Here is a 57,671-nt window from a genome sequence, read left to right as displayed (position 1 = left end):
ACGGAGACAATATGAAGATCAACAAAAGGAATATCCCGCAACAAAGTATTTATAATTGAACCTTTAGCAATCTGTTCCCAGCGGCTTTGTGCCGTTTGACCAATAATAATCTGTGATATCTGTTTTTCACGCGCGACATCCGCTATTACTTTTGCAAACGGTCTTTTCTCATTATCTTTTAAAATAAATTCCTCTGCTTCCAACTCTTCAGCGAGCTGACGCCATCTTTCGATACTCTCGGACTTCTCAGCGTCTAGTTCATCAAAAGGGCTTGGGTCCACTGTTAAGATGTACAGGGGACAATCCAGCATATTGGCGATTTTGCTGCCGCGCTGGATTAAGCGATCACCATTGGGGCCGTAATAGACGCATACAAGTATGCTTTCATCCATTCGGCTTTTGCATTTTTTCATTAAATTTTCACCTCTAAATAGTGGTAGGTCAATCGACTATTACGAATATAGCCCATGCTGTATTTTCAGTCAATTATTATTACAATAAATAATGTCAATATTTGAAATATAATAAGGATTTGAGCCAATTACGGACACTTTTACATTCATTCTATGATGAAGGGAGCGGGAGGACATGATTAACTTAATGATTTTATTGCCGTTTTTCTTTGCGGTTTTGATACCCTTCCTCCACCGTCTTTTTAATAATAAATTACATATTGGCTGGTTAGTTCTTTTTTTGCCGGCTATTATCTTTACCTTCCTACTACAGTATATTCCCATAACACAGGCTGGAGATACTTGGACGAGTGAAATGAAATGGCTTCCTTCGTTCGGGCTTAATTTTACAGCCTATGTTGACGGGTTATCCCTCCTATTCAGTTTGCTGATCACCGGTGTTGGCGCACTCGTCATTCTCTATTCAGTATTCTATATGTCCAGGCAGCGTGAAGCGCTTCATAACTTTTATGTATATTTGATGCTGTTTATGGGTGCCATGCTAGGAGTCGTTTTCTCAGATAATGTTATTGTCCTTTACGTATTCTGGGAACTGACCAGCATTTCCTCCTTCTTGCTGATTGCCTATTGGTACCACCGGCGAAAATCCAGAGACGGAGCTCAAAAGTCGATGCTGATTACCATCTTCGGCGGGTTATCGATGCTGGCCGGGCTGCTGCTTCTATCCATCATCACAGATACCTATAGCATCCGTGAAATGATATCCCAAGCAGATTCGATGAAGGAACATATCCTTTTCCTGCCGGCTATGATTTTAATCTTACTGGGAGCTTTCACTAAATCAGCGCAGTTTCCATTCAGTCTCTGGCTGCCTGATGCGATGGAGGCACCGACACCAATCAGTGCTTATCTCCATTCAGCTACAATGGTCAAAGCCGGGATCTATTTGGTGGCAAGGCTAACCCCAGTGTTCGGCGGTGATGCCATTTGGTTCTGGACCGTATCTTTGGTCGGAATCACAACCCTATTATATGGATCCTGGAACGCAGTCCGGCAAAAAGACTTAAAGGCGCTGCTTGCGTATTCGACAATCAGTCAGCTCGGCTTAATCATGAGCCTGCTCGGACTTGGATCTGCTGCGGTTTACTTCGGCTATGGCGATGAATCTAAAGTATATGCGGTCGCCATCATGGCGGCTGTATTCCACTTGGTTAATCATTCAACCTTCAAAGGAAGCTTATTCATGGTGGTCGGGATTATTGACCATGAGACAGGCACCCGGAATCTGCAAAGACTTGGCGGTTTAATGAGCCTTATGCCGATTTCTTTCACAATCACGATGATTGGAAGCTTTTCGATGGCAGGCTTACCGCCATTCAACGGTTTTTTGAGTAAGGAGATGTTTTTTACCGGAGTGGTGAACGCCTCTGGGATGGATCTATTCGGAATGGAAACACTCGGAATGATTTTCCCTATTGTCGCTTGGGCAGCTAGTGTCCTGACGTTTGTCTACTGTATGATTCTTGTCTTTCAGACATTCACAGGTGCGCATAAACCAGAGCTCCTGTTTAAGGTCGCTCACGAACCGCCTATTGGCATGCTGATTCCGCCTGCTCTTTTGGCCATATTCGTTGTAGTGATTTTCTTTTTCCCTAACGTTTTGGCCAAATACATTTTGGATCCCGCCTTCATCGCAATCTTGCCCGACTATGCGGCCCAAGGCGGACTCGGCAAGGAAATTTCCGCCTGGCATGGCTTTAACACAGAGCTATTAATGACAATCGGTGTCGTCCTTTTCGGACTCGTACTCTATAAGCTTTTGCCAAAGTGGATCAAGGTATTCAGCTGGTACCCGCAAAGCCTGACATTTAACCATATATATAACGGGGCATTGCAGCTGATGGAGTCCGTTTCTGGCATGGTCACGAAGAAGTACATGACGGGATATACACGTGATTACCTGATTTATATTTTTGTATTTTTCATCTTTATCGTTGGCGGTTCTTTGTGGCTGTTCAATGGTTTCACTTTTGATATGTCCAATGATTCACCAGTGAGCATTTATGAAGCTGTCATGGTCATTGGCATGGTGGCGGCTGCAACGATTGCATTGTGCTCCCAGCATCGGTTAACATCCATTATCGCTGTTGGCGCCCTTGGGTATCTAGTATCCATCCTATTCGTTATATTCCAGGCACCCGATCTTGCGCTGACACAATTGGTTGTGGAAACAGTGACGGTTGCGTTATTCCTGCTTTGCTTCTATCACCTGCCTGAGCTTCGAAGGGAGATTAGTAAAGTGCGTTTCAAATTCACCAATATGCTAATCTCAGTTGGAGTCGGGCTCACCGTAACACTTTTGGCCCTCTCTGCCAATGGTACGCGGTTATTTGAAACAATATCTGGATATTTCGAGGATTCCTATGCGCTTGCAGGAGCTAAGAATATCGTAAACGCAACCTTGGTCGACTTTAGGGGGCTTGATACGATGGTCGAAGTGACGGTCCTGTGTATTGCTGGATTGGCTGTATTTACATTAATCAAGGTCAATGTTGCAGGGAGGGATAAAAAATGAAGCCTAATGATATTCTTTTGGCAGCAGTGACAAAAGTCGCCGTTTTGATTATCCTTACGTTTTCCATCGATTTGTTCTTCGCGGGGCATCACAACCCCGGAGGAGGATTCATCGGAGGATTAGGAATAGCCAGCGCTCTTGTCCTCATGTATCTGACGCTAGGAACGGAAATTGTCAACAAACTAATACCTGTAGACTTTAAAACAGTAGCCGCGATCGGGGTTTTGATCGCTGTGCTTACGGGGGCCGGATCTTTTTTGTTCGATGTGCCCTTTCTCTCCCAAACATACGGTTATTTTGAGCTCCCGATTTTGGGCAAAACAGAACTGGCTACTGCGCTCATATTTGACACAGGCGTAGCTTTAGCTGTCATCGGCTCAGCTGTGACGATTATTCTGAGCATAAGTGAGGACCGATAACTATGGAAACAATTATGTCTATACTTATAGGATTTTTTTTCGCAATCGGAACATATATGATCCTATCCAAAAGTCTGCTTAGAATCATACTTGGAACCTCCGTGATTGGCCATGCAGTCAACCTTCTGATTCTGACGATGGGCGGATTGAAGACTGGAGGGCCTCCGCTTTTGGGCCTGAAGAACACCTCCTTTACGGATGGGCTGCCGCAGGCGCTCATTCTGACTGCGATTGTCATTAACTTTGCTGTAACAGGCCTTTTCCTAGTGGTCGCCTATCGTAGTTACCGGGCGTTGGGAACTGATGATATGGATCAATTAAGGGGAAATGAAGATGAATAATATAATCATTCTGCCAATCATTATCCCGCTCATCGCGGGGCTATTTATGGTCATATTCAGAAAAAAACTTTATATGCAGCGGTCCATTGCTTTGCTCGCTGTTCTAGCCACAGGAATAGTGGCGATGCTTTTGGCTGTGCAAGTGAAGGATGAGGGCATACAAGTCCTGCAGGCGGGCGGATGGGCTGCCCCTTATGGGATAAGTCTTGTCGCCGATATGTTTGCGGTCATTCTCTTGATTATAACTGCATTTGTATCCTTCTGTTGCTTGTTTTACGCCTTCTACACAATCGGAAGGATTAGAGAGCAGAATTTCTTCTACCCGCTCTTCCTGTTTATGATCAGCGGTGTGAACGGCTCCTTTTTGACCGGTGACATCTTCAATCTGTTTGTCTTTTTTGAATTGATGCTGATTTCCTCCTATGCGCTGATTACCCTTGGAGGTGAAAGAAAACAGCTCAGGGAATCAATTAAGTATATCTTAATTAATGTTATGTCATCTTTCTTCTTCCTTGTGGCTGTTGCCTATCTTTACGCCGTCACGGGCACATTGAATATGGCGCATCTTTCCGTCCGTGTTGCTGAAGCAGGACAAGGCGGGCTTATGACGACCATTGCTATTCTGCTTTTAATGGTCTTTAGCCTGAAAGCCGGTCTTGTACTGTTTCAATGGCTGCCGGGGTCCTATAGTGTTCCCCCTACAGCAGTGGCAGCCATCTTTGCCGCTTTGCTCACCAAGGTAGGCATTTATGCCATTTTCCGTATGTTCACCTTGATTTTTTACCACCAGCCGGAAATCACACACTTGCTGATTGGTATTATGGGCGCAGTGACCATGCTGCTCGGAGCAATCGGGGCAGTCTCTAAATGGGATGTAAAGGGCATTTTAACCTACAATGTCATCGTATCGGTTGGATTGATTTTGGCTGGACTAGCTGCGTTCACAACAGGCAGCATCACAGGTTCCGTTTTTTATCTTGTGCATGATATCAATGTGAAAGCGTTGATGTTTCTGATTGGGGGCACAGTCATTTACTTAACTGGTACCGATCAATTAAAGGAAATGAGCGGTTTGATCCGGACACATCCGTTTCTTGGCTGGATGTTCTTTTCAGGAGCCTTGGCACTCGCCGGCATTCCGCCGTTCAGTGGTTTTCTTGGAAAAGTGCTGATTACAAAAGGTACCTTTGAAGCAGGAGATTATTGGCTTGGGGCCATTGGATTGATATCAAGCTTGCTGGTCCTTTATTCTGTTATGAAAATCTTCATGAATGTTTTCTGGGGTGAAACAAACTTAAGTGAAGACATGGAGAAGGGTACGACAAGAGGAATAATTGTGCCAATCACGCTTCTGACGGCTGTGACGATTCTTTTAGGATTAGGAGGAGAATTCATCTCCCCTTATATCCAATTGGCCGCTGAAGGCTTGATGAACCCTGAGCTATATGTTAATGCGGTTTTAGGAGATTAATAGCTAGTTACTAAACAAAAAGGGGTTGGTCCGTTGTGCCCGTCCAAGTTTTGCTGAATATATTCATCGGTTTCTTATGGATGCTTTTGCAGGATAAATGGAGCTTCCCATCATTCTTTGCCGGATATTTAGTAGGGATCATTATTTTGTTTTTCATGCGCCGTTATTTCAATAAATCCTTCTATTTAGGGACCTTTCTTTCCATCCTGAAGCTATTGTACGTATTCATGAAAGAGCTTGTCTCTTCCACTGTGCTTGTATTGAAACAGGTCACACGCAGGAAAATAAATGTCCAGCCAGGAGTATTTGCCTTAAAGACAGATCTAAATGGGGATTGGGAAATACCGATATTGGCCCTCTTGTTATCACTGACCCCTGGCTCTGTTGTGCTGGAGATTTCGCCAGATAATAAAACATTCTTTATCCATGCCATGGATATGAAGGAATCTAAACAATCCATCATTAAATCAAAAAGCCGTTTTGAAAAGGCCATTAAGGAGGTTACACGATGATGTTTGAAATACTTTTGACAGCAGCCCTGTTCATATTGACAATATCCATCCTTTTTGCCCTTTATCGCCTGTTCAAAGGTCCTTCCATGCCGGACAGAGTTATGGCACTTGATTCCATTGGCATTCACTTGATTTCAGGTGTAGCCATCTTATCTGTTCTATTCAGATCGCATGCCTTCTTGGATATCATCTTATTGCTAGGGATTCTTTCCTTCATCGGAACGATTGCGTTTGCTAGATTCATTGAAAGAGGTGTGGTCATTGAACGCAGAATTGATTAGTGAATGGATTGCTGCCGGTTTCATTCTTTCGGGGACTTCTTTAACACTATTAAGTGCGATAGGGCTGATCAGACTTCCGGATGTGTATACACGCTCCCATGCCGCATCTAAAAGCACCACATTAGGAGTTCTTTTCATTCTTCTTGGAGCATTCCTGTTTTTCTGGATTAACGAGGGATATGTAAGCATACGGCTGCTTCTAGGTATATTCTTTGTGTTTCTGACTGCCCCGGTTGCGGGCCATATCATCTGTCGGGCTGCCTATCGCTCTAACGTAAAGCTGGCCGATCGAACAGTACACGATGACTTAAAGAAATATATGAAGGCTGATTGACAGACATTTATTTCAGCCTGTTAATAGCTTCTCTATAGCTTAATTTAGCGGCGTGTCTGTATACTTCGGACACGCCGCTGTTTTCATTCGAACGGCAGGAGCCGGGATGGGAAAAGCAAAAAATAAAAAACCTGAGTCCATATAATTACCAGGCTCAGGTTCTTAAAAATCCTTAACTTATAACATTTGCCATCTTCGCTGTTACCCATTTAGGATATTGACCTTTAGACAATTGCCTGCCCTCTTCTTTATACAAAAATGAATATTATATATCCCCATAATGGTATGGTCGTTCTCACAAAATATCAAGGACTAAAGACCCATCCGGTTCCTTTACCATACCTCTATACCCTATCTCCTTCAATATAACGGGATAAATACCGCCATTTTCAATAGATACTAGTACTTATTACATTCTTGACCATTAATATTTCAATGTTTTGGCACATTACACGATTCATTAGAATCAGTTATTCCGATTCGCTGTAATCAATGAAATGCAATTAACATGTAATATAGGATAAAAGACTATAGGGAATTGAATAGATATGATGTTATTATTATAATATGGGTTAGAATCGAATACTTTCTAAATATACTGTTCAGGAAGGAATTTGTAAGATGATTGGTGATCGTGTCAAAAGAATTAGAACAGAAAAAAAATTATCTATGACTGAACTAGCTGAGAAGGCAGGCGTAGCTAAATCTTATTTGAGTTCATTAGAAAGAAATATACAGACGAACCCTTCCATACAATTTCTCGAAAAGATTGCCTCCGTACTCAATGTCCCTTTGGATGTTCTCTTACACGATACCCCGAATGATTATCCATTGGACCAAGATTGGGCATCGCTCGTGAAAGAAGCGATGGAGTCAGGGGTTTCAAAGGATCAATTCCGGGAATTCATTGAATATAATAAGTGGAAGATAAATAATAACAGCAAATAATGTTTTCTATACAAAAATAGTCACTCGCCAGCTTACTGGTGAGTGTTTTTTTATGTAGGGGTATTTACTTTCTTTGGCAGCTGATTTTTTTTTAAAAATTCCCTTATTTCCTCTTTGCTTAGCCCGATCTCTCGGGCAACTATAATCAAATTTACCCATTCACCATCCAACTCCGAATTGTGCATTTATAAATCGCCTACCCTTCCCTATATACTTCTGATTTTTAGCCATCGATACGGGGCTTCCCTGCAACTTTACATCCTTTTTCAATTAGCTTTGCTTTGCAAATTATGCATTAATTCAAGTATATATGGGGCACTCTGTTTTATTTGCCGTATTTTGTAACTCGCAAACTCGCTTTATGAACCTTTTTTTCTTCAAATTTCTACAAATATCAAATATACCCTCTATTAATGCAGCTTTTTCACCGGAAACATGTCGTTTTATCTTTTTTCTGGCTGAATTGGCTGAAGCAATTTTCATAGCGCAAAATTAATTAAAACTGACGATTTTCATGACAGAACAAATTGCACTTTCACTCAAAAACAACTCCGTATCCTTTAGGACTGATTTACCGATTGTTCATATTTTTTAAATTATCAAAATACAGGTATAATTATTTTGAAATAGTTAATCAACCAGAGAGGAGGATGAATGTATGGAAAGAAATGAACCAGGATTACCTGAAAGCACATTGCAGGAAATACAAAAGATAGACCCAATAACATGGGCAAAAAGAGATGCTAGCTTTGCACTTAGCTCACTAAAAACAAATCCCGGCGGATTATCTGAAGCCGAGGTTCAGGTTAGACAGAAAATATTAGGCTATAACGAGATGGAACAAAAGAGAAGCTTCAATCCTCTTAAATGTTTTATAGAGAAACTTGTCGGATTATTAGCGATTATGCTTTGGGCAGCTAGTATTCTTGCCTTCATTTCCGGCACACCCTTGCTGAGTTATGTCATATGGGCAATCATATTGATTAATGCTATCTTTTCCTTCATTCAAGAGAACCGGGCTGATAAAGCCTTGCAAGCTTTGTCTAAGATGATGCCGAGCCATGTGAAGGTATATCGCGACGGGGAACTGAAATCCATCCATGCTGAACAATTGGTCCCAGGGGATGTCGTAAGCCTCACTGCAGGCGATAAAGTCCCTGCCGATTGCCGGATTCTTTCCTCGAATCACTTGATGGTTAATAACTCGATGCTGACTGGTGAATCATTGCCGGTGAATCGCTGCGAAGCAATAGACACACACATCAATGGACCTGTAAGTGATTGCATCAACTTAATTTTTGCCGGTACATCCATTACTGGCGGAGAAGCAAAAGCAGTCGTTTACGGAACAGGTAAACAGACACAAATCGGTATGATTACTGAAACAACGGCTCAAATTAAACGAGAGAAGAGCACATTAGAGATTCAAATCCAGCGAATTACCAAGATTTTGGCCACCTTCGCGGTTACCATTGGGATCTTGGCCTTTTGTGTTTCTATCTTCCTGACTGATATTGAAGTCAATGCAGCGTTAATCTTCGCCATCGGAATGATTGTCGCAAACATTCCGGAGGGCTTGATGCCTACCGTCAGCCTATCCCTTGCATTAAGCGTACAGCGAATGGCCAAGAAGAATGCGTTGGTCAGAAAGCCATCAGCGGTTGAAACCCTTAGCTCGACGACCGTCATTTGTACAGATAAGACAGGGACTCTCACACAAAATGCCATGGTCACAAAAAAGATATGGACACCGGACGGCTTAATTGACATTAGCGGAAATGGCTATGAAAAGACTGGCGACCTTAGCGGAATTACCGCACAAAATCGGCTGGGCCTTGAACGCTTTTTCATATCTGCCATCCTATGCTCAGAAACCATGCTGAAAACAGCCGAGAATAACCCAAAAGAGTGGGAGTATATTGGCAATCCAACAGAGGCTGCCATTTTAATTGCCGCCGAGAAATATGGTCTGAACGTCGAAGAAACAAAGCAGCTATTTAAAAGAGAGAGCCTGCAGCCCTTTAGCTCCGAAAATAAATATATGACGGTCATCGCAAAAAATGAATCAGCTAACGCTTTCCCTGTTGGCACATTAATTAATTTCACAAAAGGGGATCCACTTAAAATCTCTGAAAAATGCCAGTATATGTATCGAAATGGGAAAGCCGTAAAAATGACGGAGGAGGACCGTTTAGAAGTTCAGGCCATCAATGACGAAATGGCGAGCGAAGGCTATCGTATTCTGGCTGTTTCCTGTTCAGGTCCAAAAGACGACACACTCATGCTGCTCGGCCTTGCCATCATGTATGACCCGCCGAAGGATGGCGTATTTGAAGCGGTACGTGACTGCCATCGTGCAGGTATCAAAATCACGGTCGTTACCGGGGATTATAGCAAAACGGCCCTTTCCATCGCGCAGCAAACAGGCATCGCCGAGGCTCAATATGTCATCATTACCGGTGAGGAGTTGAGACGATTAAACGAGGGGGAGCTTGCGAAGAAAATAGATACAGATTGTCCGGTTATTTTTGCACGGACAACACCGCAAGACAAATTGAAAATTGTCACTGCTTATCAAAGTCTCGGTCATGTCGTCGCAGCAACCGGTGATGGAATCAATGACGTATTGGCTTTGAAAAAGGCTGATATCGGTATTTCCATGGGTAAAAACGGTTCCGATGCAGCGATTGAAACCTCTGATGTCGTTTTATTGGACGACCACTTCGCTACCATCGTCGAGGCTATTAAAGAAGGTCGGGCAATATATGAGAATATCCGGAAGTTCATTAGCTATATATTAGCTTCAAATATACCGGAGATTGTTCCATTCCTTGTGATGGGATTATTCAATATCCCGCTCGCATTGCCTATCTTATTGGTGCTTGCCATAGACCTTGGAACAGATATCGTTCCTGCCATTTCCCTCGGAAAGGAATTGCCGGATGATGATGTCCTTGACCAGCCGCCAAGGAAGAAAGAGAGCAATATTCTCGACCGTCCAACAATACTCAGGGCTTATGGGTTCTTAGGCGTTATCCAGGCAGCCTGCCTGTTCATTGCCTTTTTCTTTGCTTGGGATTATTTCGGGTACACCTTCAGGGAAATCCGTTCCTTTACAGATATAATTGCAACGAATACGGCACCAAATGGGGTCATGCATGCTTATAGCTATGCTATTACGCTCGGTTTTGGGGCTATAATTGCCTGTCAGATTGGGAATCTCTTAGAATCACGGTCATTCAGGCAGCCATTCTTTCAATCATTTAATAAGCCTAATTCATTGATGATATGGGGAATTGTCCTGGAGATTATCTTATTCTTGCTGATTTCCTATACACCGCTCTTCCAGTATGTCTTTGGAACAGCTGCATTGGAATGGCAGCATCTCATTCTGCTCCCAATCTTTACGGTTCTCTTTATGCTTTGTGAGGAAATCCGTAAATGGGTGGTCAGAAGGACTACTATCGGTTAAGGAAAGACAGATTGCCTTTTGGCTAGGCAATCTGTCTTTGTTATGCCTCTTTACTCTGATGCAGGGAAAATAACCCCTGCTCACTATGGTTATTCTGAAGCGGCAAGGAAGCAGAATGCCGTATTTTTTTCTCCTCTTCCGCTTGTTCACTCGCTTTCTTTATCCCATTTAGCATCAGCTGTGCCGCGAGAATCGTCAATGTGAAAAAGCCAATCGGCACAAGCGCAATCCAAGGGTGGAAATTAAGTGACCGGAAATAAGTCCCTACCAACCCTGACCATTCATAATACATCGACTTAGGCGGCCCGCCAGCCCCATAATCGACAAAAGTACCGCCAAAAAAGAGGTTGAGCACCCCTAAATGGGAAAGAACGATTAAGACTTGAATGAATTGCTGAATCGAGATTTGCATTAAATTTTCCTTCAAATGAGGAAAGATATGTACCTTCATTTTATGCCAGGGACCACCGCCAAGCACACTGGCAGCTTCCATAAAATCCTCCTCATGCAGCCGCTTAATCTCATTTGCCTGGAATATGGCTAGTGTGGGAACCGCATAAATCGTCAAAATAAAGACCTCAAAGAGCACTCTCTGCCAAAACGGGTTCGCAAATCCATCTGGCTGCATGATTAAAACATTATGCAGCAAAAAGGCAGCTACTAAAGTAAGCGGAATCAGCGTGAAGCTTGAAAAGACTTTCTCAAAAAGAGCAATCCATCTGCGCGCATACATTCCGAGCAATGAACCTATTAAAAGACCAAGCACTATACGCAAGACCGCGATCAAAAGAGCAATCCCAATCGTAATCTTCGCTCCCTCGATCATCATATGCAAGAGGTCATACCCATCCAAATCAGACCCAAGCGGGAACACGGTAAATGGAGGATATGGCGCAGCATCAATGATATTACCCTTCTCGTCTGACAGAAAAACATCACGGCGGATTTCCCCATTATTGAATACGGTGTTGCCAATACTTAAAAGCATTAATACACTTAAAAACAGAAACCCTGCCATGAATGATTTGCTTCTGATGATCCATTTAAACATCTCTTATCCCCTCCTTTTTTGCGGGATAAGCAATTGGGCTAATTCATAAAAAGCCATGACAGGCAGCATAAGCATAATCGTACCAATTGCAAAGACCTCAGGTGTAAGATAACGGTAAATAAACCCGACTAATCCATTAATGCTAAATAGGTATTCAATAATGATTAAATTAGAAATCATAAACCATATAACCGTTTTAGAGTAATTGATTAAGCTGAAGAACACGTTCCGGAAAATATGTTTATTGAAAATATACAGTTCCGAGAATCCCTTTGAAGAGGCATACTCCACATACATTTTCCTCTTTTCATCCATAAATTGCTGCAGCAAATACTTCGTCAGAAGCAAGACTAGCGGCAGCGAGAGACAGAATAGCGGCAATCCCAGACTACTGAAGGTGCCATCACTTGCCACCTCCATAATCAGAAGGCCTGTACTTTTAAAAATCAGGACAATCATCCATTGCGAAAACGCTATGTAGAATAAATCCGGAAGAGCTTGAAGCAAGGATAAAGCCCATTCAATCTTTGCTGTAAATCTTCTGCCTAACAGTAAGATTATGTACGTCAATAAGAAGGCAATTACAACAGATCCAATAAAGCTGACGGCAATGATGAACAACGTATTTCCATAAGGTATGAAAATTTCCGGAAAGATGGTCCGCCCTACACCTCCATATTCGATCGTCCGAGGATTCAGGAGCGCTTGTATGACGGATTTTATACTTTCAAGATAGTCAGCGAAATGAAAGCCAATTCCCCTGAATAGTTCAGGAAGCCCGCTGATCATAATGACCCCTATCATCATGAGCACGATTCCCGCCAGTAAATCGAGCAGATGTTTTCCTATTTTTATCCCAAATGACCCACTCCTTTACCTATTAATCATAATTTTCTGACCTTTATTTGTCTATATAAAGTTCATATGAACCTACCCAAGACACATATCCACATATCTGACTCGTTAGTCGACGGTCACATCAGCCATAAAAAAACACCCGTAAAAGTTAGATTAGTTTCTAACCTTTACGGGCGGGCCATTCATACCGGAGAGGCCTGTTTGCTGATTCGCTTCATTAAAATGTCAGCAAACCTCTCACATTTCTCTCTGTCACTGCGCTGCGGGGAGAGCTCAACCTTTAAGGTGGCGGCGAGATTAGTATGGACATAGAGCATATCCCGAAACTTATCGACCGCCCCGCAGAAGTTCGGATAGAAGCGGTCACCTGTTCCAAAGACAGCTGTGGTGAGATGGTTCACATTCTGGCATTCAATCCATTCATATAAGGACATCATCTCAAGCGGGATTTCCCCCATCCCCCAAGTGTAGGTACCGATGATAATAATCTCATAATCGTTCAGCTGGCTCGGTGAAATGCGGCCTGCCGTATAAATATCCGTAGGAATATGCCGCGAAAGGCACCCGTGCAATTCCAGCGCGAGCTCCTCCGTATTGCCAGTTTTCGAGGTATAAATAATGGCAGCTTTCATTATAGCTCATCAAACCCGTTCGATTGCGTCACCTTTGTATAAGTCCGTGATTTCTGCTCAAAGAAATCGGACTTCGTCTCATTAATCATCTCATCGCTAAACACATGAATCCATGGCATAGGATTTTCACGTTCCGGGTAGAGATTCTTCAGGCCTAGCTGGCGGAATCGCTTATTGGCCAAGTATTCCACATAGTTTTCAAACTCGTCTAAATCAATGCCTTCAATATCCTTCAAGATAAAGCGGGACCATTCCTTCTCAAGCTCGACCGCCTTGCCAATCGTGCGATAAATATAATCCACATTCTCCCCCGTATTCAGCTCTGGATTTTCCGTCAACAAGATACGGATGAACTGTGAGATGAAGTAAGCATGCTGCATCTCATCACGCTGGATATAGCTGATCATCGTGCTCGTCTTTAGCATTTTTTGCCGACGTGCCAGGTTATAGAAGAAAGCGAACCCTGCATAGAAATAAATCCCCTCAAGATTGATCGAATTGACCGCAAGCTTAAATAGATGGATTGGCGTCGGCTCGTTGCGGAACTGCTCATACGCATCCAAAATCAGCTTATTGCGCTTTTGCACGATTGGGTCATCCTTCGCCTCATTAAAGCGCTGGTTCTGCTCCTGCAGGGGCACGAGTGAGCTGAGAATATAGGAATACGATTCATTATGAACCGCCTCCTGCTGGGAAATGACCGCAAAGATTGCCTTGAAGCTAGAGTCTGTCACATAATCCATGACCTGGCTCATCGTGGGTGTTTGCAAGCTATCAAGAGATGCAAGCTGGGTGTTAATACGAAGAAATACATCCTTCTCCGTCTCGTTCAGGGAGTCCCATTGCTTAATGTCATCCTGCATATTGATTTCCTGCGCCTTCCAGAAGTTAGACAGCAAGGTTTGGTACAGATCATACATTTGCGGATAAGCAATATCATTCCAGTTTAATAGACCGGACGTTTTCCCATTAATGATTCCTGTGGATTTATTCGGATATTCGGGATTTAATAGTTTAATTTTATTCAATGTTTCGTTCACCATCGTTTTCACTCCTTTTAGCTATGGCAGGATTCACATTCCTCAATCTCAGCCTGTGAGGTGCTTCGTACATAGTAAGTCGTCTTCAAGCCATTCTTCCAGGCCTCAAGATGCAGGTTCAACAAGTCCTTCGCCTTGATATCATGCTTCACATACAAATTAAAGCTGATCCCTTGGTCAATATGGCGTCCGCGCGCAGCATTTTGCCTGATGCTCCACACTTGGCTTAATTGATGCCTGCTCTTCTTGTAATATTCATAGGTTCGATGATTGATATCAGGGACAGTGACCTTAAATTTAAAGTTCTTCTTCTCCTCGGCGTATTCAACCGCATAGATTGGATCGATTCCATCGGTTGAGCCGCCTATTTTCGCCGTTGAGGAATTTGGGGCCACAGCCATGAGCCAGCCATTGCGCATCCCTTGCTCCTGTATTGCCGCCTTAAGCTCAGCCCAACGCTCCGTTACATACTCTTTCCGCTCAAAATAACGGCCCGTTTCCCATTCAGAGCCGCCAAATTGGCTGTATGCCCCCTTCTCAGCAGCCAATTCCATCGAAGAACGGATTGTGTAATAAGCGATGTCTTCATATAACCGATCGGCATAATCCACAGCATCCTCCGACTCCCAATAGATCCCCTCTAAGGCGAGCAGATGATGCCATCCGAATGTTCCAAGCCCAATCGCGCGGTATTTCTTATTGGTTTTCTCTGCTTGGCCGACACTGATTGTATTCAAATCTATGACATTATCGAGCATGCGGACCTGAATACGAATGAGACGCTCAAGCACATTGGCGGGAACCGCTTTTGCCAAATTAATCGATGATAAATTACAGACAACGAAATCGCCAGGCTTGCGGACAATCACCATATTCCCGTCCTTATCCTCATATTCCTTCACGATTGATGTAGTCGACATATTTTGCGCGATTTCCGTGCAGAGATTGCTGCAATAGATAGAGGTGCGTCCCTTGCCGTTCACATGCTTGTTTGGATTTTGGCGATTGACTTCATCGCGGTAGAACATATACGGTGTGCCCGTTTCCAGCTGGGAGATCATCACCCTTGCCATAATGTCCATTGCCCGGTACGTTCTGCGTGGGAGGAGCGGATGATTCACTGCTTCCATATACTTCTCGGTGAAGAATTTCTCATCGCTCTCATCATAGAAATCCTCCAAGCCAAGCGCGTTGCCATGCTCATCCTTCCAGCCCATGATGCTTTTTACTTCATGGGGACAGAATGTGTGCCATTCCCCTATGCTTCGTCCGTTCTCATCCACTTTCTCGAGCTGCTCCATGAACAGATTCGGAATACATACCCCTGTGAAAATATCATGCGCCTTGCGTCGTTCATCCCCATTATTCGTTTTTAAATCGAGGAACCCATTCATGATATCTTTATGGAACACATCTATATATATGGCAATCGCCCCTTGTCTTTGACCAAGCTGGTCAACACTAACCGCCGTATCATTGATCAAACGAATCCACGGAACGACACCGGATGAGTTCCCTTTGAACTTCTTGATATCAGACCCAAGGGCACGAACCTTGCCATAATAAATTCCGACTCCGCCGCCATCCTTAGAGAGGCGGGCCGTATCCCAGTTGTTCAAATAGATGCCGTCCAAGGAATCCTCAACCGTGTCGATAAAGCAGGAGGATAGCTGGCCAAAGCTTTTGCCAGCATTCGCAAGCGTCGGTGTTGCCACCGTCATGTATAAGTGACTGAGCGCCCAGTACGCTTCTTTCACAAGTCCCATTCGCACATCCTTCTTCTCATTAATCATTAATTGCAGGGCAATCACCAAAAAGCGCTCTTGCGGCAATTCATACAGACGGCGCTCATGATCCCTTGCTAAATAACGATCGGCCAGCAGAAATAAACCAATATAATTGAACTTGTGATCGCGCTCAGGAACAATCTCCCTTGCCGCTTCCTCCAATTCGCTTGTTGAATAGGCACAGATGAGCTCATCTGAATATATCCCCTTCTCGACCAGTGTACGGACCAACTCAGAGAAGCTGCCGTATTTAAGCTTCTCATCATACCCCCGGTTTTCCGCTGCCCCTTTGTATAGCTTTTGCAAATAGAGGCGGGCGGCTAAAAAAGTCCAATCTGGTTCATCCATCGCAATCCGATTAAGGGCATAATGCAGGGCTGTCTCATTCGCATCAGATTCCTTGCCGCGAGCAATCAGCTCTTTCAGCTCTTCAATATTCAGCTTATACTCCTTGGCAGCCTCTTCTATTAATCTTTCCGTCTTCCATAAACGTTCCTCGATCAATTCGTCCATCTCCCTTAATATATGAAATTGACTCTGAGGGTAAAAAAAGAACCCGCTCTATACTTTGAGCGGGTGAAAAGATAACAGAAAAAAGACACATAGTAACTATGAGCTTCGGTTGCTATCATTTCCTTCCTCACTCCCCGGAGAAAATTGAAATTCAAAAAAATAAGACAGGTCTCCTGACTCATGCTTCACTCTCACTAAACCCTTCCCGTATCATCATCTCTTCAAAAGAAGAGACAACCCTATACAGTGGTACATGTTTAGCTCGTCAGCACTTACAGTTGCGGGGGCAGTATCGAATTCTCATCGATTTCCCTATTAAGCGTCTCTACGCATCTTATTCTTTAGCTAACACTATATATTGATTTTTTATTAATAAATCGACCATATATGGTGTTTTAATCATATCGAATATCTCTAGCTTTTACAAGGGATTAATTTTCTTCCAGAGAAAAAGAAGGACACCCGCTATGCTAGAAAAGCATATAGAGTATCCTCCTACCGTTAAAATTGCATCATTTTAATATAGCTGCGCAGTTGCTTGGCCGCATTGACCATATGGCGAAGCGAAGCAATTGTTTCTTCTTCCTTCCTCGTCTTCAGTCCGCAATCGGGATTGACCCAAAATTGTCGGGGTTCCAGCACCTCAAGGCTATCCTGCATGATCTCAAGCATCTCTGCTTCCGATGGAATACGAGGACTGTGAATATCATAGACACCTAACCCAATGCCCTTTTCATAAGGGGTTTGCTGCAGGGAATGTATGAATTCCCCATGGCTCCTGGATGTCTCAATGGAAATGACATCGACATCGAGTGCTTCAATTGGCTTCACGAAATCATGAAAGTCACAATAACACATATGGGTATGGATTTGCGTCTCATCCTGCACGCCTGAGGTTGCCAAACGGAAGGAGCGAATCGCCCAGCTCAGGTAGTCCTCCCAGTCCGCCCTACGCAATGGCAAGCCTTCCCTTAAGGCCGGCTCATCGACCTGAATGATGGCGATACCAGCCTGCTCCAAGCATTCAATCTCCTTACGAAGCGCCACTCCCAGCTGGTAAGCAACCTCTTCTCTTGAAATATCATCCCGGACAAAGGACCAGTTCAAGATGGTTACAGGACCAGTAAGCATCCCTTTTACCGGTTTCTCTGTCAGAGCTTGCGCCGCTGCCGTCTCTTTAAGGGTCATTGGCTCAATCCAGCTCACATCTCCATGAATGATTGGCGGTTTCACACATCTCGATCCATAGGAAACGACCCATGCTTTCTCACTTAATGCAAAACCTACAAGCTTTTCCCCAAAATATTCGACCATATCTGTCCGTTCAAACTCCCCATGAACGAGCACATCAAGTCCCAAATCATCTTGGATGCGAATCCACCGCTCTGTCTCTCGTTCAATGAATGCGGCATAGGCATCATCAGTAATCTCCTTATTCCTCCATGCCTTCCGTGTTTCCTTTACTTCCTTTGATTGAGGGAAACTGCCAATCGTTGTCGTCGGAAAGACCGGCAAACTCAGTTTCCGTGCCTGAATATCTTGACGAATCGAAAACGGCGCAGGACGTTTGAAATCTTCTGGTGAGATGGCTAGCTTAGAGGAAGCCTTTTGGGACGTGCGTCCATTTCCATCAAGCGGGAGCCCTGGTTCATTGAACGAAAGGACGAGTTGATTGATTTCCGTGATTTTTTCATCGGCAAAAGCAAGCAGTCCCTTAATGTCAGCACTCATTTTCTGCTCGAAGGTCGTGGAGATGGGAACATGCTGCAAGCTAGATGACGGCTGGACCCACACATCGGCAGCCTTGGATAGGTCAAGGAGGGATTGAAGCAGCCCTGCTTTTTCCGCCAAATCGGCACGCCATATATTTCGTCCATCAATAATACCAACAGCTAGCACTTTCTCAGCCGGGAATCCATATTGTTTCATCGAGGTGATATTTTGCTGATAGCCTGAGACAAAATCAAGGCCAACTCCCTCAACAGGCAGATTGACAAGCTCCTCATAAGCCGATAATCCTTCAAAATAGGTTTGCAGCATAATCTTACAAGCTGGTTTTTCAATGGTCAGCTGTTCATATACAGATTTTACAAACTCGACTTCTTTCTCGCTCAATGTCAACACAAGGGCCGGTTCCTCAAACTGGATCCAATCCGCCCCCTCCTCAGAAAGCTCAGCCATCACCTGCCTGTACAGCGGGATGAGCTCGGCTGCAAGTTCCTCTCGATTTTCATAGCCCTTTGTAAGCTTAATGAAGGTATATGGCCCAATCATCGTCGGCTTGGTCACGAGACCAAGCTCATCCCTTGCTTCCTTGAACCATTGTAGCAAGAGATTCTTCGTCACACTAAGCTCCTGCCCCTCATATTCCGGAACGATATAATGATAATTTGTGTTGAACCACTTGGTCATTTCACAGGCAACAGCCCCTTTTGTCCCCCGTGCCATCGCATAATATACGGACAAGTCTGACCCGCTTCTTTCTCCTGCATATCGGCTTGGAATCATTCCAAACATAAAGGCCGTATCAAGCATACGGTCATACATGGTGAAATCACCAATTGATAAGTAATCAAGCCCCAAATCCATTTGTCTTTTTAATCTGCCTAAACGAATGCCCTTCAGCTGCTGCAAAAAAGCATCCTCTGTCACATCCCCTTTCCAAAATGCCTCTAAGCACCTCTTCCACTCTCGATTGTCACCAATATAAGGATAGCCGATAACTGTGCGTGTCCATTTCATCCTTTTGTTCCCCCCATACATCGTTTTTCATGAATGCAAAAAAGCCATCTCCTCTACGGGAAATGGCTAATTAATGTTCGCAATATAAAGATAGGCAGGCATTCGCCTAATTCTTTAGATTTCGTACAGTGCCGTTATTACTGGCACAATTCACCCCCTATTTCCACGTAGGTATTGGTGTGCACTAGAATTGGCAGGTCTCCTGGCTCATCATCAACGCACTTTATCGCACCTTCCCGCTTAATCAGCAGTGGTATGTTGCGATATGCTCCGATTTACAGTTGCGGGACAGCGACGGACTTTCACCGTACTTCCCTTTTAAGCCAAACGATTATTTGTTTGGCACCAACCCTTACACTCTATTCAATTGTAAAATAACAATATAGCGACTATACCATAAACAAATCATATATGTAATAAATTTTTGGATAATTATAAATACTTTTAAACAGACCTTTCTCTCTCTTTGATAGGTTCAGAGATGGGAAGCTCAATTGTCATTCGAATATAAACTTGGCCATTATAAACATATGGTTACTTGAATAAATAGCCTGTCCAAAAAATTATACAAGGCATAGTAATTATGATCCATCCAATATCTCGATGCTTACCTATTAACAAAACCGGTAGAACTTTTGTTTATCCTAGCTCCACATGGTGTCGACTTATTGCTGTACGACCTATTCTCCCTATGCTATACTTTTGCCAAAATAATAATAAAGAGAGGTGGCCGCATTGGGAACGAGCTGGTAGTCCACCAACATCAACTTGGCCTCAGGTGGCCATCATAAACCTTGTCATATCAAGCAATATACTGTTTTACCAATAATTTTCCAAATATTAAGATAGTTTTAAATATAACCATGGAGGTGAATCCCTCATCCGAGGGAAGTAATTGGATATAATTACGTTCACAAATTTGACACTTTTGATCATCCTACTCATTTTGACTGCTTTTTTTGTCGGGGCTGAATTTGCCGTCGTCAAACTCCGCATGTCTAGAATTGAACAGTTAATCAGTGAAGGGAACAAGAAAGCCATAACAGCAAAAAAAGTAGCAAGCGACCTGGATTATTACCTGTCCGCCTGCCAACTAGGTATTACCATTACCGCCCTTGGTCTTGGAGCACTCGGAAAACCAGCTGTAGAGAGGCTCTTGTATCCTGTATTTGATTTCTTGAATATTTCAGACGCCCTCTCTTCCGCTCTTTCCTATGCAATTGCTTTTATACTCGTCACATTCCTCCACGTTGTTCTTGGAGAAATGGCACCTAAGACACTCGCCATACAATATGCTGAACGAATGAGCCTGCTCCTTTCCCCGCCGCTGTACTGGTTTGGGAAAATCATGAACCCATTCATCTGGGCATTGAACGGAACATCCCGTCAGTTCCTGCGACTATTCGGGGTCAAGCCCGCTGGCCATGAAGATACCTATTCAGAAGACGAACTGAAAATTATTATGGCGCAGAGCTTCCAAGGTGGAGAAATCGACAAGACGGAGCTTTCCTATATGAAGAATATCTTCTCTTTCGACGAACGTGTTGCAAAGGACATTATGGTTCCACGAACAGAAATGGTCACTCTTGATAAAGACATGGATTATAAGACGATCATTTCAATCTTAGATGAGAATAATTACACCCGTTACCCAGTGGTAGAAGACGGGGATAAGGATAGAGTAATTGGAATCTTAAATGTTAAAAGGATGCTCACACAAATCGTGGCGAACCGAGAATCCAAACCAGCCGATTTCGTTCGTGAATTGCCGTTCGTTCTTGAAACAACACCCATTCAGGATGCCCTATTGACCATGCAGAGAGAACAGGTCCATATGGTTCTTGTTATTGATGAATACGGAGGCACTGCCGGAATCCTTTCATTAGAGGATGTATTAGAAGAAATCGTCGGCGAGATACGAGATGAATTCGATGAAGAAGAGGAAGCGGATATCCAGGATATCGGGGATAACCACTATCTCATGAATGGCCGTGTCCTATTAGAGGAAATTGAGGATCGCTTTGGACTGACATTTGAAGAAAGTGATGATATTGACACAATTGCCGGCTGGATTCTTCAAAACATTGAAGAAGTCCGAGAAGGCGTTGAAGTGAAACACGGGGATTTTGTATGGGTGGTTGAGAAAATGGAAAACCACTCAATTAAACAAATTACTATGCGGAAGCTTTAATAGAATATGAACTTAATTCATTTGGAGGTGAATCCTTCTTAAAAGAAGGAACTAATTGGACGGATTAATTGCTTTAAACTTATTCTTAGTAGTGGTATTCATTGGATTGACAGCTTTCTTCGTAGGCGCAGAATTTGCGATTTTGAAGGTGCGGATGTCAAGAATCGATCAGCTGATTGCCGAAGGAAACAAAAAAGCTGTCTTGGCGAAGAAAGTGGCTGGAAATCTGGATTACTATCTATCAGCCTGCCAGCTCGGCATCACGATTACCGCTTTAGTACTAGGCGCATTAGGGGAGCCGACTGTCGAGAAGCTGTTCCATCCTGTTTTTGAGAGATTCGAAGTGTCAGAGGCGGTCGCGACCGTGCTGTCCTATGGAATTGCTCTCGCGATTGTCACATTCCTGCATGTTGTCTTCGGGGAGCTGGCTCCAAAAACACTGGCCATTCAGTATTCTGAACGAGTAACGTTCTTGCTCGTTACGCCGCTCTATTGGTTCGGCAAAATCACGAATCCAATCATCCGATTCTTAAATGGCTCATCTCAGATATTTCTTGGCTGGTTTGGCGTCAAGCCGGCTGGTCATGAGACGGTATATTCAGAGGAAGAGCTTGAACTGATTGTGAATCAAAGCTATAGAAGCGGAGAAATCAATGAAACGGAGCTCGCCTACCTTCAGAATATCTTCTCATTCGAAGATCGTGTATTAAAAGAGATCATGATTCCTAAATCCAAGGCTGTCTTCTTAACGAAACAGATGAAGATTGATGACATCATTATGATTCTCGATAAATATAACTATACGCGTTACCCAGTGATTGAAACTGAAGGTTCAAATCACGTCATCGGCTTCATTAACACGAAGGAAATGCTCACAAACATGGCAGCAGGACGCAATATAGCCATTACCGATTTCATTCATGACATTGCATCATTTCCAGAAAGCGCATCAATCAAAAACGTGCTTTTGGACATGCAAAAAAATCGCATGCATATGATTATCGTAAGAAATGAGGCGGGGCAAATGACAGGTCTCGTGACGATGGAGGATGTATTAGAAAACATCGTCGGAGAGATTCGCGAGGAATCTTCTAATCAATGATTATTCTAGAGGTTCGAGAGTCTATTAAAAGACCTCGAACCTCTTTTTATTACGCTTTCTTAACCGGTATCCACACTTCACTATAATAGTCAGCTGAGGCCGGGTCCCCATCATGCGGGTATACTTCCATTTCCGGTCCTCCTGCATGCTGATAGCCAGTTGAAGGAAACCATTCAGAAAAGATGCGTTCCCACACATTAAGCATAGCATCAGGCATGGCACCTTTTACAGGGAATATAGCCCAGACTGCAGATGGAATAACCCTTTCTTCCAAGCCATCAGGAACATTGGACTCACTTTTTTCAGCAGCAATCATATAAGTCAGATTCTCCTGCTGCTGGTCAAATTCAAGACAGATTCCTAATAGCCCTAACTGCCCGGAATGCTTGGATAATCGTGCTGTTAATCCATCTTGATTAGACTCCGTCCAAAAAGCAGCAATATCCTGATGATTTTGCCCATCTGTCGCCCTCGTCCGAATACTTCTTCCTATTACCGAGAAAGCCTCTTTCTCTTCTAATCTGTATTCCATTTCCACATCACCCTTAATCTGAATTTGAAAGTAGAGTCTTGGATAGGCCTTCAGGAATTGGCTGTTTTTCTTCGCAGCTGATGGAGATAGGCCATGAATGCGTTGAAAGGCCTTTGTAAAGGATTCTGGGCTATCGTATTGATACTTCATAGCCACATCTATCACCTTCGCATTCGGTTGGATAAGCTCCTGTACAGCTAGCGTGATGCGCCGGTTACGAATATACTCACTTACCGTAAAGCCTGTCAGCATTCCGAACAGACGCTGAAAATGAAACTTAGACATACAGGCAACAGCAGCAATATCCTCTATACGGAGCTCCTCAGTCAAATGGTTCTCCATATAGTTAATGCTGTCCACCATTCTTTGCAGGCCCTCCATATGAATCCTCTCCCTCTAAATTAAGATTACTAGCTCAGTCGCAGGCAATCCTGTTCATCCATGCTCACTTTTTCCAGATTCCCATAAAAAAACTGCAGACACCCCCTTGAAAACACCAAGTGTTGTCTGCAGTCATAGAACAATATTATTGTACTCCCTCCATCGGAAGCAGCTTCCGGCTTTCTACCGCCAGAATACCGAGCTCATGATGATCACCCTCATACAGGGCATTTTGAACAAGCCGAATTTGATCATTAATATCGAAAATTTCAAGCTTGCAATGGGCACGATTTGATTGCAGTGCTTCATATAGCTCTGCTCGTGAATGGACAATGCGTCCATTGACCTTAGTCAGCAATTCCCCTGGGCGAAGACCCATTCGTTCTGCCGGTGACTCCGGCAATACACCAAGAATCATCAGGCCATTTTGGGAAGACGTGAAGAAGGATGGCCGCGTCTCTTCCCTGCTCTTATACACATAGAAAACAATCGCTCGTCCGACAATCGCAATAGCGACCGCAGCCAGACTGAGATAAGGCATCCAATATCCCGCAGTAGCTATAGCCAATACAACGAAACCAATCGCCGCGATTCTCATTCCCAATGGCTGTACGACATTGGCAAGCAATGTACTCCTTGCTTTTGCAGAAAAGCCGATAAAGAAAGGAACGACAATCGGCGCCCATTCTGTATCCCCCAAAGCGAATACCGGCCAGAGATCACCGGGTACATCAAGTATGCCATTCGGAATAAAAAGAAGCACCGGAACAAGCCAAATTCGCTTCGACTTCTGTGCACCGACAATCATTCCCCTTTTCCCTTTCTCATAAAGCGGGGATGCGTGAAGAGCTCCCCTCCTACGAATCAGCCAGCCTTCCGCTATGAGCAATAGTCCGAGTAATACCGCAATTGAAGGATAGAACACTTCATCGAAGGCGAAGAAACCTTCATCCAAGATACCTTCAAATCCATATAAACTCAGTCCAAAAATAATCAAAAGTGACAATCCAACTGTATAAACCGGCGTCAACAGACGGACAAATAAAAATATACTAAATATTAAACTCAGAAATCCTGTCAGCAGCACAAACTCAAACGGCACATTTAATCCAAGCAATCCCGTAATGATGGATAATACAATCCCCGTTAACAGGCTAGGGACAATGTACTCCTTCATTTCAATCATGGGATCCTCTACCCGGATATGAAACAGTTTACGTTCCTGCTTAACCCGCTTGGAGCCAAGCATATATGTAACTAATAACCCAATATACAGAACTGGATTAAGAAATAATAATCCAATTCCCTTAAGTAATTCTATGATCCAAGTTTCCCACAATTTCTATCACCAACCCTTACATACCTTATCTTCTATTCTATCAAATCACTACCCCCATTCCTATTCTTTCTTTCAGGCCTAAGCCTTAATCGTCCTTCTTTGTTCAAATCTTCCTTGCCATTGCTTGCTGCCCTTCTTATCCAATGGTAAAACTAGAACTGTTTCCAAAGGGAAACAACTTAATAAGACATCAGTTCATCCACAAAATCTATCAGCTTGTCTATTTTTGCTTAATAGTGCCGATTTATAGAGACGGTTTTTCTAAGGTTTATGGACGACAGTCACGTACCAAAAAACGGCATATCCAATTACTGTCCTAAAAAAGAAACAGCGCCTGCACGGCGCTGTCACCTGTTATTGCTGTTCTAACCACCTTAAGCCTGCCTGCAGCTGCAAATCGTTCTTGTCCTCATTCACCAGCTTCTTGATTTCTTCCTGCAGGCTTGAAACAGTGCTCTTATCCGCTATTCCGGTTGCGCGGATGTTATGCATTCGCTGGAAAGCCTCGACAGCCTTCACGGTCTTTCCGCTGTAATAGCCGTCCGTTCGTCCTGGCTCATATCCGGCTCCCTCAAGCATTTTCTGCAGAATCATGACCTGCTTATTATTCATATCCTTTTCCAAAGATTGCTCAACCGTCAGCGGCTCTAAGCTATAGTAATCCTTTTGGCTGACTCCGATGGTTGGCTTGATGCCTTTCTTATGAATCCATGTCCCATTCGGCGTGAGCCATTTATAGAAGGTGAGCTTAATCGTGCTTCCGTCCCCTAAGTCGACTGGCTTTTGCACAGTACCTTTCCCAAAGGTTTTCTCGCCAATAAGCGGATATCCCTCCGATTCATTCATGGCTGCCGCAAAGATTTCAGCTGCAGAGGCACTGCCCTCATTCATCAGTACAGCAATTGGATAGGGCTTCCGTTCATCTGTGTAGGAGAAATACTGATTTTTCTTGCCGTTACGCTCCTCAATCTGGATATACGGCTTCTTATCCGTGATGAACTGCCGAAGGATTTCCTCCACACTAGTCAGCAAGCCTCCCGGGTTGCCGCGAACGTCAATGAGCAAACCGTCCATTGGGCTTGCCTCCAAGGAAGAGAGCTCCTTAACGAAATCCTCAGCCGTATGCTCGCTGAAGGAGGTGATTTGAAGATAGCCAATTGATTGGCCGTTCAGTTTTTTCACGGATCGATGAACGGTCTCAAGCGGAATTTCCGCCCGCTCAACGGAAAATTTGATTGGCTGATTATTGCCCTCCCGCATAATCCCTACCTCTACCTTTGTCCCGACCTTCCCCCGTATTAGGGAGACGACATCATACAAATCAAGCCCTTCCGTCCTCTGCTGATCGACACTGATAATCACATCTCCCGGCTTGATGCCAGCCTTTTCAGCCGGAGAATGCTTGAACGGGGATACTATTACGAATTTGCCATCAAGATAATTAATCTCAGCCCCTATTCCTTGAAAACTAGAATCCAATGTTTGCTGGAACTGAGATGTCGTCTCTGCATCCATGTAGACAGAATACGGATCCTTCAATTCATCAAGCATTCCTTTGATCGCGCCTTCTGTCAGTTCATCCTTATCCACCTGCTCCACATAGTTGTCGGCAATAAGATCAAATGCTTGATGGACCTTTTCGAATTGTCCCCACTCCTCCGTTTCCTCCTGTGCTTGGCTGCTCTTGCTATCTTGATAGTATTCATATCTCCACCAGGAGCCAGCAAGAATGCATATCAATAAAACCACAGCTGTCACAAAGGGCCAGAACCATTTATTCTCCAATCGCGGCCGCCTGCCTTTCACCAAAAAAATAAGCATGACACACATAAATGCGCCATGCTTATTCCTATGCGAAGCCTGTCCTGCTTATGCTCATAAATCAGCCATCAATAGCTGAGCTGCCGCCAGGGGCAATTGGGCCCGGGTCTGCAGCCATTAAAGTTCCTCCAACAGCTGTCGCGCCCAAAGCAAGAACTAGAACAAAGATTGCAGCTAATTTTTTCATTGATTCATCCTCCTAATTTGATTTTTATATTTGTGTAAATTCTCTGTGTCCAATAATTGCAGGTAGAAATAATTAGAATTCGAAGTGAATACATCCCTGGCTACACTTAAAATGCTGTCATCATTCGTAGCCAATCCGTAATAAAACAGCTGGTAGGAAGTTAAATATCCTCTTGTTCTCTTCAAGCTGTCAAGAATGTCCACCGCTTCATTTACCCGGCCCAAGACAATAAGCCTGTGTGCTTTTTCTGCCTCATCTGCCGGTTCAGTATGTATATCAATTCCCCAGAAGGAATGAAGAAAATCAATTGTATTAACCGTATACTGCGTTCGATCCGCTGCACGGTTTCCAGATAGCCTTAATAGGGCGTCACGAGCTTGTTCAACCCAATATTTCGCCACCTCAAAGTTCTCAAACATATAGGATTGACCAAGAATATGAAAGAAATTGGCGTACACAATCGGGAAGTAGAACTGCAGCTCATTGCGCTTGATAACCTCCAGGCATTTCGCCCGGCATTGTTCAATTTCATTCATGTATAAATAAGTCATGGCTTCCATTTCCATCAGTCGAATCCTGTAAGCTTCCCGCAAATATTCATTTTCCATCAGTTCAACCATTGGTGCTACGACTTTGAGCACCTTATGAAAGGGCTCAAATAATCCTGTTTCCTGGATTCCATATAAATGAACAATTAATGAGAATATGAGCGATTCGCTATTCGTGTTCTTCACTTTGAATATTTCGTCAATTAAGTCCGTACCAGACAATTCTCCCTTTTGGTTCTTAAGAAGGATCTGATAGATCGTAATCCATGTCTGCATGTCCTTGCTTCCCCGTTCTCTCTCCATTTGCATGAGAGTCTCGAGCTCCTCTATATCACCTTGCATTAAATAATATTCCATAAGAATATTAGGTTTCATAGAGTCTAAGTAGGTACAATAGTAGTCTTGCAGGAAGTATTTCTGCTTTTCATAATCATTGCGATATAGTTCATTCAGTGAGGATAAAATCGAGTTTGAATTTACTTGGGACGTATCAAGCAGGTTAACCTTCTCCATTAAAAACCGGCTGAATTGACGATCGTCCTTGATCATATAATCTTTAAAAACCATGCTCTCCAAGCTACATCCCACCTAGTATAATTGACTATTTAATACAAATTTTAACAGCTTATCGAACGCTTGTGTACAAAATTCGACCACCAAATTTGTCGAATATTCGACAACATTCGTATTTTATCTGAAAATTCCACCTGAAAATATTAATAAAAGCGCAGTTCATTATCGAACTGCGCTAGTATATTACATTCCGCTTAAATACTTCATCGGATCGACGACATTAGATTTAGATGCCGTCCAACCGCCAACATATAATTCAAAGTGCAAATGCTGGCCAAAAGATCGGCCCGTATTGCCCATTAATCCGATTTGTTGTCCCTTTTTGACAGATTGTCCAGCAGAAACATTCATCGAACGCAGATGGGCATATACTGTCGTATAAACTTGTCCATCAATATAGTGGTTAATGTACACGACATTTCCATAAGAGCTTGAATAGTTTGCACGAGAGACAACCCCTGCCGCAGAGGCGACAACAGGAACCGTTCCTGACTTGGCAATATCAATTCCATTATGGTTTCTGCCCCAGCGGCTGCCAAATCTAGAAGATACATAGCCGGCTGCTGGACGCATGAATTTACCTGATGTCACTGCTGGGGCGGAAGATACCGCACCAGATGTTCCAGAGGAACCTGAAGAGCTGGAGCTAGAGTTTGCACTTGCAGCTGCTGCTGCAGCGGCGGCGGCTTCCTGCCGTTTTTTCTCAGCCTCGATGGCCTTCTTTACGGCTGACTCCTGATTAGCCAAGATTTCTTTCTCTTCCTCAAGGGAGAGCTTCTCATCCTCAAGCTCAGCCTGCTCCGATTTCAGCACAGCCATCAGCTTATTCTTCTCGATTTTTTGCCCATCAAGCTTTTCCTTCATCTTGACGAGCTCATCCATCATTTTGTTCAAACTGGCAAGCTTCTCTTCGACTTCTGCCTTCTGCTCTTCCAAGCGGGCTTTGTCTGCTTCCTGTTCAGCGATGATGTCCTTATCCGCATTCATGATGGTCGTTACAGCACCAAGGCGTTCGACAAATTCACCAAAGCTATTCGCGCCTAGAAGTACCTCCAGATAACTTGAACTACCGCCGTTTTGCTGATAAGCACGTGCGCGTTCTTTCAGAATCTCATTTCGGTTAGCGATTCGTTCCTCTGTCTCTTTAATGCTTTCTTTCAGACTCGCAATCTTGTCTTTAGTAGAGGCAATCTCTTTATCTTTCTTAGCAATCTCTTCTTTTGTCTCGGAGATTGATTTTTCTACCTTTTTCAATTCTGCTTCTATCGATGCTCGTTGATTTTTGATGTCTGAGATCTTACTTTCCGTTTCTGAAATATTGGATTCAACGGATGATTTTTTCTTCTCAATTGTGCTCTTCTTCTCCTTTAAAGAGCCAATCGATTCTGCCTGCACATTCCCCCCTGCAGATATTCCTGCCAAACACAACATAAACGCTGTGATAGCGACCATAAACTTCTTCACGTGGCTTTCCCCTTCCCTTCCAACAGTAAAACGTACCTTTTATGTATATAGCCCCTTTAATAAGGGGCCTTTAATTGTTAGGCTTTCAAGAATTTACGGACAGACATTAAGCTTCCCCACACTCCAATTATAGCGCCAAACAGGACAAGCAAGCCTGATACTTGGAGGATGAATGGGTTATAGCTAAGCATCTGCATGTAGTCAATCGACAACGATGGGCTGAGATGATCATACAGATACTTGTAACCGAACGCGATGAGTGAAATCGGAATGATGGACCCGAGTACACCAAGCCATAACCCTTCAAGGAAGAATGGCCAGCGGATAAACCCGTTCGTCGCGCCGACAAGCCGCATAATCTCAATTTCCCGGCGTCTTGCAAAGATTGTCACTTTAATGGTGTTAGAGATTAAGAACATCGCAGTGAAGAGCAAGGCAACAATCAGTACGATTCCTACATTTCTCGATACGCTGACGATATTAAACAGCTTTTCGACATAGTTTTGTCCGTATTCAACTGTCTCTACATAATCCATTCCCTCAGCCTCTTGGGCAACAACCATGACATCCTGAGGCGTTTTGGTTTTGACAACATAAACGTCATTCAACGGATTATCCTGTTCAAATAATTCAAAGGCTTTTCCGTCATCACCCATGCTGTCAATGATATTCGTTAACTCTTCTTCCTTGGAAGATAAGGTTACCTTCTCTACTTGACTGAGACTCTCTAAGGTGGTGCCAAGCTCATCTGCTTGCTCCTGTGTAGCTGTGCGGTCAATATGCACACGAACTTCGACATCACTCTCTACATTGGTAGCAAAATTATTCAAGTTCATCATTAGGACGACGAATACGCCGACCAATGACAGGGTCACGGTAACGGCACTTACGGACGCAAATGACATCCAGCCGTTGCGGCCCAGACTTTTGAAACTTTCCTTCACATGGCGGAAGAAGGTTCTATAATTCATAACCGTATTCTCCCTTCTGTTCATCCCGCACGATTAAACCGCCCTCAATGGCAATGACTCGGTGCTGCAGCGTATTAACGATGTCTTTATTGTGAGTCGCCATGATAACAGTTGTACCGAGGCTGTTGATCTCTTCGAATATCTTCATGATTTCCCAAGATGTGTCCGGGTCCAGGTTACCTGTCGGCTCATCCGCAATCACGAGCTTTGGCGAGCGGACGATGGAGCGGGCAATGGCAACCCTTTGCTGCTCTCCCCCAGATAATTCATTCGGGAACATTCTTACTTTATGTTTTAGGCCAACCAGCTCAAGCACTTCCATAACCTTTTTCTTGATGGCCTGTGGTTTCTCTTCTGTTACTTCAAGCGCAAAGGCAATGTTTTCAAACACGGTCAGATTGTTCAAGAGCTTGAAGTCTTGGAAAATCACACCGATATCTCTGCGCAAAAGCGGGACTTTCCTGTCTTTAATATTGGCGATATCTCTTCCGTTAATGGTTATCGTACCGCTTGTCGGCTTCTCTTCTCTATACATCATCTTGATGAAAGTCGATTTACCAGCGCCGCTCGGACCAACTACATAGACAAACTCACCCGATTGAATTTTTACATTCAGGCCTTTTACTGCTGAAACGCCATTCGGGTATGTCTTTTGAACATTCTTCATTTCTATCATGTCGTTTTCACCTAATTTCCACCTTCATGTTGTACTAAAATCTATCTATTCATTTTATCGACGTTTGTCGTATTTTGATATATTTATCCGCCTTTTGTCATGATATATTATAACATCAGATAATGTCAGAAAAACCACTGTTATATTACATTTATATTTCAACTAGATTACCCTTATTTATCAAAGATGGTTAAATCTCTCTAAATATAAGATAAAGCTTTCTTCCCTTATAACAAATAGCCTCTTTAGAATCCGATATTCAGGCATTGAAATGACAATAGAAAAACCGGCCAGACTTATCATCTTCCGGTTTTTTGTTATGTCTCATCTATCTATTCAAAACTCTCATTGCCTGCTATTTATGCTTGAATCAATTGACCAGAGTCTATCTTAGCAATTAACGGCACAAATAGCAAAAAATTATTATTTCCAGCTATTCGCGCTCCTGCGATCTTGCTTTATTAAATCCTTCTCCGAGAACCTCAGCTGCCTCCATCACGACAACGAATGCATGCCTGTCAATCGATTGCACGACCTGGCGCAGCTTCGTGAATTCCGATTGGTCGATGACGCACATTAAGACAGGACGGTCACTTTCTGTATAGCCTCCCTGTGCAGTCAGTCTTGTCACGCCACGGTCCACTTCCTCCAAGATAGCCTTTCTGACTTCTGCCTCATAATTGGTAATGATCATAACCGTCTTCGAGCGCTGGATTCCGACTTGGACAAGGTCAATCGTTTTGCCCGTGACAGCTAATCCAATCAGGGCGTACAGGCCTTGCTCAATATCAAATACGAGCGCTGCCGCCAGCACAATCAAACCATCAATCATAGCGACACACATACCAAGTGATAGGCCCGTGTATTTATGAATGATCTGTGCGGCCAAATCCGTCCCGCCTGTTGAAGCTTTTCCAAGGAAGACAACACCAAGTCCAAGTCCAACACCAATTCCGCCGAATAAGGCGCCAAGCAGCGGATCTGTCGTAGCCGGTGACCATCCATTCGTCAAGAAAACGACAAATGGGAAGAAAACTGTCCCGACAGCTGTTTTAAGACCGAATTGTTTCCCAAGCAAAATCACGCCAGCGATAAAGAGCGGGATATTGAATGACCACTGTACAAAGGCAGGCTCCCAGCCAAACAATGTATACGTGATTGTGCTGATTCCGCTCACGCCGCCTGATGCCACTTTTGTCGGCAGGAGGAAAATATTAAAGGAGATGGCTACAATTGCAGACCCGATAAGGACATAAATATAATCCATTATTGCTGTTAAAAGAGGATGCTTCATCCTGCTGTTTATTAATTTCATCACTATACTTCTAGCCCTCCATCATTCCATATCATCAAAACATATCCATTTTATATGAAAACAGGAAGAGACACAATGAAAGCCAGTTAAGATACAATAATCAGACAATAATAAAAAGCCCAGGAAGAAATCCTGAGCCCCTCTTTAAATAGCGATATCTCTTTTCCTAAAGACAAAGAACGTTATAGCAAGAAACACAATATAATAGACAGCTAACAAACCAAGCGAGAACCCAATTGACGCACCTTCATAGCTTAAATCGAGCAAGAAGAGGCTCCGCAAATCCAGATGCGGGAATAAAATGAACTTCAACCAGCTATACCGATCGACCAAATTCAAGATAACGAAGTTTAACGTTGAGGACGCAAACAAGATAAACACCGCAACCCCGACCGCAATGGAGGTCGTTTTGAAAAGCGTGCTCAGCATGAACGCGATTGTGATAATGATAAAGAAGCCCGGAATCCAATAAAGGAGCATATCCACGAAATAGCCTCCAACCTCTACCATATCACCTGAAAGGGATGGATCAGGGATTTCTGCCGTAAATGAACCATTCCCGAAAAAGATGAGGCCGACCAAATAACCAGATACAAGCAGCGTGAAAAGCAGCATGCCGGCAAACATAAGCGATGTGACATATTTCGACAAAAGAATCTTCCAGCGTTTATGCGGCCGTATCAGCAGCTGCTTAATCGTGCCATCAGAGAACTCAGATGCGACCATCCCGCTGCAAACAATGACTGTGAACAACGTAATGAACGAGACAAGCCCAATCGCCCAATCAGCCATGAAATCCCATACCGTCTCCGTCATATTCCCTTCACTGCTCGCGAGAATATCAGCTGCCATCAGCTTATCATCCTCACTAGCATTCGAATCAGCGAGAGTTTGCTTAGCTTCCTTTACATCCTGCTCGGTTGCGTTATTCAGGAAATTCGAGATAAATCCTGCACCGATAATCCCCAAGACCATAAATCCGACAAAAATATAGGTGGACATCTTTGAGAATAATTTCATCCATTCATTGCGAATAAGCCCAATCATACGCCCACCTCCTGCTTCGTGATCTCAAAGAAACGATCCTCCAATGATTTCTTGACCACACTCATCTCATAGACATCGATATCTGCCTTCACAAAGGCACGCACAATTTCAGCTGATTGCTCCTTCGTGGCTTTTACCGTAATCATTTGCACATCCTGCTTTAAGATGTCAGCCTGAGGGATCTGCTCGCGAAGGACCTTCGCAGCAGCCAGTACATCACCCACGGAATAAGCAATCTCCCTCTGCTCCTCTTCCTCACCCTGCTGCTGATTATTCTCGATATGTATCAGTTTCCCTTTCTCGATGACCGCGAATCGATCGCACATAAGCTGCATCTCCGCTAGCAAGTGGGAGGATACCAGAACCCCGATTCCTTCATTGGCCAGCTCCCGCAAATACATCCGAAACTCTTTAATGCCTTGCGGATCAAGACCATTTGTCGGCTCATCCAGAATCAAGAGAGCCGGCTTATGAAGGATAGCCTGTGCCACACCAAGCCGCTGGCGCATACCAAGAGAGTAGGTCTTCACCTTTTTCTCCATCGCATGATCTAGCTTTACGAGATTTGCTACCTCATCCAGCCTCCCAGGCTCAATAGGAGTTGTTGCCATGCGTGCATAATGGATTAAATTCTTGCGTCCGCTCATGTACTTATAAAACTCAGGATTCTCAACAATCGCCCCAAGGTCGCTCATCGCTTGCTCAAATTCATCATCAAGATCATGCCCATTAATGATAACCTTCCCATTTGTGCGGTTAATCAGGCTACCAATCATACGGATGATAGTCGTTTTGCCAGCCCCGTTCGGACCGAGCAAGCCAAATATTTCCCCTCTTTTCACATCAAAACTCACATCATCCACAATCGCCGTTTGCCTGATCCTCTTCGTCAGTGATTTCACTTCTAATACTTTATCCGCCACTCGCCCACTTCCTTTTTTAATAATCTATATCTACTATAACGTAAAAAATATGGAAAAGTTTCATAATATTACAAATTATTTCAATGTAGATTTGGAAGGATATTCATCTATTTTTAAAAATTTATTACAAATCCACCCAAATTCGTAAATTATCGTATAAAACTGCTAAAATACATTGTTCCTATATAAGGAGGTGGAAGAAATTTTATAGAAAATACTATATTAAAAAATTAATAGAGGAGACACTATGTTTACAGCTAAGAAATTCACATCTCTTTTAATGATTACCATGCTCCTTCTTTCTTCCTTACCAGCTGTTTCTTTTGCCACAGAATTAGAGGATCCAGCAGAAAAAGCGATTGGTACACTGATTTCTGAAGACGGAGAACCAATTTATCTATATGAAACCACGGCAATGGACAGCCCTGTGTTAACTCAATTGGATAGCGATTCTGAAGTCATCATTCTCGAGGAATTAGAGGAATACAGCCATGTGCAATTTGTTTCAGCTGATGGAAACGAAATCTGGGATGGGTATGTAAAATCGGAAAACATATCAGCTAACGAAGATTTACTAGATACAGAGAAAATCATTGTTTCGGCCGAAGAAGAACCAGCAATAGAAGCTGAAGAAGTGAAACCAACTGTATCACTTGAAGAATCAACTGGCGAAGCAGGAATAAGTGAGTCTGCAGCAAGACTGTCGGGAAAAGCATTATCAGGAATTGCCATCAACGCCCCAACGAAAACGTATGCGTCACCTTCAACAAGCGCGAAAGTCATCAAGAGCTATGCTGCTGGTGCTGTTCTGAAATTCTATGACTATTCTACATCTTGGTATCAAGCGAAGGTTAAGGCCAGCGGAAAGTGGCAAACAGTTTATATACAAAAGAGCGCGGTTGAAACCCTCGTACCGAACCCTGTTCAAATTGAGGCTATTGCCAAATTGAACTCTACCGTCATGTACCAAACACCTTCAACAAGCGCCAAAGCGATTAAAACATATAAACAAGGCTACATTCTCAAACTATACACATACACAGCTAGCTGGTACAAAGCAAACGTACAGGTGGACGGTAAATATCAAACAGCCTATGTGCCAAAGACTTCTGTCGTTCTTCCAAACCCATCGAGCAAGGCTGAAAAAGGTATCGCCTTAAAGAATCCTACAAGTGTCTATGCTTATACAAGCACAAACGCCAAAGCATTAAAAACCTACGAGGCAGGCTCCATTTTAAAGGTCTATAGCTACACAGACTCTTGGTATCGTGCCACCATTTATGTTGATGGAAAGAAGAAGACAGGGTACATACTAAAAAGTCATCTGGAAAAGGTCACGGAAGAAAGTACCCAACAAACGGGTCTCGCTCAAAAAAATCCTACTAAGATTTATGAAAAACCCTCCACAACGGCAGGAAGCTTGAAAACTTATGCGAAAAACTCGGTCCTTAAATACCGTGGCTACAGTGCAAACTGGTACGTAACGGAAATCAAAGTCAATGGCGTCAATCAAACGGGATACATCAAAAAGAGCGACGTCAGCAGTCAAACGATTACCAACTATGGCTTGACCTTGGATAAGGCTGTTTCCCTTCAAATGAAGATGAGCCCAGTTACAGATGCATCAAACATTAGAGTGTCTAACGATGAGCTCTTATATAGATCACGAGCAGCATCATGGGACGACTCATATTGGAAAAGTGCAACAGCAGCTCAAGTGAGAAAATACTTAGACCCAGAGAACTATACACCAGGCAGCAGGGAATATTATCAGTTCTTGATTCTATCCGAACCTGCCGGCACGAGTGCAACAGAAATAAACAAAAATGTCCTAAACGAAAAAGGTGTCCTGGCTGGAAAGGCAGCAAGCTTCATTCAAGCAGCCTCCTCCAATGGCATTAATGAAGTCTATTTAATCAGTCACGCACTCCTGGAAACGGCAAATGGAACAAGCCCTCTCGCGACAGGAATTAAGTATAACGGTACGACTGTTTATAATATGTATGGAATCGGCGCCTATGATCATGACCCGAACGGGACCGGCGCCAAATACGCCTATAATCAAGGCTGGACATCCGTCGAGAAAGCCATCGTCGGCGGTGCAGCTTTCGTCGCCAAATCCTATATCCATGCTGGGCAGGATACCTTGTACAAAATGCGCTGGAACCCTGAATCCATGGCAACGAAAGGCTATGCCTCCCACCAATATGCAACCGATATTGGCTGGGCCGTCAAACAGACTGCTCGAATGGCACAGATTTATGGGCTTCTGACACAATATACATTATTGTATGATATCCCTTCTTACAAAGAATAATTTTATAACCTCCGGCAAACTGCCGGGGGATTTCCCCCCTTGTTTTTTTCGCGCAATTCTAAATAACCCTTTATATTACTATGAAGTTTTATGATTAGTTGACAATGCTAGTTAATAATCATTGAGTTGCTTTTTGTTTTTAAAGTATTTTACCCTTGCACTAGTTTTTTCCCTTGCATATTCTATACCTCGTGATTCATACTATTCCTATCATCATATCAGTCAGGTGGGTGAATATGTTAAATAGATTAAAGTTATTTAAACGACAAAAGAAACGTCGAAATTATTACCTTAATATTAAACAAACAGATGATATTTTATACATTTCTGGTCAATTGAATACAGAAACAGACACGGTATCAGAACTTTGGCTAAAATCGCGGGAAACAGAAGAATGGTTTTTAGCAGGAAAAATAGACCCTAGCCCTAATTTTAAGTTTAGGATCCATTTGGAAAATTTAATGGAAATAATTCCTGACATAGAGGATTATTACGATTGGTATTTAACCATACAAGTCCCTACAAAAGAAATCAGCGAAAAACGCTATGATAAATTAAGTCATTCTGCAGAGGTAGTTCAACAGAATGGAAAGGAAGTCTTTCAATACAAAATTCGTCTTGGTCGTTTCCAAACAACAGACATCGCAAGTACATTCTCGCCTTATTATATTCATGGAAGAAAAGGGATTCTTTTTGTCACAAAAAAGGGGAATCTCTCTCTTAGTGTTGACATGGAACTAAAGCCTTCTATCCGTCTTCAAATTGATAGCATAAAAAGAAGAGGAAAAGAGATGGAAGTCCATGGTCAAATCTTTACAAGACATTCGATGATTCAACAGGGTAATCTTTTACTGAAAAACCGAGCCACGAATGAAGAATACCTAACATCAGCAAACTTTATCTATAATCAAGAAGAAACTAGGAAAAAATTCGGATTAAATCGTTATAGTTATCAGGTAATTGTACCACTGACCAACGGTAGCAACCTTTTAGAGGAAGGAATATATGATGTATTCTTGCAACTCAAATTAAATGATTTGCAAGAACCCTATTTGGTGAAACTAAGACGCCCAACCTTCCGCGCAAGATATTTTGCCCAAGATATTACAAAGTTTATAGGCAATAAAGGAATTTCTGTCAATCCATATTATACATTTAAAGCATCAAATCTTGCTCTCGAGGTTTTAAGCTACTCGGCCGAAAACCTCGAGTATCTACAAAAGTTGATGCGTTGGTCATGGCTTCTTCGGCTTGTGAACAAACCAAAGAATATTTGGTTAATAGGTGAGCGCCCATATAAAGCACAGGATACTGGATATCATTTTTTCAAATATGTCCGTGAGAATCATCCTGAGCTACCCGTCTATTACGTAATTGACCGGGATTCCCCTGAGGCAAAAAATGTGGAACCCTATGGAAATGTCGTCTATTTCAAATCGAAAGAACATATTAAATTAAGTTTAATTGCCAAACGGATTATATCCTCCCATCATGCCGATTATTTATATCCCATTCGAACACAACGCTTTAAAAGGAAGGTGCATGCACTAAAAATCTTCCTCCAGCATGGAGTAATGGGTACTAAAAATATGATAGCCAATTATGGGAAGAATGCCCCTGGCTTTGATACAGACATTTTCCTTGTAAGCTCTGATTTCGAGAAGGCCATGATTGTGAATGACTTTGGTTATGCACCTGACCAAGTCTATGTCACTGGCTTATCCCGATTTGATGAATTATTGTCTGATAATGTCGAAGAAAAACGCCAATTACTAATAATCCCTACATGGCGTGATTGGATCCTGACAGAAGAAGATTTCCTTGAAAGTGAATATTATGACCGATATAAAGATCTTGTTAAAAGTGAATCCTTGCGTAAGCTGAGTGAAATCTATAATTTTGACATTATCTTCTGTCTGCATCCTAATATGCAGCTATATACGGACTATTTCCGTGATTCTCCTTATCAAGTCATTTCACAAGGAGAAATTGATGTACAGACTTTAATCAAAGAAAGTGCCATGATGCTTACCGATTATTCTAGTGTAGGATTCGATTTCAGCTTCTTGCAAAAACCGGTTATTTATTATCAATTCGACCGCGATCGTTTTATCGGAAAGCGACCATCCCATTTGAACTTGGATGAGGATTTGCCAGGCGACATAACGAATGATTTAGATGAACTATTAAAAATGATTGAAGAATACGCGTCACATAATTTTGTCATGAAGGATACCTATAAGATTCGTGCGAGAAAATTCCTGAAGTATTCAGATCGGTCATCATCCAAGAGAATCTTCGAGCTTGCCAGCAATAAATCCCTTAAGCCAAAGCTGTTGTATCGGTTACAGAAACAGCCTATCGTCAAAGGAATTGGGAATAAATTCAGAGAGAGCAAATATTATTTCCCTGCCATGAAAGCAGCTTATACATTCATGCGTGTTTTCCTTCCGGTTGATAAGAATTTAATCGTTTTTGAGAGTGGTGTGGGTAAACAATACGCAGACAGCCCTAGGATGATTTACGAAAAAATCTTAGAAGAAAAACTTCCATACAAGAAAGTATGGTTCGTGAATAAAGATGTCCATTTTAGAGATCCAGATACACGCAAAGTGAAACGCTTAAGTCCTGCATACTACTACTATTTAGCTAAAGCAGGCTACTGGGTGAATAATCAAAATTTCCCCTCTTATATTAAAAAGAGCAGTCAAACAACGTATTTGCAAACCTGGCATGGTACACCGCTCAAGAAAATGCTTTTCGATATTGAGCATGTACAGGGACGAAACGAAGGGTATACTGAGCGAGTCAGCAGAGCAGTTAAAAATTGGGATTATCTCATCTCCCCAAGCGCTTATGCTACAAAAGCGTTCAGAAGCGCTTTCCATTACGAAGGAGAGGTACTAGAGGTCGGCTATCCGCGCAATGACTTATTCTATCAAGAAGAATATACTGCGGTTGCAAGCAGAGTAAGAGAGAAACTGAATTTACCGGCTGACAAAAAAGTGATTCTTTATGCCCCTACATTTAGAGACAACCAAACAAATGGGGCCAATAAATTTACCTTCGAAATCCCATTTGATATGGAAGCCATGAAAGAACAACTAGCTGATGAATATATCTTACTGCTTCGACTCCACGTTGTAATCAGCAATAAGGTACGAGTGCCTGAGGAGCTAAGAGACTTTGTCTATAATGTTTCAAGCTACTCTGATATCCAAGAATTATTGACTGTATCAGATGTTTTAGTGACAGACTACTCTTCCGTCATGTTTGATTATGCGAATTTAAAGCGTCCTATGCTCTTTTACGTGTATGACTTTGAAGAATATCGCGATAACACTCGAGGTTTCTACATGAATTTCGAACAAGAGGCGCCAGGGCCATTATTACAGACGAGCGACGAATTAATAAATGCCTTACACAGACTCAAACAAGTAGAAGATCAATACCACGAGAAATACCAACAGTTCTATGAGCGTTATTGCCACTTAGAGGATGGACATGCAACCGACCGTGTCGTTGAGAAGGTTTTTACTAAAAAAGAACAATAAAGAAAAGAAGCCAGCATGATGAAGATGCTGGCTTCTTTGTTTAGGGGATGAGAACCTTACTCTTTGTAGGCTTCTTCCCAAATTATGAAAGTCTTGAACGCAAGTATGCGTCAATGAACATGTCGAGGTCGCCGTCCATGACAGCGCCGATATTTCCTGTTTCAGCGTTTGTTCGATGGTCTTTAACCATGGAGTATGGGTGGAAGACATAGGAACGGATTTGGCTGCCCCAGCCGATTTCCTTTTGTTCACCGCGGATTTCAGCGAGTTCAGCCTCTTGCTGCTCGATTTCGCGCTGGTAGAGCTTAGATTTCAGCATTTTCATCGCTGCTTCACGGTTTTTGATTTGGGAGCGCTCAGATTGGCATGTCACGACAACATTCGTCGGTATATGCGTAATCCGGACGGCTGAGTCAGTCGTATTGATGTGCTGACCGCCGGCGCCGCTTGCCCGGTATGTGTCAATCTTCAAATCTTCCGTGCGAATCTCAATATTGATCTCATCGTTGAATTCAGGCATAACCTCACAGGAGACGAAGGATGTATGACGACGGCCCGAAGAATCGAATGGTGAGATACGAACCAAACGGTGTACTCCCTTCTCTGCTTTCAGATAGCCATAGGCATTATGGCCGCGAATGCCGAGTGTTACACTCTTCACGCCTGCCTCATCACCAGGAAGATAATCAAGTGTTTCCACTTTAAAGCCTTTTTTCTCGGCCCATCTTGTGTACATACGAAGGAGCATGGATGCCCAGTCTTGGGACTCGGTTCCACCTGCACCTGGATGCAATTCAAGGATGGCATTATTTTTATCATATTCTTCACTAAGCAGCAATTGCAGTTCAAACGCATTGACACGCTCAGATAGCTCAATTAATTCAGTTTCAAGGTCGGCCTGAAGTTCTTCATCTGGCTCTTCCTTAATTAGCTCGAAGGTTAGTTCGAGATTTTCGTAGGATTCATTCAAGGAGTTGAATTCGCCAACCTGCTCTTTAAGGGCATTGGCTTCGTTGATGATGGTTTGAGCTTTTTGCTGGTCATTCCAGAACTCTGGCTCAGACATAATCTCATCAAGCTCCATGATGCGCGCTTCTTTCTCTTCTAAGTCAAAGAGACCCCCTAAAGTCCGCCAAGCGCTTGGCTGTTTTTTCTAACTCATTGCGAATTTCTGCGATTTCCATTCACATTCACCTCTATTATTATTTCACGCTAATCAGGAAAAAGAGAGCCGGCATAAGAGAAGCCGTCCCTCCATTTCCCCATAGGTATCCCTATTATACGCTCTAACGCCGTTGAAAGATACCTGTAAGCCTGAATTAGTTCACTGAGCCACCCATGACCCCAGAATGCAGAGAATAAAAAAGAGACACCCACACTTTCGACATGGGTGTCCCTATAACGGATTAAGCTCTTCCGTGACAATTCTTATATTTCTTGCCAGATCCGCATGGGCAAGGGGCATTACGGCCCACAGCCTTGTCTTCATTGCGTTTCGGCTTTCTCTTCACTTCACCATCTTCAGCCTTCGGGTTGACGGCTTGTCCTTTAACAACTTCCTCACGTTCAAGATTATTGCGGATTTCGGCTTTCATGATGTATTTGGCTACATCATCTTCAATCGCAGCAACCATTGCCTCAAACATTCTATAACCTTCCTGCTGGTATTCATTCAGCGGGTTGATTTGAGCATAGGCACGCAAATGGATACCTTGTCTCAATTGGTCCATCGAATCGATATGATCCATCCATTTGCTGTCAACTGCGCGAAGAACGATAACCTTCTCGAATTCACGCATTTGTTCCGGTGAAAGCTGGGCTTCCTTCTGATTGTATTGCTCGATGATCTTATCAAACAGAAGGTTAATGATTTCTTCCCCATCAAGCTCCTTCAACGCAGACTCATCCAATGAATTCTCTGGAAGGAGGTTTGCATAGACAAAATCAAGCAGACCTTGGATGTTCCACTCCTCACTCTCTCCATCTGGACCGAATGCATATACATTCCGCTCTAGGGAAGAACGAATCATGGCTTCAACGATTCCGCGAAGGTTTTCGCTGTCAAGAACATCGAAGCGTTGTTTGTAGATAATCTCCCTCTGCTGACGAAGAACATCATCATATTCAAGCAATTGTTTACGGGCATCATAGTTATTGCCCTCAACGCGTTTTTGAGCAGATTCAACAGCTTTTGATACCATCTTGCTCTGAATTGGCTCGTTATCGCCCATACCAAGACGGGACATCATGCTCTTAATATTGTCAGAGCCGAAGCGGCGCATCAATTCATCCTCTAAAGAGAGGTAGAACTGAGTGACACCAGGGTCCCCTTGACGGCCGGAACGACCGCGAAGCTGGTTATCGATACGGCGTGATTCATGGCGCTCCGTACCGATGACGGCTAACCCGCCAAGCTCAGCCACTCCTTCACCTAGCTTGATATCGGTCCCACGGCCGGCCATATTAGTGGCGATAGTAACTGCACCTGGCTGTCCGGCATCAAGGATGATATTCCCTTCACGCTCATGCTGCTTCGCATTCAAAACATTATGCGGCACGCCTTTTTTCTTTAAGAGCTGGGAGACGTATTCACTTGTCTCGATTGCTACCGTACCAACGAGTACTGGCTGTCCCTTCGCATGGCGTTCAGCGATATCCTCAACAACCGCGTTGAACTTGCCTTCCATCGTCGCAAAAATCAAGTCAGAACGGTCGTCACGAACGATGTCCCGATTGGTTGGAATCGCGATAACGTTCATATTGTAAATATTACGGAACTCCTCTTCTTCCGTTTTCGCTGTACCTGTCATACCAGCAAGCTTTTGGTACATACGGAAGTAGTTCTGGAAGGTGATGGTCGCAAGCGTCATGCTCTCGTTTTGAATCTCTAGGCCTTCCTTTGCCTCAATCGCTTGATGGAGACCATCGCTGTAACGTCGGCCTTTCATAAGACGGCCCGTGAATTGGTCAACGATGACAATCTCACCGTCTTGAACGACATAATCCACATCCAGATGCATGGATGCATGCGCCTTCAAGGCCTGTCCGATATGATGGTTTAAGGCAACATGGCTGATATCAAATAAGTTATCAATGCCAAAGGCACGCTCTGCCTTGCTCATTCCCTCTTCTGTTAATTGAACGCTTTTCGTCTTCTCATCGTACGTATAATCCTGTTCTTTTGATAAGGTACGGACGAATGCATTGGCTTGCATATATAATTGTGTCGATTTCTTCGCTGAACCTGAAATGATGAGCGGTGTACGTGCTTCATCAATCAAGATGGAGTCAACCTCATCGATGACAGCATAGTGAAGCGGTCGCTGCACCATTTGCTCTTTGTAGAGCACCATATTGTCACGCAAGTAATCAAAACCAAATTCATTATTCGTTCCATAGGTGATATCCGCATTATAGGCTTCTTGCTTTTCCTCACGGGACATTCCAGCAAGATTCAAGCCGACAGATAGCCCAAGGAAGTTAAATAATTGGCCCATTTCATTGGCATCACGGCTGGCAAGGTATTCGTTGACCGTGATAACGTGTACGCCTTTTCCTGTGATGGCATTCAAATAAACCGGCATGGTGGAGGTTAATGTTTTACCTTCACCAGTTTTCATCTCAGAAATATTCCCTTCATGCAAGGCGATACCACCCATTAACTGCACATTGAAAGGATACATGCCAAGCACACGGCGTGAAGCCTCACGTACGACCGCAAAAGCTTCCGGCAGCATATCGTCAAGTGATTCTCCATTCGCATAGCGTTCGCGGAATTCGTCTGTTTTTGCTGTCAGTTGTTCATCCGAAAGGCCTTCTGCCATGGATGCCAAGGCTTCCACTTTTGCAGCGGTTTTCGTCAGCCTTTTCAGTTCAGATTTATTAGGGTCAAACAATTTATTCAAGATCCCCATTAAGCAGTCTCTCCTCTTATTTAGAAGGGTTTCAATGCCCTAGAATGTTAGTCAATGATGAATTATACTTTTTTTAAATTTCTTATTAATAGTAACACTTACGACTGGACAAAACAACAGATGCAGGGGTTTCACAATGTATAATTCTGGGTATGACATATCCCTTATATACGAATTAGTAGAGGGAAAAGTTTCACTCAGCACGTAGAATCAGTTTTGCCAGGATACAAACTGCTTAATCAGGAGCAGCCTATTTATAAGAATGGGCTACCTTTCATTTTTGACCTGCAGGAAGCATTTTTCCGAAAATAAAAAGAGACGGAAAACCAATTAGGTTCTCCGTCTTACTCTTAGGTCTAAACTTAATTCATCGCTTCAATCAAGCCGTATTTACCATCTTTACGTTTGTAAACGATGTGTGTGCCATCTGTTTCTGCATCTGTGTAGATGAAGAAGTTATGGCCAAGCATATCCATTTGGAGGATTGCTTCTTCACTGTCCATTGGTTTAAGGTCGAAGCGTTTGACACGAACTACTTCGAGCTTATCTTCTTCCTGTACCTCTGGTTCAAAATCGCCTTCAGGGGTGATGAATACCTCTTTCCCTGTTTCGCGAGAACGGCGATTGATTTTTGTTTTGTATTTGCGAATTTGTCTTTCTAATTTATCGTTAATGATGTCGATGCATGCATACATATCTGTGTTGGTTTCTTCTGCTCGCAATACTAGGTTTGGAAGCGGAATAGTAATCTCTACTTTAGCGTTTTTATCAGTGTAGACTTTCAAATTAACATGTACATTGGCATCTGGAGTATCAGAGAAGAATCGTTCCAATTTTCCAACTTTTTTCTCTACGTATTCTCTGATTGCTGGAGTTACCTCAATGTTTTCACCACGAATGTTGTAATTCATAAGTGAGTCCTCCTTTTCTACTTCTATATCACTATTATAATCTATTAATCTCAAAGAATGGCCTGTAAATATCGACAAATTTCTGTCTTTTGTAAAATATTCAGGCTATTGAGATTATATTAATAGTATACCCTATATACAGCAGAAAAAGCACTAGCTCTCTTTATATTTAATAGTTGTAATCATTTCCTTTTATCATAATAAAACCCATCGGTCATGACAGCATCATAGGGATTCGCATATTTCTGGTTATGCCGTTTTTGCTGCTTGACCCGCTTAATGTCTGCAGCAATCTCCTTCTTCTTTATCCCCATCAGTTCAGACAGCCTTAAATTCAACGCTATACAGCGCTCTCCCAAAGTCTCGTCCTCATCCGTAAAGGGCGGCTTAATCTCAAGCTGAAGCTTCTCTCTCTTAAGAATAAAGCGATCGAGCATCTGGATGGCCTCTTCCCGATTCTTCTCCCATTCTTCTCCCTCTAGCATCTCTATCGTTTCTTTTGTCACTTGATAATAGTCTTCCAATGCTTTCATGAGCCAAATAGCCCTCCTATTGGTTAAAAAAAGGCCATGACATTTGCCAGGGCCTTGATTCTATTTATGTATAAATATTGATAAGCATTCCTTGTATTTCACCGATCATCCCGAGCAGGCTGATGCCTCTTTCCTCTTTATCTAAGACTGCATTCGTCAATTCCACGAGCTTTTGGTCAACCTCTTTCACCAGCTTATACACTTTAGCAGACCCGCGCTGACTGAAGCCGCGGCGTTCCTCAAGCTGAAGGCCATTCTTGATGGCATCATCCATGAAATCTTTGACGAGCTTCTTATACTTGCGTAAATGTTCAATGGATTGCGTATCGGCGAGCACCTTGCCCTGTGCCTCAAGTTCCTGCATTCTTTTCGTTAGCCGCTCAAAGGTGATATCTTCCCGGCGCGTCCCGATAACCTCCTTGAAGGATATCGAGTCCTTCCGAGCCTCTTCTCTCCTGTCTGCCTTAAGTAAGGCCGCCATTCCTATTCGCTGTACGTCCACAAAACCACCTCAAATTGACCTTATTGCAATAATTGCAGTATACCCTGAGGAAGCTGGTTCGCTTGAGTAAGCATAGCCTGGGCAGACTGATTCAAGATATTATTCTTCGTGTATTCCGTCATCTCAAGTGCCATGTCCGCATCACGGATACGGGATTCAGCCGCCGTAAGATTCACATGCATGCTGGTGAGGTTACTCACTGTGTATTCTAGACGGTTTTGCATCGCCCCTATATCCGAGCGCTGTGCTGTTACGGTTTTCAAGGCTTCATCAAGAGTTTTAATAGCAGCGCTTGCCCCTGCTTCTGTTGCTAAATCCAAATTCTCTAGTCCTAAGGAATCGGAGTCCATTTTACTGATTGAGATTTGAATCGTTTGTCCGGCATTTGCTCCAACCATTAATGAGAACTCATTGTCAGCTCCCATTAAATTTTGTTTATTGAATTCTGTCGTTTCACTAATACGGTCAATTTCTTCCTTCAATTGAGTAATCTCCGCCTGAATCGCATCCCGGTCCTCTTTCGTGTTCGTTCCCGTTGAACTCTGAACAGCCAATTCTCTCATACGCTGAACGATTTCTGTCACAGATGTAAGAGCACCCTCCGCTGTTTGAATCAATGATATCCCGTCTAAGGCATTTCTCTCTGCTACATCAAGACCGCGGATTTGAGAGCGCATCTTCTCTGAAATGGAAAGGCCGGCTGCATCATCAGCCGCCTTATTAATGCGCATGCCAGATGATAATTTTTCAAGATTTTTGGCTGAATTCGCTTGGTTCGTTGAAAGCTGGCGGTATGTATTAAGAGCTGCAATATTATGGTTGATTTTCATTCGTTTTTACACTCCAATCCTATATCCTTATATTTTCGTTCTCATAACGTGACTTTCATAAGCAAAAACCTTTTGCATAACTGATTGCGCAGCGCCTTGCTCCTTCTTATCAAGCGCCGCTTTCCATGTGGTCGCAATCGTTTCTGTCAGCTCTTTTAGATGCTTGATTTGTTCCGTATCCTTGCGTAAATTGGCTTGAATCGTGACTGCTGCCATATAGTTATAGAGACTATCCAAGTTCTCTGCAATCGGTCCTGCTTCATAACGAAGCCCTGCACCAAGGCGACAGAGAATGTCATTCGCCCTTTGCAGGCTCTTGTTCGCACCGACCATATCCTTTTGGCCGATTTGAATGAGTGCCTCTTCAAAACGACTGATCAATCCTTCATATAAGAGAGCAGTTAGCTCCTGAGATGATTTCTGGATAATATACTCTTCCGTGATAACTTCCATCTTGAACCTCCACTCATAGGCTATTCCTTATATCGGTTCAGCCCCCGTATTGTTTATCGAGCTCCTCGAGTAAAAGCAGAATTTCCGCAATGACAGCGTAGAGCTGGGGCGGTATGGAATCTCCCAGGTCAAGGTCGAGAAGATGGCTGACCAATGTTTCATCCTCCTGCAGCGGGATGTCATTCTGATGAGCCAATTGAATAATTTTTTGTGCGACGCTGCCTGTTCCTTGGGCAATGAGCTGGGGAGCTTTATCCTGATTTTCATCATAGCGGATGACTCCCGCACTAGGTCCATTGATTTTTCTGCGATTTACTTGATTGACATACATCATATCGTCCGGTCGTATCCTTTCCCCGCAAATGGATTGATAAGCTGTTGGTTCACTTCTCCTGCCTCTGTCTCTTCCGTTTCTCTCTTAAACGGCTTAACCTGAAGCGAGCCAACCGTATAGCCAATCTCCTCCAGCCTCCCAAAGATTGATTCCGTCAGTGGCTCTAATCTATGCGGAAGGTCCTTCTTATCACTATTAAAAGTGATGAGCAGATTACGATTATGGGCGGTGAGCGAGATGCCAATCTCTCCTAGCCTTTTCGTTTCCATCACAAAATAGAGGCGGCAATTCTCCCAATCAATGGATTCTGATCCTCCTTGCCCGTTCACAAATACCTTCACATTCTCTACCTGCTTTTGAAGTATGAGCGGAAGCTGGAAAGCGAGCTGCTGCATGCCGGAGGAATCCGGCTTAGCGAGCAATTGCTGTCCGGTAATGGTCTGCACGATTTGCTCCGCCTGATGGGCAAGCTTCGGGCTTAATGTCCCTTCATTCAAGGCTTGCAGCAAGGAGGATTTCAGGTTAGCTTGCGGTCCCTGCTGTTTGCCGTCCATCAGCGCTCTTGCGGTGTCTGCCTCATTCATCATTCCAAGCTTTCGGATGAGCTCAAATAGTTGGCGCCCTGATTGTTCCGGTTTATAAAGCGGCGTCTGAGCATCGTCCATCCCAGCAGTGAAATGCTTAAGCCTCACTTCAGACGGCTTGAACATGATCCCCTCTGTCAAAGCCTTCATCTCTCGCACAATGTCGCTTGCTCCAGCAAGGTTTCCACCCGCTAGCAGCGCTCTCGCCTCCTGAAGGCGACCACTCGCTAATAGAAGCTTCTTCTCCGTCGCCATATCGGCATAAAGCATATACTCGCCTTTTAAGATCGCTGTATCGAGCTGCTTTATGGTCGCTTCCAGAACCTGCTTGGCTTGGGGTTGTCGCATCGATAGAAGCTGTAAGGATTGGTCAAGATTCCTCACGATAGCCCGTTTGGCCTGCTTGAAATCAATGGCGAGCTGAGCAAGCCTTTCGCTAATCTGCGTGACGAGGATTGATTTCGAATCAAGCTTCAGCGATTGAACAGCCTGCTCAATATCATTCGCTTCTATAGCTGATAAGACCAAGCCGCTCGGCGGCTGCTTTATTTGCGGATTGCTTTCTTCCAATTGCTTGATAGCGTCGGTTAATTCCTTCCTCGCCAAGAGCTCTCGTCCCTTTGTGATCAATTGCTCTGCCTTCGCAACAGCCTCCATAAAATCTGAGGATCCTTGTAAGCCTTGCATGCCGCTCATTGCGCCAAATTGCTTTGCCTGCATGAGCACCTGTTCAATAGAAGGCTGCTTTTGAATCATTTTCAGCAAGTCCTTGAACCACTTCCCCTCTTCTGTTAGGACCTCCTGCCCGCTCCCATTTTGCCCTGCTAATCGGAGCGTTTGCAGGATAGCTTCTTTCCCCTCAGAGAGAGCCTTTAAGATGGCCCTTTTATCAAACAGGCTAGGCTGTGCTTCCTTCAAAAACTCCATTACATGCTTTCTGATGTCTGCCATGTTCTCACTTGATTCAATGGCAGCCATCAATCGCACAATGGCCGTCTTTTCCGAGCGATTGCTTGACAGCACATTGGACACCTGTGGCAGCTCACTCGCTAAATCGTCAACCACCCTGCTAATCGATTCACCATGCAAGGACGCATGGATAGCCTTTAAATGCGAGGTACTCATCTCCAGCCCGCGCCGAGCTGCCGCCTCAATCGTCAGCAGCTTCTGCTCATTGGTGCCCGCTTCCGTTTTCAGGAAATCCCGCAGCCCCTTGAGCAGTTCATTGGTAATCGAATACCCGTTACGCGAGAGCATTTGTGCCAGCTCTTTCATGGAAGAAGCGTCAACACCTGCAGATTTCATAAGGGCATCGAGCTCAGCGGCTGCTCCAGTCGGCAGTGGTTCAGCATTTCTTGGCACTTGCTTGGCTTTAATCAAATCCGTCTGAACGCCTGTAATTTCAATTTGGATACGGTTTTCGCTCGGAATCCCGTTCTCAAAAGTCATCCTCATATCTTTCCCGGCCATGGAGACAAGCGCTTCTGTCGCTGATATCCGCTCCTTTATAGAGACTGTATGGATTTGACCAATCGCTGCTGGTTTTATCCCTGATTTGATAGTCTGACTCGTATCCACTGTTTGAATCTGCATCCTATATACACCCCGATCGTTACCGTTACTTACTTTATCGGTCAATGCGGAGAAAACGTAAGAAACGAGACGGAAATGATTCCATAGACCTAATCACCAAAAACAACACCTACTTATTAACTATTTCTCTACAAATCCAGCAAATAAAGGGGACTTTTCATGAGGATATATGGTTGAATCTGAGATTATGAATGAGCATAATAGGGATATATTGGAATTTCATACTTATCTATCAAAAGGGGAACTTACATTGATTTTGATCAAATATATAAAGTGGTTTAATATCCTGCTCACAGCAGGCATGCTCATTAATCTCTTCTCTTATACGATTGGACGCCTGCAGCTCATTCCGTTATTAACCATTGGGTCCATCCAGATTCTATTAGGTGCTTTTATCAATGTTATGGTATTTAAGATGAATGAGTTAGATGAGTAGGGATATAAAAGAACTGGCTGATTGATTACTCGCAGCCAGTTCTTCTTTCTCTATGATTACGCCCTATCTCCTGACCCAAATTGCTTCTGGCGGTTCAATTGGATTGCCTGCTTCCATGTATCACGAAAGCCGGTTACCAGTTCCTCCGCCTCATCAAGGATGGCCGTGTCATTCTTCATATTCGCTTCAATGAGACGGCGCAGGATGTAATCATACATCGCCATCATATTCTTTGAGACTTCCAACTCCATATTCAGAGTCACTCTCAGCTCAGAGATAATATTTTGCGCTTTAATGAGATTCTCGTTCTTCTTCTCAATCTCCTTATTCTCCATCGCCATTCTTGCTGCCTTAATGAACCTGAGACAGCCATTGTAAAGCATGAGTGTCAATTCTCCAGGCGAAGCCGTTGTGACGGCATTTGACTGGTATGCCTGATAAGGGTTATGTAAAGCCATTTATTTGTGCACTTCCTCTCTTTAGCTGGAGAAATAGGATGATAGATAGCCTGATTGGCTATTGGCATTTTGAATTGCTTTCTCCATCGCCGTAAATTGGGCATAGTAGCGATCCTCTACCGTAAGGAGCCTATCCTCAAACTTCGCAATCCGGGATTCAACATCATTTAGATCCCTTCCGATCGCGAACGTCGCGCTCGTACTGAAGGCACTGCCTGCCTTCGCCTTCAGCTTATCAGTCGCATCCGTGATATTGGCTTGAAGCTTAGCGGCAATCCCATCAGCTGAAGCGAATAGCGCCTGCACACTTTCCGGGTCATCCTCAAGCGCCTGCTTCAATTTCGCCTCATTGATTTCAAGCTTCCCTCCATCTAAATAATTCGATGTCGTGGTGATTCCAATGCTGCTGAGTGTCTTGAACGCACCAGTAGCTGTGCCAATCGGATTAGACATGCTTTGCCGCATGGAGGCTAATACACCTCGCAGTGTCGCGTCATTTCGGATCCAGCCTGCTTTGGCGATATTGTCCCATTTCTCGGCCTGTGTTTCACTCAATCCTTCGCGCTCCTCATCAGAGAGAGGCTGATAATCACGATTGCGCTCCTCGCCTGTTTTCTTCGTAATCTCGCTAATCAACGTATTATAAGAATCGACAAAGCTCTTAATATTGTCATAGACTGCCGCCGTATCACTCGTGACGCCAATATTGACCGTGCCTGAGAAGGTCTGTTTCAGATTAAAACTAACACCGTCAATCGTAAAGGTATTGCTCGTGCGGGTAGTCGTGATTCCATTAAGCGTGAATTCCGCATCTGTACCAGCTTGATAGCTCGCTGTATCAAGCTGCAAGGCCTTCGCCAAATCCGACTGGCCGAACTGGATGTCAGTCGCTCCAAAGCTCCCCGTCTCCGTCCTTGTTACGGATAGACCGTCAGAGTTGGCATCATAGAACATGGTGACCCCAAGCTTGGAGCCGTTAATCTTGCTGATGACCTGACTCATTGTCTGGTCAGCCGTAAAGAGGAAGGTTTCATTTACCGCTCCATTAGAAGTAGTGGTCGCCACGTCCATCGCCGTATATTTTTGCTTATAGGCAACTTTCATTTCGATCGCATCGGCTGCTGCAGCATCTAAGGTTACTTTTCCAGTCGTAAAGTCAATCCTTCCAGAGATAGAGCCTGCCGTAAAGGCATTATTCTCATCAACGGTTACGGCCGCACCATTGATGATCAGTGAATTTTCGGCAATTGCTTGTTTTGATAGGTTGAAGCTCTTCGCTCCTTTTTCAATCGCGATACTCTCGATTTTCTTGTCAGTCACATAATTCACTTCAATCGCCGCGTTTGCTGCCGGCTCATTTTTGAAAGTGATTACGCCATCCGTAATGGCATACTCATCAGCTTTTAATGCCTTTCCTGCAACCTTCACGCTTATAGTCAATTCAAGCAGAGCTGTACCTTCTGCCAAGGACAGCTCCACTTTCTGGCCGGCCGTGAATTTCGCTGTCTCGACGCTGCCCTCTGCCCAGTTAATAGAGCTAGCGAATTGGTCGTTCACGGATAGGAGCGAGCTGCTTGTGCTGATTTTGCTATCTGCGTTTGCGGATAGCTTATTCACCGTCGTTAATGTGGCGGATGTCGCAAGCTTCGTCACATTGGAGAGCTGATAGCTCGCCGTGCTTGCCGCGGACGTTGCCGTTGCCGTCACATACGCTTCATTTGAGCTGCTCGTCTGCTTCGTACCATAGCTTGAGGTGAGCTTCATATTAAGCACCTTTGAACGAAAATCAGTTAAAAGCGTGTTCATGGTGCGGTAGTCATCCCGCTTCCATTCAAGGATCTGTTTCTTCTGTTTTAACTTATTCAATGGAAGTCGTTCCGCATCCATCAATTGCTTGACGATGGAGTCAATATCCATCCCGCTCGCTAATCCAGATACACGGATTGCCATTTCATCTCACATCCTTAAATTCTCTTATCTACAAATAAAGCCATGTTTTCTGCCATGGATGCGTACATGTCGAGCAGCTTTTTCGAAGGAATCTCTTTTAGCACATTGCCCGTCGAATCATCCACGATCGAGATATAGAATTCTTGAAGACCTTCATGCATCTCAAACTTCAGAGAGGTTTGAAGCGGTCCAAGGAAGTTATTCATTGCCTCAGTCGTTTCAATCAATTTCTGCTTTATTTGTTCATCCGTAATCGGTGTCTGCTCTTGAGATGGAAGCCTTTCTAGCACAGCAGCACGGGGAGCCTTTGCCAGACTAGCTGAACGCTCGATTACCGCGCTAACTCTGCCGTCAGAAATGCCATTGACCATATCCTTGCACCTCGCTCTATTTGTTGATTATTACTTCATATATCGGATAGGGAAGAGGAGTTTTAAGACAGGGAGAGGAAAAGAGGTAAAGATGGGTTATTTGTCCTAAGCTACACTGGTCAGGCTTTCTGTGGGCAAGCATCGAGCCATCCCACATATCGCTGAAAATAATAAGGATATACAGATCATGAATGCATTCGCTTAAGCAGATGAGCGTTACCATTCAGGCGATAAAAAAAGACCTGCATTTGCAGGCCTTCTCGAACATATGGTTAACGCAGTAATTGCAGTACGCTTTGCGGCTGTTGGTTGGCTTGGGCGAGCATGGCTTGGGATGCTTGTGCCAGGATGGATTGTTTCGTTTGCTCGCTGATTTCCTTCGCCATGTCGACGTCGCGGATGCGGGATTCAGCGGCTGTCAGGTTTTCGGATGCTGTACTTAGATTGTTGATGGTGTATTCTAGGCGGTTTTGGTTGGCTCCTAAGGCTGACCTAGCTTTGGAGACAGTCTTTATTGCTGTATCAATGGCTGCAATATTCGTATCAAAGGATGCTGGAGAAGCCGTGCCCCCATCATTTGGTGTAGTTGCTTTTACCGTTAGAGCCTTAACACCTAAATCAGTAGAGTTAAACCCTTTATTTGTAGTACCTGAACTGATAGATACCTCCAACTTTTGTGTCGCATTTGCACCAATCTGAAGATTTCCAGTAAATGAACCATCCAATAGTTTCTTACCATTGAATTCAGTACGTGAAGCGATGCCATCTACCTCATTATTCAATTCATCTAGTTCAGCTTGAATTGCCTCTAAATCCTCAGCCTGTAATGTGCCTTGATTCCCAGCCTGAACAAATAGCTCCCTTTGTCTTTGAAGAATGGCATGAGTTTCATTTAATCCACCCTCTGCAGTTTGAATCAAAGAAATTCCATCCTGTGCATTACGGCTCGCTTGATCTAACCCACGTACTTGTGCGCGCATTTTCTCAGAGATTGATAGTCCAGCTGCATCATCTCCGGCTTTATTAATCCGAAGCCCTGTTGATAGCTTCTCCATGCTTTTCCCTTGCGCATTATTCGCCTTCGATAAAGCATTCTGCGTGTTCAGTGAAGCAATATTGTGGTTAATAATCATTTCTTTTTTCCTCCTTGGAATCTCACGGCGGACTTCCTTTTCCGCCAGTCATTTATTTATATTAATGAAAGCAAACCCTGACCTAGGATGGGAGACTTTCAGTAATAACACATAGAAAAGACGGGCGAGCCTTGCAAGTGAGACATCATTGCCTCGGCTGCATCAGCCCGCCCGTCCATGAGCAAAAATTTATTTCGACCCTTGGTCAGCCTCAAATAACTCCCCGCGCGTGATTTTGATATGCTTTGGGGCATCGATTGCTAAACGAAGGTGTCCATCTTCACTTTTGACAACTTTAACGGTGATATCATCACCAATTTTGACATATTCACCTGGTCTGCGGCCAAGTACTAGCATGTATGTGGTCCCTCCTCCTTGAGAAAAGTGGTCAATTTGTAAGAACCCCCTATAAAACATTACCCACTCTCCTAGGCTTCACACATAAAAAAAGAGCAAATAATGTTATCCAGCCCGCTTCCTGCGGCGCTTTAATAAGCATTATTTACTCGTCCTGAGTACACATTATGAGGTTTATATGTCTTACATAGCTATTATCGGCTCACGCAATGATAACTTTATACTCACTTTTACATTTTTTACAAATTCCATTGTATAGTATTTATTCGCTGATGGCTACTAAACTATTAACTCCCATCCCTTGAAAAATAAAAGTGCCGCGCCAAGATGGCACGGCATTTCTAATCCTGATTTTAACGCAGCAAGGAAAGTACGTTTTGCGGCTGTTGGTTCGCTTGAGCAAGCATCGCTTGAGAAGCTTGGGCAAGGATGGATTGTTTCGTTTGATTGCTGATTTCTTTTGCCATGTCTGCGTCTCGGATACGGGATTCAGCGGCTGTTAGGTTTTCGGAAGACGTGTTTAGGTTGTTGATTGTGTACTCTAGGCGGTTTTGGATTGCGCCTAGGTTTGAACGTTGGGCTGAGACAGATTCAATCGCAGCATTTATTGTTGTGATTGCGCTATCTGCACTTTCCTGGGAAGTGATGTTAATACCTTTTGTATCATCAGGTGTACCGGCAGCTAATGGGGTACCTCCTGTAGTTCCACGATCAGCTAATGTTGTTAAGTCCGTTCCAGCAGCTGCAGTAGCCGACACCACTCCTGTTTCATTTAATGCTTTTAGTACATCTTCTTTTTTTGCTGTAACATCATTATTAGCTAACTGCGCTAATGTAATTGTAATTGTTTTTGCATCTTTATCTACAGCTACAGTTGTTTCAGTAATTTCAGCACTTGATGCAGCTGCATAGGAAATACTATATTCGTCTAATGTTAAGTTAGATAAAGAAAGTCCATCTACTACCTCAGTTGTACCTGGAGTAACTCCAACTACTCCCAATGCTTTTGACCCCATATCATCAATACTTACTTTAATATTTTGGCTGCTATTCGCCCCAATCTGGAAGGTAACATCTTTAGCTGTACCATCATTCAATTTAATTGTATTGAATTCTGTATCTGTAGAAATACGAGTGATTTCTTGTGCTAATAGATCAACCTCTTTTTGAAGTTCTGCACGGTCTGTATCTGTATTCGTATCATTGGAAGATTGAACTGCCAATTCACGCATACGTTGAAGGATAGAATGAGTTTCATTCAAAGCACCCTCAGCAGTCTGAATCAAAGAGATTCCATCCTGAGCATTTCGGCTTGCTTGATTCAACCCGCGGATTTGTCCACGCATTTTTTCGGAGATTGCAAGACCTGCCGCGTCATCTCCAGCACGGTTAATCCGAAGACCAGAAGATAGTTTCTCCATGGATTTGCCTTGTGCTACGTTTGCTGCTGACAAGTGGCGATTTGTGTTAAGTGAAGCGATATTGTGGTTGATAATCATAAGTAAAAATCCTCCCTGATTTTTATGGCTCACGTCCTTGTGGGCCTTATTAGTACAAGAAGAGAAAAACGGCCGTATTTTCTTTCCTTATACAATTGTTTTATCGGGGAGGATTTAGTCGAATGAATAGTTCCTAAGACCTATATTTTGTGTTTTTCAGAAGTTCAGATAGATTGAGAGTGATTTCAGATGCTTCGACATTTTCGTTTTGAATTTCTTCAAATAGCTCTTTCCGGTACACATCCACCTTCTTCGGCGCTTTGATGCCGAGCTTAACTTGGTCTCCCTGCACAGCAATGACGGTGACTTCAATATCTGAGCCAATGAGAATCGATTCATCCTTTTTGCGGGATAAGATCAGCATGCTTCATTCCCCCTTGCTTTCGACTTTTGGGAATAGTGGGGTACGGATCTCATAATCTGCATCACTGAGGATGACTTGCTTCGCACGGCGGCTTTTCACATCCATCACGATTGGTGCCTGTAGATTAAGCGTGGATTCCTTAAATGGTTCTTTTACGGAAACGACCGAGTAGACGATAATATTCTCCTTCGTTGCCCCAATTGCGTGCACAGCCTCGTCCTCGAGCTTGAATTCATAGTCTGGGCGGGTCAAAAATGGGTTTGTCAGGATAAGAGCCAGTTTAGGCGTTAAAGCGGATTGAAGAACATAGAAGGTCTCATCCTCGGTCAGCGGCAGAATCACCCATTTCTTTTCTTCGCCAAAGCCAGGAAGCCCATCTTCAAACCATACAATATCGCTTTCTGCTATTTCCTGTTCCCCATGGTATTTTGTCGCTAGTTTCATACGTCTTCCCCTCTCATCATTCTCTATGTCAATCGTACATGATTAGCCAAAATAAAGCTTGGCCTTTTTTGGCCAAGCTTTTCATTATCTAAGGAAGTCAACGAGTGAGCGCTGAATCAGATTCGACCCGACAGTTAGGGCAGCCTCATGGACAGCCTTCTGATTGGAATAGTCTGTAATGATTTTCTCCAAGTCAATGTCCTCATTATCGCTCAACGCTTTGGCAGATAGATCTTCTTGGTACTGAATCCGTGATTCCAATAGCTCTAAACGGTTGTAGCGTGCCCCAAGATCCGACCTCTCAGCGGAGAATGCGGACATATGTCCGTCTAAATCAGCGAGCAAGGCATCAAGATCCGTGTCATTCCCTGTTAGTTCCGCAGAAATCTCACTGATTGTGTCAAATAATCCTTGTCCTAGCAGGGCATTCAAATTAGCATTCACCTTCAGCTGCGAGCCACGGGATACCTCGACAAGATAAGCCGTATCCGCCGCGGTGACCGTTACATTGCCCGCATCGTCGATGGCGACTGGGGGCTCCGTCACATTCGTCCCATTAAACATGTACCGTTCGGATACTTTTGTATTTGCGACTTCAACCAAATCTGCCTTAAGCTGGTCAATCTCCTTCGCAATCGCCAGCCGGTCTTCTACCGTGTTCGTATCACTCGATGC

The 57,671-nt window shown here is 43.6% G+C and carries 51 protein-coding genes and 2 riboswitches (2 of these 53 cut by a window edge); of the genes, 14 read left to right on the top strand and 37 right to left on the bottom strand.

What is annotated here, in order from left to right; all coding sequences use genetic code 11:
• Nucleotides 1-413: the 5' portion of a universal stress protein gene (locus CYL18_RS06700; protein ID WP_104848704.1), read on the bottom strand. Its footprint begins 238 nt before the window's first position; the window shows 413 of its 651 coding nt (coding positions 1-413); it begins with the start codon at nt 411-413; its stop codon lies off the left edge, out of view.
• Nucleotides 414-588: 175 nt separating this feature from the next.
• Here CYL18_RS06700 and CYL18_RS06695 point away from each other — a divergent pair, with 175 nt between their 5' ends.
• The 8 genes from CYL18_RS06695 to CYL18_RS06660 all read left to right on the top strand — a co-directional run bounded on the left by CYL18_RS06695 (nt 589) and on the right by CYL18_RS06660 (nt 7,294).
• Nucleotides 589-2,988 carry a Na+/H+ antiporter subunit A gene (locus tag CYL18_RS06695; RefSeq protein WP_104848703.1) on the top strand — a complete coding sequence of 800 codons (2,400 nt, stop codon included), beginning with the start codon at nt 589-591 and terminating at the stop codon, nt 2,986-2,988.
• Nucleotides 2,985-3,407 carry a Na(+)/H(+) antiporter subunit B gene (locus CYL18_RS06690; protein ID WP_104848702.1) on the top strand — a complete coding sequence of 141 codons (423 nt, stop codon included), beginning with the start codon at nt 2,985-2,987 and terminating at the stop codon, nt 3,405-3,407. Before CYL18_RS06695 ends, CYL18_RS06690 begins: the two co-directional genes overlap by 4 nt.
• Before the next feature lie 2 nt (nt 3,408-3,409).
• On the top strand, nt 3,410-3,748 hold the full coding sequence (locus CYL18_RS06685) for a Na(+)/H(+) antiporter subunit C (protein ID WP_104848701.1): 339 nt from the start codon (nt 3,410-3,412) through the stop codon (nt 3,746-3,748).
• On the top strand, nt 3,741-5,219 hold the full coding sequence (locus CYL18_RS06680) for a Na+/H+ antiporter subunit D (protein ID WP_104848700.1): 1,479 nt from the start codon (nt 3,741-3,743) through the stop codon (nt 5,217-5,219). The genes CYL18_RS06685 and CYL18_RS06680 overlap by 8 nt, the downstream gene beginning before the upstream one ends.
• Before the next feature lie 35 nt (nt 5,220-5,254).
• Nucleotides 5,255-5,731: a Na+/H+ antiporter subunit E gene (locus CYL18_RS06675; protein ID WP_104848699.1), complete on the top strand. Its 477-nt coding sequence runs from the start codon at nt 5,255-5,257 to the stop codon at nt 5,729-5,731.
• On the top strand, nt 5,731-6,012 hold the full coding sequence (locus CYL18_RS06670; protein WP_104848743.1) for a Na(+)/H(+) antiporter subunit F1: 282 nt from the start codon (nt 5,731-5,733) through the stop codon (nt 6,010-6,012). The genes CYL18_RS06675 and CYL18_RS06670 overlap by 1 nt, the downstream gene beginning before the upstream one ends.
• Complete coding sequence (mnhG, locus tag CYL18_RS06665) at nt 5,993-6,346, top strand: monovalent cation/H(+) antiporter subunit G (protein ID WP_201741246.1); 354 nt, start codon at nt 5,993-5,995, stop codon at nt 6,344-6,346. The genes CYL18_RS06670 and mnhG overlap by 20 nt, the downstream gene beginning before the upstream one ends.
• Nucleotides 6,347-6,967: 621 nt before the next feature.
• Nucleotides 6,968-7,294: a helix-turn-helix domain-containing protein gene (locus CYL18_RS06660; RefSeq protein WP_104848698.1), complete on the top strand. Its 327-nt coding sequence runs from the start codon at nt 6,968-6,970 to the stop codon at nt 7,292-7,294.
• Nucleotides 7,295-7,344: 50 nt separating this feature from the next.
• Here CYL18_RS06660 and CYL18_RS06655 read toward each other — a convergent pair whose 3' ends face one another.
• Nucleotides 7,345-7,479, bottom strand: a complete 135-nt coding sequence (locus CYL18_RS06655; RefSeq protein WP_104848697.1) for an anti-repressor SinI family protein — start codon at nt 7,477-7,479, stop codon at nt 7,345-7,347.
• Nucleotides 7,480-7,952: 473 nt separating this feature from the next.
• On the opposite strand from CYL18_RS06655, the gene CYL18_RS06650 reads away from it, so the two are divergent.
• Nucleotides 7,953-10,766 carry a cation-translocating P-type ATPase gene (locus CYL18_RS06650; protein WP_104848696.1) on the top strand — a complete coding sequence of 938 codons (2,814 nt, stop codon included), beginning with the start codon at nt 7,953-7,955 and terminating at the stop codon, nt 10,764-10,766.
• A 40-nt stretch (nt 10,767-10,806) separates the two neighbouring features.
• Here CYL18_RS06650 and CYL18_RS06645 read toward each other — a convergent pair whose 3' ends face one another.
• The 6 genes from CYL18_RS06645 to metE form a co-directional block, all read right to left on the bottom strand.
• Nucleotides 10,807-11,817, bottom strand: a complete 1,011-nt coding sequence (locus tag CYL18_RS06645) for a peptide ABC transporter permease (RefSeq protein WP_201741245.1) — start codon at nt 11,815-11,817, stop codon at nt 10,807-10,809.
• Nucleotides 11,818-11,820: 3 nt separating this feature from the next.
• A complete protein-coding gene (locus CYL18_RS06640) occupies nt 11,821-12,624 on the bottom strand; it encodes an ABC transporter permease subunit (RefSeq protein ID WP_104848695.1) in 804 nt (267 codons plus the stop codon).
• 233 nt (nt 12,625-12,857) lie between these two features.
• Complete coding sequence (locus CYL18_RS06635) at nt 12,858-13,307, bottom strand: flavodoxin domain-containing protein (protein ID WP_104848694.1); 450 nt, start codon at nt 13,305-13,307, stop codon at nt 12,858-12,860.
• Complete coding sequence (locus tag CYL18_RS06630; RefSeq protein ID WP_104848693.1) at nt 13,307-14,350, bottom strand: ribonucleotide-diphosphate reductase subunit beta; 1,044 nt, start codon at nt 14,348-14,350, stop codon at nt 13,307-13,309. Before CYL18_RS06630 ends, CYL18_RS06635 begins: the two co-directional genes overlap by 1 nt.
• Nucleotides 14,351-14,364: 14 nt before the next feature.
• The gene (locus CYL18_RS06625) at nt 14,365-16,647 is read right to left on the bottom strand and encodes a ribonucleoside-diphosphate reductase subunit alpha (RefSeq protein WP_104848692.1); all 2,283 of its coding nucleotides are present in this window, start codon (nt 16,645-16,647) and stop codon (nt 14,365-14,367) included.
• A gap of 146 nt (nt 16,648-16,793) precedes the next feature.
• Nucleotides 16,794-16,999: riboswitch (cobalamin riboswitch) on the bottom strand.
• Nucleotides 17,000-17,148: 149 nt separating this feature from the next.
• The gene (metE, locus tag CYL18_RS06620; RefSeq protein ID WP_104848691.1) at nt 17,149-19,389 is read right to left on the bottom strand and encodes a 5-methyltetrahydropteroyltriglutamate--homocysteine S-methyltransferase; all 2,241 of its coding nucleotides are present in this window, start codon (nt 19,387-19,389) and stop codon (nt 17,149-17,151) included.
• Between the two features lie 175 nt (nt 19,390-19,564).
• A riboswitch (cobalamin riboswitch) is annotated at nt 19,565-19,754 on the bottom strand.
• Between the two features lie 530 nt (nt 19,755-20,284).
• Between metE and CYL18_RS06615 the strand changes: the two genes are divergently transcribed.
• Both CYL18_RS06615 and CYL18_RS06610 read left to right on the top strand, forming a co-directional pair.
• On the top strand, nt 20,285-21,580 hold the full coding sequence (locus tag CYL18_RS06615; RefSeq protein WP_104848690.1) for a hemolysin family protein: 1,296 nt from the start codon (nt 20,285-20,287) through the stop codon (nt 21,578-21,580).
• 55 nt (nt 21,581-21,635) lie between these two features.
• The gene (locus CYL18_RS06610; protein WP_104848689.1) at nt 21,636-22,682 is read left to right on the top strand and encodes a hemolysin family protein; all 1,047 of its coding nucleotides are present in this window, start codon (nt 21,636-21,638) and stop codon (nt 22,680-22,682) included.
• 49 nt (nt 22,683-22,731) lie between these two features.
• Here CYL18_RS06610 and CYL18_RS06605 read toward each other — a convergent pair whose 3' ends face one another.
• The 11 genes from CYL18_RS06605 to CYL18_RS06560 form a co-directional block, all read right to left on the bottom strand.
• Nucleotides 22,732-23,595 (bottom strand): AraC family transcriptional regulator, encoded by an 864-nt coding sequence (locus CYL18_RS06605; protein ID WP_104848688.1) that lies wholly within the window; start codon nt 23,593-23,595, stop codon nt 22,732-22,734.
• Between the two features lie 145 nt (nt 23,596-23,740).
• The gene (locus CYL18_RS06600) at nt 23,741-24,934 is read right to left on the bottom strand and encodes a PDZ domain-containing protein (protein ID WP_104848687.1); all 1,194 of its coding nucleotides are present in this window, start codon (nt 24,932-24,934) and stop codon (nt 23,741-23,743) included.
• A 354-nt stretch (nt 24,935-25,288) separates the two neighbouring features.
• Nucleotides 25,289-26,719, bottom strand: coding sequence for a S41 family peptidase (locus tag CYL18_RS06595; protein ID WP_161497094.1), 1,431 nt, complete (start codon nt 26,717-26,719; stop codon nt 25,289-25,291).
• A 97-nt stretch (nt 26,720-26,816) separates the two neighbouring features.
• Nucleotides 26,817-26,942, bottom strand: coding sequence for a hypothetical protein (locus CYL18_RS19595; RefSeq protein WP_269089183.1), 126 nt, complete (start codon nt 26,940-26,942; stop codon nt 26,817-26,819).
• The gene (locus tag CYL18_RS06590; protein ID WP_236636293.1) at nt 26,939-28,057 is read right to left on the bottom strand and encodes an AimR family lysis-lysogeny pheromone receptor; all 1,119 of its coding nucleotides are present in this window, start codon (nt 28,055-28,057) and stop codon (nt 26,939-26,941) included. Before CYL18_RS06590 ends, CYL18_RS19595 begins: the two co-directional genes overlap by 4 nt.
• A gap of 189 nt (nt 28,058-28,246) precedes the next feature.
• Nucleotides 28,247-29,527, bottom strand: a complete 1,281-nt coding sequence (locus tag CYL18_RS06585) for a murein hydrolase activator EnvC family protein (RefSeq protein ID WP_104848684.1) — start codon at nt 29,525-29,527, stop codon at nt 28,247-28,249.
• A 77-nt stretch (nt 29,528-29,604) separates the two neighbouring features.
• Nucleotides 29,605-30,498, bottom strand: a complete 894-nt coding sequence (gene ftsX, locus CYL18_RS06580) for a permease-like cell division protein FtsX (RefSeq protein WP_104848683.1) — start codon at nt 30,496-30,498, stop codon at nt 29,605-29,607.
• On the bottom strand, nt 30,488-31,174 hold the full coding sequence (ftsE, locus tag CYL18_RS06575; protein WP_104848682.1) for a cell division ATP-binding protein FtsE: 687 nt from the start codon (nt 31,172-31,174) through the stop codon (nt 30,488-30,490). Before ftsE ends, ftsX begins: the two co-directional genes overlap by 11 nt.
• A gap of 433 nt (nt 31,175-31,607) precedes the next feature.
• Nucleotides 31,608-32,489: a YitT family protein gene (locus CYL18_RS06570; protein WP_104848741.1), complete on the bottom strand. Its 882-nt coding sequence runs from the start codon at nt 32,487-32,489 to the stop codon at nt 31,608-31,610.
• A 144-nt stretch (nt 32,490-32,633) separates the two neighbouring features.
• The gene (locus CYL18_RS06565) at nt 32,634-33,536 is read right to left on the bottom strand and encodes an ABC transporter permease (protein WP_104848681.1); all 903 of its coding nucleotides are present in this window, start codon (nt 33,534-33,536) and stop codon (nt 32,634-32,636) included.
• Entirely contained in the window at nt 33,533-34,459 is a 927-nt protein-coding gene (locus CYL18_RS06560) for an ABC transporter ATP-binding protein (RefSeq protein WP_104848680.1), read from the bottom strand. The genes CYL18_RS06565 and CYL18_RS06560 overlap by 4 nt, the downstream gene beginning before the upstream one ends.
• Before the next feature lie 247 nt (nt 34,460-34,706).
• On the opposite strand from CYL18_RS06560, the gene CYL18_RS19660 reads away from it, so the two are divergent.
• The gene (locus tag CYL18_RS19660) at nt 34,707-36,776 is read left to right on the top strand and encodes a glucosaminidase domain-containing protein (RefSeq protein WP_104848679.1); all 2,070 of its coding nucleotides are present in this window, start codon (nt 34,707-34,709) and stop codon (nt 36,774-36,776) included.
• Between the two features lie 236 nt (nt 36,777-37,012).
• On the top strand, nt 37,013-40,330 hold the full coding sequence (locus tag CYL18_RS06550; protein WP_104848678.1) for a CDP-glycerol glycerophosphotransferase family protein: 3,318 nt from the start codon (nt 37,013-37,015) through the stop codon (nt 40,328-40,330).
• An 82-nt stretch (nt 40,331-40,412) separates the two neighbouring features.
• Here CYL18_RS06550 and prfB read toward each other — a convergent pair.
• The 9 genes from prfB to CYL18_RS06505 all read right to left on the bottom strand — a co-directional run bounded on the left by prfB (nt 40,413) and on the right by CYL18_RS06505 (nt 49,984).
• A protein-coding gene (gene prfB, locus CYL18_RS06545; RefSeq protein ID WP_104848677.1) for a peptide chain release factor 2 occupies nt 40,413-41,514 on the bottom strand; the annotation gives its coding sequence in 2 pieces (ribosomal slippage) (nt 40,413-41,441 and nt 41,443-41,514; 1,101 coding nt in all).
• 222 nt (nt 41,515-41,736) lie between these two features.
• Nucleotides 41,737-44,244 carry a preprotein translocase subunit SecA gene (gene secA / locus CYL18_RS06540; protein WP_104848676.1) on the bottom strand — a complete coding sequence of 836 codons (2,508 nt, stop codon included), beginning with the start codon at nt 44,242-44,244 and terminating at the stop codon, nt 41,737-41,739.
• Nucleotides 44,245-44,606: 362 nt separating this feature from the next.
• Entirely contained in the window at nt 44,607-45,155 is a 549-nt protein-coding gene (gene hpf / locus CYL18_RS06535; RefSeq protein WP_104848675.1) for a ribosome hibernation-promoting factor, HPF/YfiA family, read from the bottom strand.
• Between the two features lie 182 nt (nt 45,156-45,337).
• Nucleotides 45,338-45,688: a hypothetical protein gene (locus tag CYL18_RS06530; RefSeq protein WP_104848674.1), complete on the bottom strand. Its 351-nt coding sequence runs from the start codon at nt 45,686-45,688 to the stop codon at nt 45,338-45,340.
• A gap of 64 nt (nt 45,689-45,752) precedes the next feature.
• A complete protein-coding gene (locus tag CYL18_RS06525) occupies nt 45,753-46,190 on the bottom strand; it encodes a YaaR family protein (protein ID WP_104848673.1) in 438 nt (145 codons plus the stop codon).
• 20 nt (nt 46,191-46,210) lie between these two features.
• On the bottom strand, nt 46,211-47,020 hold the full coding sequence (locus tag CYL18_RS06520; protein ID WP_104848672.1) for a flagellin N-terminal helical domain-containing protein: 810 nt from the start codon (nt 47,018-47,020) through the stop codon (nt 46,211-46,213).
• Between the two features lie 27 nt (nt 47,021-47,047).
• On the bottom strand, nt 47,048-47,473 hold the full coding sequence (gene fliS, locus CYL18_RS06515; protein ID WP_104848671.1) for a flagellar export chaperone FliS: 426 nt from the start codon (nt 47,471-47,473) through the stop codon (nt 47,048-47,050).
• 37 nt (nt 47,474-47,510) lie between these two features.
• A complete protein-coding gene (locus CYL18_RS06510; RefSeq protein ID WP_104848670.1) occupies nt 47,511-47,807 on the bottom strand; it encodes an EscU/YscU/HrcU family type III secretion system export apparatus switch protein in 297 nt (98 codons plus the stop codon).
• Nucleotides 47,804-49,984 (bottom strand): hypothetical protein, encoded by a 2,181-nt coding sequence (locus tag CYL18_RS06505; RefSeq protein ID WP_104848669.1) that lies wholly within the window; start codon nt 49,982-49,984, stop codon nt 47,804-47,806. The genes CYL18_RS06510 and CYL18_RS06505 overlap by 4 nt, the downstream gene beginning before the upstream one ends.
• A gap of 250 nt (nt 49,985-50,234) precedes the next feature.
• On the opposite strand from CYL18_RS06505, the gene CYL18_RS06500 reads away from it, so the two are divergent.
• A complete protein-coding gene (locus tag CYL18_RS06500; protein ID WP_146102822.1) occupies nt 50,235-50,420 on the top strand; it encodes a hypothetical protein in 186 nt (61 codons plus the stop codon).
• Nucleotides 50,421-50,476: 56 nt separating this feature from the next.
• Here the strand turns inward: CYL18_RS06500 and fliS (CYL18_RS06495) are convergent, their stop codons facing one another.
• The 9 genes from fliS (CYL18_RS06495) to flgL form a co-directional block, all read right to left on the bottom strand.
• On the bottom strand, nt 50,477-50,878 hold the full coding sequence (gene fliS / locus CYL18_RS06495) for a flagellar export chaperone FliS (RefSeq protein ID WP_104848667.1): 402 nt from the start codon (nt 50,876-50,878) through the stop codon (nt 50,477-50,479).
• Between the two features lie 21 nt (nt 50,879-50,899).
• Nucleotides 50,900-52,828: a flagellar filament capping protein FliD gene (gene fliD, locus CYL18_RS06490; RefSeq protein ID WP_104848666.1), complete on the bottom strand. Its 1,929-nt coding sequence runs from the start codon at nt 52,826-52,828 to the stop codon at nt 50,900-50,902.
• A gap of 14 nt (nt 52,829-52,842) precedes the next feature.
• Nucleotides 52,843-53,199, bottom strand: coding sequence for a flagellar protein FlaG (locus tag CYL18_RS06485; protein WP_104848665.1), 357 nt, complete (start codon nt 53,197-53,199; stop codon nt 52,843-52,845).
• Between the two features lie 272 nt (nt 53,200-53,471).
• Complete coding sequence (gene hag, locus CYL18_RS06480; protein ID WP_104848664.1) at nt 53,472-54,332, bottom strand: flagellin Hag; 861 nt, start codon at nt 54,330-54,332, stop codon at nt 53,472-53,474.
• A 189-nt stretch (nt 54,333-54,521) separates the two neighbouring features.
• On the bottom strand, nt 54,522-54,689 hold the full coding sequence (locus tag CYL18_RS06475; RefSeq protein ID WP_104848663.1) for a carbon storage regulator: 168 nt from the start codon (nt 54,687-54,689) through the stop codon (nt 54,522-54,524).
• 353 nt (nt 54,690-55,042) lie between these two features.
• Nucleotides 55,043-56,188: a flagellin N-terminal helical domain-containing protein gene (locus tag CYL18_RS06470; RefSeq protein WP_104848662.1), complete on the bottom strand. Its 1,146-nt coding sequence runs from the start codon at nt 56,186-56,188 to the stop codon at nt 55,043-55,045.
• Between the two features lie 133 nt (nt 56,189-56,321).
• Nucleotides 56,322-56,552 carry a carbon storage regulator CsrA gene (csrA, locus tag CYL18_RS06465; protein ID WP_104848661.1) on the bottom strand — a complete coding sequence of 77 codons (231 nt, stop codon included), beginning with the start codon at nt 56,550-56,552 and terminating at the stop codon, nt 56,322-56,324.
• A gap of 3 nt (nt 56,553-56,555) precedes the next feature.
• A complete protein-coding gene (gene fliW / locus CYL18_RS06460; RefSeq protein ID WP_104848660.1) occupies nt 56,556-56,996 on the bottom strand; it encodes a flagellar assembly protein FliW in 441 nt (146 codons plus the stop codon).
• Between the two features lie 84 nt (nt 56,997-57,080).
• A protein-coding gene (flgL, locus tag CYL18_RS06455; protein ID WP_104848659.1) for a flagellar hook-associated protein FlgL crosses the window boundary here: on the bottom strand, nt 57,081-57,671 show its 3' portion. Its footprint extends 288 nt past the window's final position; 591 of the gene's 879 nt are visible here — the last part of the coding sequence; the start codon falls outside the window, past its right edge — the gene reads right to left on this strand; the stop codon is at nt 57,081-57,083.

Origin of the sequence: Pradoshia eiseniae (assembly GCF_002946355.1) — a bacterium.
Classification (GTDB): domain Bacteria; phylum Bacillota; class Bacilli; order Bacillales; family Pradoshiaceae; genus Pradoshia; species Pradoshia eiseniae.
This window is presented reverse-complemented; position numbering and strand designations above follow the sequence as displayed.

Bases quoted from the DNA above. Each gene is read 5' to 3' on its own strand.
- CYL18_RS06695 (WP_104848703.1), top strand. From the start codon at position 589: ATGATTAACTTAATGATTTTATTGCCGTTTTTCTTTGCGGTTTTGATA.
- CYL18_RS06690 (WP_104848702.1), top strand. From the start codon at position 2,985: ATGAAGCCTAATGATATTCTTTTGGCAGCAGTGACAAAAGTCGCCGTT.
- CYL18_RS06685 (WP_104848701.1), top strand. From the start codon at position 3,410: ATGGAAACAATTATGTCTATACTTATAGGATTTTTTTTCGCAATCGGA.
- CYL18_RS06680 (WP_104848700.1), top strand. From the start codon at position 3,741: ATGAATAATATAATCATTCTGCCAATCATTATCCCGCTCATCGCGGGG.
- CYL18_RS06670 (WP_104848743.1), top strand. From the start codon at position 5,731: ATGTTTGAAATACTTTTGACAGCAGCCCTGTTCATATTGACAATATCC.
- CYL18_RS06660 (WP_104848698.1), top strand. From the start codon at position 6,968: ATGATTGGTGATCGTGTCAAAAGAATTAGAACAGAAAAAAAATTATCT.
- CYL18_RS06655 (WP_104848697.1), bottom strand. From the start codon at position 7,479: ATGCACAATTCGGAGTTGGATGGTGAATGGGTAAATTTGATTATAGTT.
- CYL18_RS06650 (WP_104848696.1), top strand. From the start codon at position 7,953: ATGGAAAGAAATGAACCAGGATTACCTGAAAGCACATTGCAGGAAATA.
- CYL18_RS06645 (WP_201741245.1), bottom strand. From the start codon at position 11,817: ATGTTTAAATGGATCATCAGAAGCAAATCATTCATGGCAGGGTTTCTG.
- CYL18_RS06640 (WP_104848695.1), bottom strand. From the start codon at position 12,624: ATGATGATAGGGGTCATTATGATCAGCGGGCTTCCTGAACTATTCAGG.
- CYL18_RS06635 (WP_104848694.1), bottom strand. From the start codon at position 13,307: ATGAAAGCTGCCATTATTTATACCTCGAAAACTGGCAATACGGAGGAG.
- CYL18_RS06630 (WP_104848693.1), bottom strand. From the start codon at position 14,350: ATGGTGAACGAAACATTGAATAAAATTAAACTATTAAATCCCGAATAT.
- CYL18_RS06625 (WP_104848692.1), bottom strand. From the start codon at position 16,647: ATGGACGAATTGATCGAGGAACGTTTATGGAAGACGGAAAGATTAATA.
- metE (WP_104848691.1), bottom strand. From the start codon at position 19,389: ATGAAATGGACACGCACAGTTATCGGCTATCCTTATATTGGTGACAAT.
- CYL18_RS06605 (WP_104848688.1), bottom strand. From the start codon at position 23,595: ATGGAGGGCCTGCAAAGAATGGTGGACAGCATTAACTATATGGAGAAC.
- CYL18_RS19595 (WP_269089183.1), bottom strand. From the start codon at position 26,942: ATGAAAAAATTAGCTGCAATCTTTGTTCTAGTTCTTGCTTTGGGCGCG.
- CYL18_RS06590 (WP_236636293.1), bottom strand. From the start codon at position 28,057: ATGGTTTTTAAAGATTATATGATCAAGGACGATCGTCAATTCAGCCGG.
- ftsX (WP_104848683.1), bottom strand. From the start codon at position 30,498: ATGAATTATAGAACCTTCTTCCGCCATGTGAAGGAAAGTTTCAAAAGT.
- ftsE (WP_104848682.1), bottom strand. From the start codon at position 31,174: ATGATAGAAATGAAGAATGTTCAAAAGACATACCCGAATGGCGTTTCA.
- CYL18_RS06570 (WP_104848741.1), bottom strand. From the start codon at position 32,489: ATGAAATTAATAAACAGCAGGATGAAGCATCCTCTTTTAACAGCAATA.
- CYL18_RS06565 (WP_104848681.1), bottom strand. From the start codon at position 33,536: ATGATTGGGCTTATTCGCAATGAATGGATGAAATTATTCTCAAAGATG.
- CYL18_RS19660 (WP_104848679.1), top strand. From the start codon at position 34,707: ATGTTTACAGCTAAGAAATTCACATCTCTTTTAATGATTACCATGCTC.
- CYL18_RS06550 (WP_104848678.1), top strand. From the start codon at position 37,013: ATGTTAAATAGATTAAAGTTATTTAAACGACAAAAGAAACGTCGAAAT.
- secA (WP_104848676.1), bottom strand. From the start codon at position 44,244: ATGGGGATCTTGAATAAATTGTTTGACCCTAATAAATCTGAACTGAAA.
- hpf (WP_104848675.1), bottom strand. From the start codon at position 45,155: ATGAATTACAACATTCGTGGTGAAAACATTGAGGTAACTCCAGCAATC.
- CYL18_RS06530 (WP_104848674.1), bottom strand. From the start codon at position 45,688: ATGAAAGCATTGGAAGACTATTATCAAGTGACAAAAGAAACGATAGAG.
- CYL18_RS06520 (WP_104848672.1), bottom strand. From the start codon at position 47,020: ATGAAAATCAACCATAATATTGCAGCTCTTAATACATACCGCCAGCTT.
- fliS (WP_104848671.1), bottom strand. From the start codon at position 47,473: ATGGAAGTTATCACGGAAGAGTATATTATCCAGAAATCATCTCAGGAG.
- CYL18_RS06510 (WP_104848670.1), bottom strand. From the start codon at position 47,807: ATGATGTATGTCAATCAAGTAAATCGCAGAAAAATCAATGGACCTAGT.
- CYL18_RS06505 (WP_104848669.1), bottom strand. From the start codon at position 49,984: ATGCAGATTCAAACAGTGGATACGAGTCAGACTATCAAATCAGGGATA.
- fliS (WP_104848667.1), bottom strand. From the start codon at position 50,878: ATGGCTTTACATAACCCTTATCAGGCATACCAGTCAAATGCCGTCACA.
- fliD (WP_104848666.1), bottom strand. From the start codon at position 52,828: ATGGCAATCCGTGTATCTGGATTAGCGAGCGGGATGGATATTGACTCC.
- CYL18_RS06485 (WP_104848665.1), bottom strand. From the start codon at position 53,199: ATGGTCAATGGCATTTCTGACGGCAGAGTTAGCGCGGTAATCGAGCGT.
- hag (WP_104848664.1), bottom strand. From the start codon at position 54,332: ATGATTATTAACCACAATATTGCTTCACTGAACACGCAGAATGCTTTA.
- CYL18_RS06475 (WP_104848663.1), bottom strand. From the start codon at position 54,689: ATGCTAGTACTTGGCCGCAGACCAGGTGAATATGTCAAAATTGGTGAT.
- CYL18_RS06470 (WP_104848662.1), bottom strand. From the start codon at position 56,188: ATGATTATCAACCACAATATCGCTTCACTTAACACAAATCGCCACTTG.
- csrA (WP_104848661.1), bottom strand. From the start codon at position 56,552: ATGCTGATCTTATCCCGCAAAAAGGATGAATCGATTCTCATTGGCTCA.
- fliW (WP_104848660.1), bottom strand. From the start codon at position 56,996: ATGAAACTAGCGACAAAATACCATGGGGAACAGGAAATAGCAGAAAGC.